At 45.8% G+C, this 57,671-nt stretch carries 58 protein-coding genes and 1 pseudogene (2 of these 59 cut by a window edge); 8 read left to right on the top strand and 51 right to left on the bottom strand.

What is annotated here, in order from left to right; translation table 11 throughout:
• From IGK14_RS00810 to IGK14_RS00800, 3 genes are all read left to right on the top strand, one after another.
• A protein-coding gene (locus IGK14_RS00810; RefSeq protein WP_010748569.1) for a PTS sugar transporter subunit IIC crosses the window boundary here: on the top strand, positions 1 to 1,014 show its 3' portion. The gene continues 297 nt to the left of window position 1, outside the view; the window shows 1,014 of its 1,311 coding nt (coding positions 298-1,311); the start codon falls outside the window, past its left edge; it ends in the stop codon at positions 1,012 to 1,014.
• A 32-nt stretch (positions 1,015 to 1,046) separates the two neighbouring features.
• On the top strand, positions 1,047 to 2,486 hold the full coding sequence (locus IGK14_RS00805; RefSeq protein ID WP_010748568.1) for a 6-phospho-beta-glucosidase: 1,440 nt from the start codon (positions 1,047 to 1,049) through the stop codon (positions 2,484 to 2,486).
• 205 nt (positions 2,487 to 2,691) lie between these two features.
• Positions 2,692 to 3,195, top strand: a complete 504-nt coding sequence (locus IGK14_RS00800) for a GNAT family N-acetyltransferase (RefSeq protein WP_010748567.1) — start codon at positions 2,692 to 2,694, stop codon at positions 3,193 to 3,195.
• Positions 3,196 to 3,238: 43 nt separating this feature from the next.
• Here the strand turns inward: IGK14_RS00800 and araD are convergent, their stop codons facing one another.
• The 7 genes and pseudogenes from araD to ulaG all read right to left on the bottom strand — a co-directional run bounded on the left by araD (position 3,239) and on the right by ulaG (position 8,867).
• Positions 3,239 to 3,925: an L-ribulose-5-phosphate 4-epimerase AraD gene (gene araD, locus IGK14_RS00795; RefSeq protein WP_016609058.1), complete on the bottom strand. Its 687-nt coding sequence runs from the start codon at positions 3,923 to 3,925 to the stop codon at positions 3,239 to 3,241.
• A complete protein-coding gene (locus tag IGK14_RS00790) occupies positions 3,897 to 4,796 on the bottom strand; it encodes an L-ribulose-5-phosphate 3-epimerase (RefSeq protein WP_010748565.1) in 900 nt (299 codons plus the stop codon). Before IGK14_RS00790 ends, araD begins: the two co-directional genes overlap by 29 nt.
• 6 nt (positions 4,797 to 4,802) lie before the next feature.
• Positions 4,803 to 5,441: pseudogene (locus IGK14_RS00785) on the bottom strand (3-keto-L-gulonate-6-phosphate decarboxylase UlaD).
• A gap of 56 nt (positions 5,442 to 5,497) precedes the next feature.
• Positions 5,498 to 5,791: a PTS sugar transporter subunit IIB gene (locus tag IGK14_RS00780; protein WP_008376531.1), complete on the bottom strand. Its 294-nt coding sequence runs from the start codon at positions 5,789 to 5,791 to the stop codon at positions 5,498 to 5,500.
• A 23-nt stretch (positions 5,792 to 5,814) separates the two neighbouring features.
• Positions 5,815 to 7,281, bottom strand: a complete 1,467-nt coding sequence (locus tag IGK14_RS00775; RefSeq protein WP_010748563.1) for a PTS ascorbate transporter subunit IIC — start codon at positions 7,279 to 7,281, stop codon at positions 5,815 to 5,817.
• Complete coding sequence (locus IGK14_RS00770) at positions 7,282 to 7,755, bottom strand: PTS sugar transporter subunit IIA (protein ID WP_010748562.1); 474 nt, start codon at positions 7,753 to 7,755, stop codon at positions 7,282 to 7,284.
• Positions 7,756 to 7,802: 47 nt separating this feature from the next.
• The gene (gene ulaG, locus IGK14_RS00765) at positions 7,803 to 8,867 is read right to left on the bottom strand and encodes an L-ascorbate 6-phosphate lactonase (RefSeq protein ID WP_010748561.1); all 1,065 of its coding nucleotides are present in this window, start codon (positions 8,865 to 8,867) and stop codon (positions 7,803 to 7,805) included.
• A 329-nt stretch (positions 8,868 to 9,196) separates the two neighbouring features.
• On the opposite strand from ulaG, the gene IGK14_RS00760 reads away from it, so the two are divergent.
• Positions 9,197 to 9,964, top strand: a complete 768-nt coding sequence (locus IGK14_RS00760) for a DeoR/GlpR family DNA-binding transcription regulator (protein WP_010748560.1) — start codon at positions 9,197 to 9,199, stop codon at positions 9,962 to 9,964.
• Positions 9,965 to 10,129: 165 nt separating this feature from the next.
• On the opposite strand, the gene IGK14_RS00755 is transcribed toward IGK14_RS00760, so the two are convergent.
• Positions 10,130 to 11,152, bottom strand: a complete 1,023-nt coding sequence (locus IGK14_RS00755; RefSeq protein WP_034695264.1) for a YeiH family protein — start codon at positions 11,150 to 11,152, stop codon at positions 10,130 to 10,132.
• 65 nt (positions 11,153 to 11,217) lie between these two features.
• Between IGK14_RS00755 and IGK14_RS00750 the strand changes: the two genes are divergently transcribed.
• Both IGK14_RS00750 and uvrC read left to right on the top strand, forming a co-directional pair.
• Positions 11,218 to 12,069: a LysR family transcriptional regulator gene (locus tag IGK14_RS00750; RefSeq protein WP_081116142.1), complete on the top strand. Its 852-nt coding sequence runs from the start codon at positions 11,218 to 11,220 to the stop codon at positions 12,067 to 12,069.
• Positions 12,070 to 12,300: 231 nt separating this feature from the next.
• Positions 12,301 to 14,091 carry an excinuclease ABC subunit UvrC gene (uvrC, locus tag IGK14_RS00745; RefSeq protein WP_010748557.1) on the top strand — a complete coding sequence of 597 codons (1,791 nt, stop codon included), beginning with the start codon at positions 12,301 to 12,303 and terminating at the stop codon, positions 14,089 to 14,091.
• A gap of 74 nt (positions 14,092 to 14,165) precedes the next feature.
• Here the strand turns inward: uvrC and IGK14_RS00740 are convergent, their stop codons facing one another.
• From IGK14_RS00740 to IGK14_RS00730, 3 genes are all read right to left on the bottom strand, one after another.
• Positions 14,166 to 14,906, bottom strand: a complete 741-nt coding sequence (locus IGK14_RS00740) for a GntR family transcriptional regulator (RefSeq protein ID WP_008376546.1) — start codon at positions 14,904 to 14,906, stop codon at positions 14,166 to 14,168.
• Between the two features lie 191 nt (positions 14,907 to 15,097).
• Complete coding sequence (locus IGK14_RS00735; protein ID WP_005232725.1) at positions 15,098 to 16,378, bottom strand: PTS sugar transporter subunit IIC; 1,281 nt, start codon at positions 16,376 to 16,378, stop codon at positions 15,098 to 15,100.
• A 247-nt stretch (positions 16,379 to 16,625) separates the two neighbouring features.
• Positions 16,626 to 18,014, bottom strand: a complete 1,389-nt coding sequence (locus IGK14_RS00730) for a glycoside hydrolase family 1 protein (RefSeq protein ID WP_010748556.1) — start codon at positions 18,012 to 18,014, stop codon at positions 16,626 to 16,628.
• A gap of 159 nt (positions 18,015 to 18,173) precedes the next feature.
• Between IGK14_RS00730 and celB the strand changes: the two genes are divergently transcribed.
• Positions 18,174 to 19,445, top strand: coding sequence for a PTS cellobiose transporter subunit IIC (gene celB, locus IGK14_RS00725; protein ID WP_005226670.1), 1,272 nt, complete (start codon positions 18,174 to 18,176; stop codon positions 19,443 to 19,445).
• Between the two features lie 108 nt (positions 19,446 to 19,553).
• Positions 19,554 to 20,270 (top strand): GntR family transcriptional regulator, encoded by a 717-nt coding sequence (locus IGK14_RS00720; RefSeq protein WP_005226669.1) that lies wholly within the window; start codon positions 19,554 to 19,556, stop codon positions 20,268 to 20,270.
• Positions 20,271 to 20,343: 73 nt separating this feature from the next.
• On the opposite strand, the gene IGK14_RS00715 is transcribed toward IGK14_RS00720, so the two are convergent.
• The 40 genes from IGK14_RS00715 to IGK14_RS00520 form a co-directional block, all read right to left on the bottom strand.
• On the bottom strand, positions 20,344 to 22,806 hold the full coding sequence (locus tag IGK14_RS00715) for a heavy metal translocating P-type ATPase (RefSeq protein ID WP_010748555.1): 2,463 nt from the start codon (positions 22,804 to 22,806) through the stop codon (positions 20,344 to 20,346).
• Positions 22,807 to 23,046: 240 nt separating this feature from the next.
• Positions 23,047 to 24,504 carry a glycoside hydrolase family 1 protein gene (locus IGK14_RS00710; RefSeq protein ID WP_010748554.1) on the bottom strand — a complete coding sequence of 486 codons (1,458 nt, stop codon included), beginning with the start codon at positions 24,502 to 24,504 and terminating at the stop codon, positions 23,047 to 23,049.
• Positions 24,505 to 24,671: 167 nt separating this feature from the next.
• On the bottom strand, positions 24,672 to 26,438 hold the full coding sequence (locus tag IGK14_RS00705; RefSeq protein WP_010748553.1) for an ABC transporter ATP-binding protein: 1,767 nt from the start codon (positions 26,436 to 26,438) through the stop codon (positions 24,672 to 24,674).
• Complete coding sequence (locus IGK14_RS00700) at positions 26,404 to 28,146, bottom strand: ABC transporter ATP-binding protein (protein ID WP_005226665.1); 1,743 nt, start codon at positions 28,144 to 28,146, stop codon at positions 26,404 to 26,406. The genes IGK14_RS00705 and IGK14_RS00700 overlap by 35 nt, the downstream gene beginning before the upstream one ends.
• Entirely contained in the window at positions 28,143 to 28,583 is a 441-nt protein-coding gene (locus tag IGK14_RS00695) for a MarR family winged helix-turn-helix transcriptional regulator (protein WP_010748552.1), read from the bottom strand. The genes IGK14_RS00700 and IGK14_RS00695 overlap by 4 nt, the downstream gene beginning before the upstream one ends.
• A gap of 166 nt (positions 28,584 to 28,749) precedes the next feature.
• Positions 28,750 to 30,501 carry a hypothetical protein gene (locus IGK14_RS00690; protein ID WP_010748551.1) on the bottom strand — a complete coding sequence of 584 codons (1,752 nt, stop codon included), beginning with the start codon at positions 30,499 to 30,501 and terminating at the stop codon, positions 28,750 to 28,752.
• 165 nt (positions 30,502 to 30,666) lie between these two features.
• The gene (gene fliS, locus IGK14_RS00685; protein WP_010748550.1) at positions 30,667 to 31,035 is read right to left on the bottom strand and encodes a flagellar export chaperone FliS; all 369 of its coding nucleotides are present in this window, start codon (positions 31,033 to 31,035) and stop codon (positions 30,667 to 30,669) included.
• Positions 31,036 to 31,048: 13 nt separating this feature from the next.
• Complete coding sequence (locus tag IGK14_RS00680; RefSeq protein ID WP_005232745.1) at positions 31,049 to 31,378, bottom strand: hypothetical protein; 330 nt, start codon at positions 31,376 to 31,378, stop codon at positions 31,049 to 31,051.
• Between the two features lie 74 nt (positions 31,379 to 31,452).
• Positions 31,453 to 32,874: a flagellar filament capping protein FliD gene (gene fliD, locus IGK14_RS00675; protein ID WP_010748549.1), complete on the bottom strand. Its 1,422-nt coding sequence runs from the start codon at positions 32,872 to 32,874 to the stop codon at positions 31,453 to 31,455.
• 4 nt (positions 32,875 to 32,878) lie between these two features.
• Entirely contained in the window at positions 32,879 to 33,292 is a 414-nt protein-coding gene (locus tag IGK14_RS00670) for a flagellar protein FlaG (RefSeq protein ID WP_010748548.1), read from the bottom strand.
• A 102-nt stretch (positions 33,293 to 33,394) separates the two neighbouring features.
• Positions 33,395 to 34,477 (bottom strand): flagellin, encoded by a 1,083-nt coding sequence (locus tag IGK14_RS00665; RefSeq protein ID WP_005226642.1) that lies wholly within the window; start codon positions 34,475 to 34,477, stop codon positions 33,395 to 33,397.
• Positions 34,478 to 34,613: 136 nt separating this feature from the next.
• Entirely contained in the window at positions 34,614 to 35,534 is a 921-nt protein-coding gene (gene flgL, locus IGK14_RS00660) for a flagellar hook-associated protein FlgL (protein ID WP_010748547.1), read from the bottom strand.
• 3 nt (positions 35,535 to 35,537) lie between these two features.
• The gene (flgK, locus tag IGK14_RS00655; RefSeq protein ID WP_005232751.1) at positions 35,538 to 37,061 is read right to left on the bottom strand and encodes a flagellar hook-associated protein FlgK; all 1,524 of its coding nucleotides are present in this window, start codon (positions 37,059 to 37,061) and stop codon (positions 35,538 to 35,540) included.
• Positions 37,062 to 37,072: 11 nt separating this feature from the next.
• Positions 37,073 to 37,429, bottom strand: a complete 357-nt coding sequence (locus IGK14_RS00650) for a hypothetical protein (protein WP_005232752.1) — start codon at positions 37,427 to 37,429, stop codon at positions 37,073 to 37,075.
• Positions 37,430 to 37,705 (bottom strand): flagellar biosynthesis anti-sigma factor FlgM, encoded by a 276-nt coding sequence (flgM, locus tag IGK14_RS00645; protein WP_005232754.1) that lies wholly within the window; start codon positions 37,703 to 37,705, stop codon positions 37,430 to 37,432. It abuts the gene before it with no gap.
• Positions 37,706 to 37,800: 95 nt separating this feature from the next.
• Positions 37,801 to 38,859, bottom strand: coding sequence for a flagellar motor switch phosphatase FliY (gene fliY, locus IGK14_RS00640; protein WP_005226637.1), 1,059 nt, complete (start codon positions 38,857 to 38,859; stop codon positions 37,801 to 37,803).
• On the bottom strand, positions 38,856 to 39,866 hold the full coding sequence (fliM, locus tag IGK14_RS00635) for a flagellar motor switch protein FliM (protein WP_005232756.1): 1,011 nt from the start codon (positions 39,864 to 39,866) through the stop codon (positions 38,856 to 38,858). Before fliM ends, fliY begins: the two co-directional genes overlap by 4 nt.
• A 17-nt stretch (positions 39,867 to 39,883) precedes the next feature.
• Positions 39,884 to 40,273: a chemotaxis protein CheW gene (locus IGK14_RS00630; RefSeq protein WP_005232757.1), complete on the bottom strand. Its 390-nt coding sequence runs from the start codon at positions 40,271 to 40,273 to the stop codon at positions 39,884 to 39,886.
• 19 nt (positions 40,274 to 40,292) lie between these two features.
• Entirely contained in the window at positions 40,293 to 40,655 is a 363-nt protein-coding gene (locus tag IGK14_RS00625) for a response regulator (protein ID WP_003129084.1), read from the bottom strand.
• 14 nt (positions 40,656 to 40,669) lie between these two features.
• Positions 40,670 to 41,257, bottom strand: coding sequence for a chemotaxis protein CheC (locus tag IGK14_RS00620; protein ID WP_005226634.1), 588 nt, complete (start codon positions 41,255 to 41,257; stop codon positions 40,670 to 40,672).
• Entirely contained in the window at positions 41,254 to 43,305 is a 2,052-nt protein-coding gene (locus IGK14_RS00615) for a chemotaxis protein CheA (protein WP_010748546.1), read from the bottom strand. Before IGK14_RS00615 ends, IGK14_RS00620 begins: the two co-directional genes overlap by 4 nt.
• A gap of 21 nt (positions 43,306 to 43,326) precedes the next feature.
• The gene (locus IGK14_RS00610; RefSeq protein ID WP_438711440.1) at positions 43,327 to 44,100 is read right to left on the bottom strand and encodes a CheR family methyltransferase; all 774 of its coding nucleotides are present in this window, start codon (positions 44,098 to 44,100) and stop codon (positions 43,327 to 43,329) included.
• Positions 44,101 to 44,105: 5 nt separating this feature from the next.
• Positions 44,106 to 45,116, bottom strand: a complete 1,011-nt coding sequence (locus IGK14_RS00605) for a protein-glutamate methylesterase/protein-glutamine glutaminase (protein WP_010748544.1) — start codon at positions 45,114 to 45,116, stop codon at positions 44,106 to 44,108.
• A 15-nt stretch (positions 45,117 to 45,131) separates the two neighbouring features.
• Entirely contained in the window at positions 45,132 to 45,641 is a 510-nt protein-coding gene (locus IGK14_RS00600; protein WP_005226629.1) for a chemotaxis protein CheD, read from the bottom strand.
• Entirely contained in the window at positions 45,613 to 46,116 is a 504-nt protein-coding gene (locus IGK14_RS00595) for a chemotaxis protein CheW (protein WP_010748543.1), read from the bottom strand. Before IGK14_RS00595 ends, IGK14_RS00600 begins: the two co-directional genes overlap by 29 nt.
• An 18-nt stretch (positions 46,117 to 46,134) precedes the next feature.
• Positions 46,135 to 47,430, bottom strand: a complete 1,296-nt coding sequence (locus tag IGK14_RS00590) for a methyl-accepting chemotaxis protein (protein ID WP_005226627.1) — start codon at positions 47,428 to 47,430, stop codon at positions 46,135 to 46,137.
• A 154-nt stretch (positions 47,431 to 47,584) separates the two neighbouring features.
• A complete protein-coding gene (locus tag IGK14_RS00585; RefSeq protein ID WP_005226626.1) occupies positions 47,585 to 48,295 on the bottom strand; it encodes a cell division ATP-binding protein FtsE in 711 nt (236 codons plus the stop codon).
• 12 nt (positions 48,296 to 48,307) lie between these two features.
• Positions 48,308 to 49,090, bottom strand: a complete 783-nt coding sequence (locus tag IGK14_RS00580; RefSeq protein WP_010748542.1) for a flagellar hook-basal body protein — start codon at positions 49,088 to 49,090, stop codon at positions 48,308 to 48,310.
• 10 nt (positions 49,091 to 49,100) lie between these two features.
• A complete protein-coding gene (locus IGK14_RS00575) occupies positions 49,101 to 49,802 on the bottom strand; it encodes a flagellar hook-basal body protein (RefSeq protein ID WP_010748541.1) in 702 nt (233 codons plus the stop codon).
• A complete protein-coding gene (locus IGK14_RS00570) occupies positions 49,799 to 50,506 on the bottom strand; it encodes a sigma-70 family RNA polymerase sigma factor (protein WP_010748540.1) in 708 nt (235 codons plus the stop codon). The genes IGK14_RS00575 and IGK14_RS00570 overlap by 4 nt, the downstream gene beginning before the upstream one ends.
• A 30-nt stretch (positions 50,507 to 50,536) precedes the next feature.
• Positions 50,537 to 52,612 (bottom strand): flagellar biosynthesis protein FlhA, encoded by a 2,076-nt coding sequence (gene flhA, locus IGK14_RS00565; protein WP_005232779.1) that lies wholly within the window; start codon positions 52,610 to 52,612, stop codon positions 50,537 to 50,539.
• A gap of 19 nt (positions 52,613 to 52,631) precedes the next feature.
• A complete protein-coding gene (locus IGK14_RS00560; RefSeq protein WP_010748538.1) occupies positions 52,632 to 53,699 on the bottom strand; it encodes an EscU/YscU/HrcU family type III secretion system export apparatus switch protein in 1,068 nt (355 codons plus the stop codon).
• Between the two features lie 30 nt (positions 53,700 to 53,729).
• On the bottom strand, positions 53,730 to 54,479 hold the full coding sequence (gene fliR / locus IGK14_RS00555) for a flagellar biosynthetic protein FliR (RefSeq protein WP_005232781.1): 750 nt from the start codon (positions 54,477 to 54,479) through the stop codon (positions 53,730 to 53,732).
• Between the two features lie 12 nt (positions 54,480 to 54,491).
• Positions 54,492 to 54,755 carry a flagellar biosynthesis protein FliQ gene (fliQ, locus tag IGK14_RS00550; RefSeq protein WP_005226613.1) on the bottom strand — a complete coding sequence of 88 codons (264 nt, stop codon included), beginning with the start codon at positions 54,753 to 54,755 and terminating at the stop codon, positions 54,492 to 54,494.
• Positions 54,756 to 54,780: 25 nt separating this feature from the next.
• The gene (fliP, locus tag IGK14_RS00545; protein ID WP_005232783.1) at positions 54,781 to 55,545 is read right to left on the bottom strand and encodes a flagellar type III secretion system pore protein FliP; all 765 of its coding nucleotides are present in this window, start codon (positions 55,543 to 55,545) and stop codon (positions 54,781 to 54,783) included.
• A complete protein-coding gene (locus IGK14_RS00540) occupies positions 55,542 to 55,907 on the bottom strand; it encodes a flagellar biosynthetic protein FliO (protein WP_005231716.1) in 366 nt (121 codons plus the stop codon). Before IGK14_RS00540 ends, fliP begins: the two co-directional genes overlap by 4 nt.
• 14 nt (positions 55,908 to 55,921) lie before the next feature.
• Positions 55,922 to 56,425, bottom strand: a complete 504-nt coding sequence (locus tag IGK14_RS00535) for a flagellar basal body-associated FliL family protein (protein ID WP_005472968.1) — start codon at positions 56,423 to 56,425, stop codon at positions 55,922 to 55,924.
• Positions 56,426 to 56,436: 11 nt separating this feature from the next.
• Positions 56,437 to 56,634: a flagellar FlbD family protein gene (locus tag IGK14_RS00530; protein ID WP_005226609.1), complete on the bottom strand. Its 198-nt coding sequence runs from the start codon at positions 56,632 to 56,634 to the stop codon at positions 56,437 to 56,439.
• A gap of 35 nt (positions 56,635 to 56,669) precedes the next feature.
• Positions 56,670 to 57,566 carry a flagellar hook-basal body complex protein gene (locus IGK14_RS00525; protein ID WP_010748537.1) on the bottom strand — a complete coding sequence of 299 codons (897 nt, stop codon included), beginning with the start codon at positions 57,564 to 57,566 and terminating at the stop codon, positions 56,670 to 56,672.
• A gap of 78 nt (positions 57,567 to 57,644) precedes the next feature.
• Positions 57,645 to 57,671, bottom strand: the final stretch of a protein-coding gene (locus IGK14_RS00520) for a flagellar operon protein (RefSeq protein ID WP_010748536.1). 336 nt of this gene lie beyond the right edge of the window; the window shows 27 of its 363 coding nt (coding positions 337-363); its start codon lies off the right edge, out of view; its stop codon occupies positions 57,645 to 57,647.

Below are 57,671 nucleotides of genomic sequence, written 5' to 3'. Positions count from 1 at the left end.
CAACTTTTAGCCAAGCATTTCCAAGCAGATGCTACGCTAGTTGGTTTGACAAGTGTCGCTGCCTTTATGATCTTGTACCCGACCTCGTTTGCAGTAGATGATGTCAATGTGATCTCTACACAATATTTAGGCGCCCAAGGGTTGTTCGTAGCTATGATCGTGGCTTGTTTGGTCGGTGAATTCTTACCGAAGCTTTTCAAGGTCAAACGATTGCAGATCAAAATGCCTGAAATGGTACCACCAGCTGTTTCCCGTTCCTTTTCTGGCATGATTCCGATCGTGATCATCGTGGCAGTCACTGCTTTGATCAATTTCTTAGTTTTGATGATCGCACCAGAAGGCATCAATGAACTGATTTACAACGGGATCCAAAGTCCATTGCGGGATCTGGGGGGCAATGTCGTCGGTGTCTTGATCTTGGCGTTCTTGCAAACTACGTTGTTTGCGATCGGGATCCATGGACCAAATACTTTGAATGCGGTTCGTTCAGCGATTTTTACCGAACAGGACCTAGCTAACCTAGACTTTATCAACCAAGGCGGCTCCTTGTGGGACGTTCCTTACAAAGAAACTTGGGGCGTTTTAAATGATATGTTCGCAAATATGGGCGGTACTGGTATGACATTGGGCTTGATCATTGCGATCTTCATCGCTTCAAAACGTCCAGAACAACGTGAGATTGCTAAGATGTCCTTAGTTCCAGGAATTTTCCAAATCAATGAGCCGATGATCTTCGGTCTACCGATCGTCTTGAATCCAATCTTGATCATTCCGTTTATTTTGACGCCAATGGTCAATATTTTAGTGGGTTATTTTGTCACTGTTGTCTGGCCGATCATGCCGACCCCAGCGATTGGGGTACCATGGACGACCCCCGGAATCATTAATCTCTTTTTAGGAACTGGAGGAAATGCGATCGCTGCGGTTGTCGGTGTCGTTTGTCTTGCGATTTCGGTCTTGATCTATTTGCCATTCGTGATCGCCTCTAACCGTTCCCAAAAAGTAGAATTATAAGCAAACGAATGAGTCGAGGAGGAATGAAATTTATGTCCGCAAAAATGCCAAAAGATTTTTTATGGGGCGGCGCGATCGCTGCCCATCAAGCAGAAGGCGCTTGGAATGTTGCTGGCCGTGGAATGAGTACCGCTGATGTTATGACGGCCGGCGGCAACGGTATTCCCCGTAAAATCACCAAAGGCGTCATTGAAGGAGAGTATTACCCGAACCATGAAGCCATTGACTTTTATCACCGTTACAAAGAAGATATCCAGTTATTCAAAGAGCTGGGCTTGAAATGTCTACGGACATCGATTTCTTGGAGTCGGATCTATCCAACTGGAACAGAAGAAGAACCAAATGAAGCCGGTCTCCAATACTACGATGATCTTTTCGACGAATTGCAGGCAAACGGCATCGAACCCGTGATCACTTTGTCCCACTTTGAAATGCCTTATGCCCTCTATGAAGAATTTGGTGGGTTTGCTAACAAAGAAGTGATTCCCCTCTTTGTCAAATTCGCCAAGACTGTTTTTCAACGGTATCGTGACAAAGTAACGTATTGGATGACCTTCAATGAGATCAATAATCAAGCAGATGGGCAAGAGCCGCTGCACGTTTGGACCAATTCTGCCATGATCATCGAGGATGACAGTCAAAAAGAAGCACTCGTCTTTCAAGCGGGCGTCAATGAGTTGATTGCCAGTGCGGCAGCGGTGATCGAAGGCAAAAAAATCAATCCAGATTTTCAAATTGGCTGTATGATGGCCTATGTCCCAGTCTACCCCTACTCTTGCGCACCCGCTGATTTGATGGCATCCGTCAAAGCCAATGAACGGCGCTATTTTTACAGCGACGTCCACGTACGAGGCAAGATCCCAACCTATGTGCAAAAATATTGGGCGAAAAAAGGCATCACGATTGAGATCACGCCCGAGGAACAAGCGCTATTAAAAGCGGGAACCGTTGATTATATTGGGTTCAGCTATTACATGTCAGGAACGATCTCAACCCTTAATGAAGTGGCTGGCACACCAACTGAGGATATCCCAGGAGCAAAAATCGTGAGTAATCCTTATATCAGTGCTTCTGATTGGGGCTGGCCTATCGATCCAGTCGGGTTGCGCTATGTGTTAAATACGATCTATCAACGCTATGACTTGCCGCTATTTATCGTAGAAAATGGCTTTGGTGCTTATGATCAATTAACCGATGAGCAGCAAGTCCATGATGACTACCGCATCACTTACCTGAAAGAGCATATCGAACAGATGGAAAAAGCGGTGGTTGAAGATGGTGTACCGCTATTAGGTTATACGCCTTGGGGGATCATTGATATCGTCAGCTTCGGCAGCGGCGAAATGGAGAAACGCTATGGCATGATCTATGTCGACAAAGACAATACTGGCAAAGGAACCTTGAATCGTTTGAAAAAAGATTCCTTTGCGTGGTACCAGCAAGTGATCGCCTCTAATGGTGAAACGCTCTAATTACTGCTTCCATAACTAACGTACAAAAACCGCCCCTCGTTGCGCCATACTCCTTTTCACATTAGGAGCCCGGCAACGAGGGGCGGTTTTTTTATTAAAGAGGGGCGCCATTGCGAGGATGGCTTTTCTTATCATCACTAAACACTACCTCAATGCTGTGGTACACTATAGCTATTCATTTACTTTCACTTTAAGGAGGAGCTGCATGAAGCCGATATTTCGTTCGATCCAATCTCAAGATGATGCGCCCTTAGCCGCTATCATTCGCAAAAGCTTGACCGACCACCAGTTGGCGGTTCCAGGGACTGCCTATTTTGATCCCGAGTTAGACCACTTAAGTGAATTTTATGCAGCAGATCCTGCTAGCCGCCATTATTTTGTCGTCACTAATGAATCGGGTACCCTTTTAGGCGGCGGTGGTCTTGCCGCTTATGATTCAGAAGGGAAAATCGCCGAGCTGCAAAAATTTTATCTCAGTGATGCTGCCAAAGGGCAGCGCCTCAGCTATCCCTTGCTGGCGAAGATCGAGGCCAAAGCTGTTGAACTAGGTTATCGGCAACTCTATTTAGAATCCCATCATTCTCTAGAAGCAGCCTTGCATGTCTATCAAAAAGCCGGCTATCGCGCATTGTGTCAGCCACTATTGGCAGCACAGCATACCACGATGGATCGCTTTTATGTGAAAACACTCGCTGAAGAAAACGAATAGAAAAGCAGCCGTTCCTTGATCGCTAGGAATGGCTGCTTTTCCGTTATCCTTGTCCATAATAAGCATGTTCGCCATGCTTGCGGAAATAATGTTTATCCAGCAAATAATCAGCGATCGGTGTTCGATCCAAGGTCAAAGCTTCGGTACCTAATGCCATTTCTGCGACCTCTTCTAAAACAATACTATTGCTGACCGCTTGTTCCGCAGATTGCCCCCAAGTAAAGGGACCGTGTCCCGCTGTGAGGACAGCTGGGCATGCAAGTGGATCTAATCCCCGCTTTTCAAACGTCTCGACAATGACTTTGCCAGTTTCTTTTTCATAGTCTGCCGTTACCTCAGAGGCCCGTAAAGGTCGTGTGCAAGGGACACTACCATAAAAAGTATCCGCATGCGTCGTTCCATATGCAGGAATGTCTCGCTGTGCTTGCGCCCATTTTACCGCATTTGTCGAATGCGTATGGACGATCGCCTTGACGCCTTCGAAGTGCTTATACAATAGCGCATGGGTTTTGATATCCGAGGAAGGCTTCAACGCCTTCGCCTCTTTCGGCGTTCCCGCTAAGTCGCAAACTACCATTGAATCAACCGTCATCGTCTGATAATCAACACCGCTGGGTTTAATGACGATGATCCCTAAATCTCGATCGATCTCACTGACATTTCCCCAAGTTAGCTTTACTAGTCCTTCCTCAGGCAGTCTCTTATTGGCTTGATAGACTCGCTCTTTCATCAATTGAAGCTGATTGATCAAGGTAACCGACCTCCTTTAGTTTTGGTAATAAAAATGCTTTGGCTTGTTCGATTTCCGCAATCGGGTCAGCGCTCGTCTCACTCCACATCTCGATGACAAAAGAACCGTTATAATTCAACCGCTTCAGCGTGCGTAAGCAGCCATCAAAATCAACACACCCAGTGCCAAACGGTACTTCTTTAAACTTTCCTCGAAACTTATCTGAAACCGCCAATGTATCTTTCAAATGAATCTGGGTTATCTCGCAAATGCCTTTTTCTAATTCATAACCGACATCATTTTCTGGCCAGGCCGATAGGTTCCCGACATCTGGATAGACTTGTAGATAGGGCGAAGGGATCTGCTCCTTGATCCGTAAATACTTTGAGATAGAATTTAGAAACGGATCATCCATGATCTCTAGTGACAAAACGACACCCTTTTCAGACGCCCTAGCGACCGCTTCTTTTAGATTGGCAATGAACCATTCTCGGCTACAAAGACTTTTTTCCTCATAGTACACATCGTATCCGGCTAATTGGATGCAGCGAATACCCAAATCTGAAGCCAGGTCAATGGCTTTTTCCATCAGATGCATCGCGTGCTTGCGCTTTTTTTCATCGATCGAACCAAAGGGAAACCGCCGATGTCCACTGAGACATAAAGACAAGATTTTGATCCCCGAGGCATAGATTGCCTCGACGATCTCTTTGCGTTGCTCTTGGTCCCACTCTAAGCGTGCCAAGCGTTCATCGGTTTCATCAATGGACATTTCAATGAAATCGAAGCCTCGGTCTTTGACAAACTGCAATCGTTCCGACCAAGAGAGGGTTTTGGGTGTTGCTTTTTCATATAGACCGATCAAACTCATGGAAAACTACCCCCAAATCCGTAAAATCTCTTGCTTGAAATCAACTGCTGCTTGTTGCGGATCGTCAGCTGCAGTGATGCCTCGTCCTGTGATAAAGGTATACACATCAATGCCAGCAAACAGAGCCAACGTCTCGACGCTCAATCCTCCCGTGACTGACACTCGAAACCCCATATCGATCAATTTACGGACTTTCGTTAAATCTTTTTCTCCCCATGTTTCACCAGCTAACAGTGCGTCACGACTTTGATGATAGATAGCTTGTGAGATGCCGGCATCTAGCCACTGCTATGCTTGCTGGTAGGTCCAGTCACCATATAATTCTACTTGGATCTCAGCAATTTCTTTTGCCGCTGCCTTCATTGTTGGGATCGTTGCTGCACAAATCACGGTCATATAATCCGCGCCAGCTTGCTGGCAGTTTTTGGCGACCGTCCCACCGGCATCGGCACATTTTGTGTCTGCTACGATCAACTTTTCCGGATACATCGCTCGGAAGCAGCGTAGGACCTGTGCTCCTTCTTGCAACAGTAAAATAGTTCCTGCTTCAATGATATCCACCACATCGCCAACTTTTTTGATATCAGCCAGTGCACCAGCTAAATCGGAGTGATCGCAAGCGATCTGCAGTTTTGGTATACTCATGAAATTCCCCTCTCTTTTGTTCGATCATCTTTTTGTTCTTGTCACGTCCTGATGCACTACTCCTTCGAAAGACCCGCTTCTCTGACCCGCTCAATAATTTCTTTAGGGGACATCACATTTCTTACCCCGATCACTGTTACGCCCTTTTCTTTGGCTTTATCGAACATATTGACAAAGTTCATTGGCGTAAAGACCACATCGTAATTCTTGGCGGTGCTTTTGCCTTCAGAAATCGCGCAATGATGAATAGAGGTGATCGTGATCCCTTCTGACTTCAAAGCTTTTTCGACACTCCGCATCATCATCAAACTTGTTCCTGATCCATTTGCACAAGATACCAATACTCTCATCTTCTTTTCCTCCTAAGAATTCATTATTTTTGTTTTTCTACATACGCATCATAATCATCTACGATCAAGAAATACCCTTCTGGATCTCTGCGGTACTGCAACTGTGGAATCACTAATAAGATCACCACTACAAGAACCACACCAATGATGCCTAAGAATTTCATCAATACTGTAAAGAATGGCCAGACGGTCGCCCAGTCGAACATTCCAATATAGCCGCCATATTGAGACAATCCTACCCAAGTAGCGATCAATGCCGAACCACCGATCTGAATAATGCCGGATAAGAATGGGAAGAGACAAGCCGCTTTGATGCCTCCGCGGTTGTTGGCAAAAACGGCGATCGCTGCGTTATCAAAGAACAGTGGGATAAACCCAGCAATGACGATCGTTGGTGAACGGAACAAAATCAGTAAAGCAATCATTAAGAATTGTCCTAATGCACCGAATAAAAAGCCCACCGTCACGGCATTTGGCGACCCAAAGGCAAAGGTTGCGGCGATATCGATCCCTGGAACAGCACCTGGTAAAATCGTATTCGAGATTCCTTGGAATGACTCGGTCAATTCAGAAACGAAGGTGCGGACACCTAATTGAAGAATTGCTAAATAGACGGCAAACATTAGTGATGTTTGTAAAATATAAAATAAGAAACTTTGTCCTTCTGCCATAAATCCTGCTGTTATTAAATAATCTTGTCCAAGCGTTACCAAAATGATACCGAAGAAAAAGAGCATCAAAATCGAAGTCGATACCATATTTTCATTGAAGACTGATAAAAAACCGGGTAGTTCGACATCTTCTAATTTGCGGTTGGATTTGTTCTTTTTGAAGCGTTCCGCAAGTCGTGCAAAGAAGTAAACACCAAACATCTGTTGATGGGCAATCGCAAAACCAGCACCTTCCGTCAAATCTTGACAGATGCCAACGGTCAAATTGGACCCCACCGCCCAATAGCAGCCTAAGATCAAGCCCATGACAAGTAAGACTTCGATTCGACCCAGGTCTGGGAAACAGAATAGCAGCAGCCAAAAGGCCGTTGCGGCTTGCTGTACTTGCACATTTCCAGTAGTGAAGACGGCCCGCAGCTTCGTATATTTTTTGAAGCGAACGAGTAAGATATTAAAAACAAAGGCAATCAATAATAAGAGCATCGTGTCACCAAAGGTGCGTCCAAATCGTTCTTCAATGCCGGCGGTGATCGCATTTTGACCAAAATACGGGTCAGTGACCATCGCATCTAATTCAAAACGCTCCTTAAGCCCCACCAGGATCGGACGGAAATTATTGACCAATCCACCAGAGCCAATCGTCAAAATCAAGTAACCAACGGTGGCCTTGAAGAAACCTGCAACACATTCAACAAACGGCCGTTTCAATAGTAAGTAACCAATCAGTACAATAAAACCGATCAAAAAAGCTGGCTGCATCAAAATATTCTGAGCAAAGTAATCCCAGCATCTCAATAAGAAATCTCCTACCATTTCCATCTAATCCCTGCTTTCTTTTTGGTCATATTTCTCCATCACCGCTTCAAAATCTGCCATTGTTTTTACACCTAGTAAATCTTCCACCAGCCCTTCTTCCATCAGCATTTCGGATAAACTAGCGATATTGTTCATATGTGCTTCAGCGTTTTTGGCAGCGAGCATAAAGAACAACTGCGCCTCTTTGTCGGGGTCATCATCTTGAAATGAAACGGGGGCTGGAAAAATCGTCAATCCGATCCCCGTTCCTAAGACACCTTTGCTTTCTGCTGAAGAATGGGGCATGGCTACTTTGGGAATGATCACAATATAAGGACCGTATTGATGAACATCCCGAATGACATCTTCAATATACTGATCCGTGATCAACGCCTTTTGCTTTAATCCTTCGCCACTCGCCCAGATAGCGGCTTCCCAATCTTCGGGCTGTTCATGATTGATCGCAACCAACTCATTTTCATAAAAATAACGCAGCATTACCTTTGCTCCTTTCAAATTTGGCTTTTGCAGCATCCCCCCTTCTTTTATAAAAAAGAAGGGAATGGCGTATCATTATCGACCGAAAACACATCTTTGAAGCCGCGATAGAAATTAAATTCAAGATCGTCTTTATTCGTTGGGTAGGTAAATTTGCCGCCAACTTGCCAAATATACGGTTTAAACTCATAGTGCAAACGATCTTTTTTAAACTTCCAAATCTCAGTGATCTCCTTTGGATCAGCCATAAAATTGGACCAGATATCATAGTGTACAGGTATCACTACTTTGGCATTGAGGGATTCTGCCATCCGCAACATATCGACTGAAGTAACCTTGTCGGTGATGCCCCGCGGGTTTTCGCCATATGCACCTAAGCAAACATCGATCTTGTACTGATTCCCATGTTTAGCAAATACATTCGAATAATGAGAATCTCCAGCGTGATAAATCGCCCCACCGGAAGTCTCAAACAAGTAATTGACTGCGATACGATCCATGTCCTGTGGCATTTTTCCTTTCAAGCTGGTATCCGGATCTTCACAAGTAATTAGAGCGGTTCGATCGAATGCTTCTAAAGCGACGATTTTCACCTGCCCAATGGTCACTTCATCCCCTGGTTTGACCACGATGGTTTTTTCTTCTGGTATTCCCCATTTCAACCAAGTTGCAACGACTTCATGGGGACCGACGAATTTTGCTTCTGGACAATTTTGATGGACTGCAGCTGCGGTATTGATGTCTAAATGATCGGAATGAATATGGGTCACCACTAACGCATCCACTCCTTTGATTTCAAATGGATCGATCACAAAGGGCTGCGTCCGTAAGTTAGGCTGCATTTCCTGTACACCACTCATCCGCATCATTTGATGGCCTTTTTTCATTTGCCCATTCCCATGACTGCGTTTGCCAGTGCCGCACCAAAGGTCGCATAAAATGTTGGTTCCTTCCGCACTCTTTAACCAAATACCCGTACAGCCTAGCCACCACATGGAAACTGTGCCTTCTTTCACAAGTTCACTTTCGATCTCCTCGTTTAAATAGGTTCCCCATTCTGGAAACGTATTTAACAGCCAACTCTCTTTCGAAACATCATTTACGTGTACCATCTTTGTTCCTCCCTTGCTTATTTACACCTTGATTCTAACATATAGAAAAACGCTTTCAATCAAATTTTATGTTAATTTATCTTATTTTATGTTAATTTACCGAGAAATAAATGTGATTATTTAATATATATGGTAATGTTTCTGTGATATGTTAAAATGAGTTCGAAAGAAGAAACGATAAAAAAATGGCAGTTTCTAAACGACGGCTGTGCGATTATCCCGCGAATTCGTGAGAAAGAGACACGTGATTTTGCTGCACAGGATAATTGCAAGCTGGACAAATGATAGAAGACAATAATAGAAAAAAGTGCATGTGAGGAGGAAGTATCGTGAAACGTTCCAATGAAGAAGTGAGGCAAAGAAGAAAACAATTGATCGATTTGATAAAAGCATCTGGTCTTTCTGATGTGAGGACCCTCAGTCATCAGTTGGGAGTATCAGAGATGACGATCCGCAGAGACTGTACTGTCCTCAGTGAGATGGGTCAGATCAAACAAACCCACGGAAAAATCGAATACTGTGAAGCTTATGAAGATGAAGCACATCCCACCGACTCGATCGAGTACATCAAAGATCGACTGGCCAAAGAAGCGGCTCGCCAAGTAAAAGATGGCGATACCCTTTTCGTCAATACGAGTACCAGTGCAGCTCAAACGTTGCGCCATCTCACAGACAAACGAATCAGTTTGCTGACGAACAACACGAGTGTGATCCAAATGGAACACCATCCAAAATCAACGATTGTTTTAAGTGGTGGCGAAATACGTTACCCTAAAGCGGCATTGTCAGGAGACATCGCCGTGGAGTCATTTTCTCACGTTCGTTCTGATGTTACGATCATTGGCTGTAGTGGGTTAGATTTACAGACCGGCATTTCCACTTCAGTAATCCACGAAGCCAAAGTCAATGCGAAAATCATCGAAAATTCTGGCAAGTTGATCGTTATCGCGGATTATCGCAAAATCGGTAAGCAATCCAATTTTACGATTGGCGCAATTGCGGATATCGATCTGCTGATCACCGATCATTACTCTGATCCCAAAGTCATCGATTTGATTGAGCAACAAGGTGTTCAAGTCATCCAAGTACCCGTCTAACCTTCTTTACCGCTAAAAAAAGCCCGACAGTTGATCTGAAAAGCCACGCCTTGCTGCCTCTTCCAACAGAAACAGCAAAGCGTGCCCTTCGATCAACCATCGTGGCTTTTTTCGTTAAACAATCGTGCGCTTCAAACGTGCTTTATGGGTCGTGCCTCTTGTGAATTAGAGCCGCAGCAACCAAATCAATGCAACAGCACCCACGGTTTGGACGGCGCCAACGGAAAGACCATAGAATAAAAAGCGCGGGCCTTCTTTTAAAAACTTGCGGAAATCCAAGCGCAAACCGATGGCTGCCAACGCCGTCGTTTCAAACCACGTACTGATAAAATGAGCGCCCTCATTCAACCAGCTAGGCAGCGGTAAGAAGCTGTTCAAGATACAGATGGTCAAGAAGCCCAACACATACCAAGGGATCGGCAGCCGCAGCTTGCCTTTGGCTTTGGTTTTGGTGGGGGTCTTTGTCGTCATTCGTTCAAAAACAATGACGACGACTGCCAACATGATGATGCGCGCGATTTTAAAGAGCATCGCGTATTTGACGGTGTCGGCATCAATCAAACTAGCCCCCGCCACGACTTGTCCGACGGATTGCAGCGTGCCACCAAGTAAGGCGCTTTTTTGCAACAGATCATCGCCGTATAAGCCCAATGCTAAAAACGGCAGCGTCAGCATCATCACTGTTCCTAAAAGATTGACCAAGGTGATGATCTGCCCTTTTTCTTCATCATCGGCATCAATGGCTGGTGCGATCGCCGCAATCGCAGAGGATCCGCAGACAGCATTGCCGCCTGCCATCATCAGGCTCATCTTTTGATTAAAGGCCATTTTTTTCCCTATCAAATAAGCAGCGGTAATGACCAAACTCATCATCAGCAATATAAAGAGAAAGCCCCGAAGGCCCATTTCACTGATGGTCTGGAAAGTGACGGTAAAGCCCAGCAAAACCACCGAATATTCCAAGAGCCGACTTTCCGCAACCTTCGTTCCGACTTGATAGCGTTCTTGCTTGAACAGTGTATTTCCTAAAATGATTCCTAATAAAATAGCAAGGGTTGCTCCCCCTAATTTTGGTACAGCCAAAGCCATGATTCGGGCGGTGACGGCTACCGAAAAGGATAGGAACAAACCGGGAAGTATCAAAGCTGTTTGTCGTTGCTTCATTGCTTTCATCCTTTCATATAACATCCATTATACACAGATTGACCGATCAGTAGGATTTATTGGTATAATAGTTATGATTGAATTTTCTAATGGAAGGGATTGCAATGTTAAAATTACTGGAGACCTTCAAGATGGTCTATGAAACGAAAAATTTTTCGAAAGCTGCCGAATTGCTGTTTATTTCGCAGCCCACGGTTTCTGCTCAGATCAAGCAGTTGGAACAAGACCTGGATACACCGCTTTTTTTACGCAATGGTCGCAAAAACGTGATCGCCACGCCCCAAGCAGAGTACCTTTACGAAAAGGCACTGAATTTATTGGATGAGTGGTCGACGATCACCAGCGAGATCCATACCAACACGCAGCATCAAAGCCACTGTGCCCTAGGCATCTCTCATACCTATGCGATGGCCTTGATGCCTGACTTGATGATTGCTTTATACAACGCCTTTCCCACGGTGCGTTTTCGGGTATCGATGATGAACTCCGCTGAAGTCTTAACAGCCCTTGAACAACATCAATTAGATTTAGGGATCATTGAAAAACCCTTATCTGCACCAAGTATTTTGCGTTTCCCGATTTTGAAAGATCAGCTCGTCTTAGCTGGTGATCCCCAAGTCGGTCCTTGGCTCGTTCGAGAAGCGAGTTCTGGTGTCTACTATTACACTAAGCGCTATCTAGAGGAACAAAATATTCAAGGACCGATCATTGAGATCGCCAGCAATGAATTGATCGTCGCTTTACTGAAACAAGGCTTCGGCTGTTCGATCCTTTCCAAGCGAGCCGCCTACGGCATTGGCTATCAACTGCTGGATAAAAATTTTGAGCGGCAATTTTACCTCATCCAGCGCAAAGCCGTCACAGAACCAGCCATCGAGGGTTTGCGGACCTTCATTCAGGAGTGGTCGCAAGAGGATTCCTTGCAAGCAGAAAGCAAATAAATTCACTTGTTTTTAAGGGAGGAAACCACCGCCTCGTGGGATTTCTTAACCTTTTCTTACGATTACGCTTCCTCGCTGCCGATCTGGCCCGTTTGATTGTTTCTTAAGAAATTTGTGCTAAAATGAAGAGTACTGGCTATGGGCTCTAATGTTCCCCTTTTCGGTGGATCTTAGACCGCCCTTTGACTACTTTTGCAGTTCGTGAGCAAACCAGTAAGAAAGGATCTTGAAATGAACGAACAAATCAAGAACAAATTAGCGCTGCTTCCTGACCAACCCGGTTGTTATTTAATGAAAGATAAAAATAACAAAATCATCTATGTTGGGAAAGCCAAAATTTTAAAAAATCGTGTCCGTTCGTACTTTACCGGCAGTCACGATACGAAAACCGAACGGCTCGTTCAAGAAATCAATGATTTTGAGTACGTCGTTACCGAATCAAATACGGAAGCCTTATTGCTGGAAATCAATTTGATTCAAAAAAACAAACCGAAATACAATATCATGCTAAAGGACGACAAGTCGTATCCTTTTATTAAAGTGACCAAAGAGCGCTATCCGCGTCTGATCATCACTCGTAAAGTTTTAAAAGACGGGGCTTTATATTTTGGCCCTTATCCTGATGCACGAGCAGCCAACGAAACCAAACGGGTGCTGGATCGCCTCTTTCCATTGCGAAAATGCGGTCCTTCTCAAAAGCGGCCTTGTCTTTATTATCATTTGGGTCAATGCGTCTGTCCTTATGTCAACAATGTAGATCCCAAGGATTATCAGAAGATCGTTGATCAAGTCAAACACTTTTTCCACGGCGGTCACGTCGATATTTTAAAAGACCTGAAAGAGAAGATGGGCGAAGCCATTGAAACGTTAGAGTTTGAACGAGCGGCTGAGCTGCGGGATCAGATCCAAGCAATCGATACCGTCATGACGCGACAAAAAATGACTCTGACAGATCTGATGGACCGTGATGTCTTTGGCTACAGTGTCGACAAAGGCTGGATGTGTGCCCAAGTCTTCTTTATCCGTCAAGGAAAGCTGATCGAACGAGAAGTCTCTTTGTTTCCTTTCTACAATGAAGCGGATGAGGATTTCTTGACCTTCGTCGGCCAGTTTTACCAAAAGAATGAGCACTTCATTCCCAAAGAAGTCTTTGTTCCGCAAAATGTCGATGCTGCCCCATTAGAAGCGCTGCTGGAAACCAAAGTCCTGCAGCCCCAACGAGGCGACAAAAAGAAATTGGTCGATTTGGCCAATAAAAATGCCCGCATTGCCTTGGCACAAAAATTTGCGTTGATCGAGCGTACTGAAGAACGGACGATCGGTGCAGTGGATCGTCTAGGCGAAGCCATGGGGATCGCAACACCTTATCGGATCGAAGCCTTCGATAACTCCCACATCATGGGGACCGACCCAGTGTCTGCAATGGTGGTTTTTGTCGACGGGAAGCCGTTTAAAGATGATTATCGGAAATATAAGATTCGTACCGCACAAGGCGGCGACGATTATGGCTCTATGCAAGAAGTCATCTACCGCCGATACTCTCGTGTCCTAAAAGAAAACCTGCCTTTTCCTGATCTGATCATCATCGATGGTGGGAAAGCCCAAGTCGGTGCCGCCCAAGAAGTGCTGTATAACCAGCTAGGTTTAGATATTCCCGTTGCGGGTTTAGTGAAGAACAACAAACACAAAACCAGCGAGTTGATTTTCGGGGAATTTTTAGATCCGATCCAGCTGGAACGCAATTCTGTGGAATTCTTTTTGCTGCAACGGATCCAAGATGAGGTCCATCGTTTTGCGATCACCTTCCATCGCCAACTGCGCAGTAAAAACAGCTTTTCTTCCAAACTGGATGAAATTCCTGGCTTAGGACCAAAACGCAAGCAACAGCTGATGAAAACCTTCAAGTCGTTAAAAAACATCCAAGCAGCTTCCGTGGAAGAGATCCAGCAAGCTGGCATCCCCAAAGCCGTTGCGGAAACTATCTTAGCCAAACTAGGTGATCAAAACCAACCCACTTCTTAAGTCAAAACAAAAACGCTCCATAGCCAACAGTAGCTATGAAGCGTTTTTTCGTTGAAGAAGCATTTTGTAAGCCGTTACTTTTTGCGGTGCTGTAACAGATCAGGCTTCATGTCTAACATGGAATATCCCCGAACATCATACCGATTGCGGCTGCAGGAATAGTCCACTGGACGTCCCGATTCTAAATAGATGATCTGTTCTAATTCCAATACTGGGTCATCTGCTTGGCACGCTAAATAGGTTTGATCGTATTCATCGCTTTTGGCAGCCTGAAAGGTCCGATAAGCGCCAGCAAATTTGTAGCCTAAATCTTGCAGTAGATAGTCATAGACGGATTCTTCCAAGATCTCTTTCGTCAAACCGCTGACCAGATCCAACGGCATATAGGAATGCTCGAGTATGTATGGATTGCCTTCTAAGATCCGCAAACGGATCACATGATAGATTGGTTGTTCGGCAGTGATCTGAAGCATCTCTTGAATTCTTGTTGTAGGAAAACAGACTTCAAAGGTGATGACTTGGCTAGTCAATGTCCGTTTTTCTTGTTTCATCTGATAGCTCAGGCCTTTGTATTCTGTCACCGATGAGGTATCTTTGCCCCAAAAGGAATGATTCAAAACTTTGGTCCCTAAGCCGCGCTTTGTCAGCAGCAAGCCTTCCATAATCAGGATATTCACCGCATTTTTAATCGTCATTCGGCTGACGCCAAACTCTTCCACTAACTCTGTTTGATAAGGTAAAAGACTGTCTTTCGGATAAGTTCCGTCCTTGATTCTTTTACGCAGAACATCTGCGATCTCCATATATTTGGGCATTTTGCCACCTCCAAAACGTGTGTTGTATTGTATTGATTGAAAAACGATAAAAGAACCGGCCAAACGAAAAGAGTGTCATCACACCACTGCACCTTCCAATGAAGCAGTGTGATAAGGGGTATTGCACTCTGATCGCGGCCGGATAAGGTCTATTACGTTTGGCGCTTGTTTCTAATCGACTCGATCAGACATTACGCATTTTTTAAACGGCGTGTTTCTTGAATTTGCGCCATTTTCACGAACGGCAAGTAGATAACGATTGACAAGATCAAGTTAACAGCTGCCAAGATTCCGCCAGCAATACTTTGTGTCGACAAAATACCGCCGATGATTGGTGGCGTCGTCCATGGTGCGATGACGGTACTTGCAGGAACTAAGCCAGTTGCGGTTGCAAAATAAGCAGTCGTTACTAAAACAAGTGGGGTCAACACATATGGGATGAACAAGATTGGGTTCAAGACAACTGGTAACCCAAACATCACTGGTTCATTGATCATAAACACACCTGGTGCAACAGATAGTTTTGCGACAGTCATATACGCTTTATGATGACGAGCAACTAAAAAGATCGCAATCAAAAGACCTAGTGTCGCACCTGTTCCGCCGATGTTCACGAAAGAATCAAAGAATGGTTTGTTCACGATATAAGGCAAATCTGTTCCTGCTTCTAATGCTCGTGCGTTTGCTTCGATCGCTGGCACATTGATCGTTTGCATGAACGGGTCGATGATGTTGGCACCATGTAAACCAAAGAACCATAAGAATGCAGAGATAAAACCTAATAGCAAAGCAGCTGGGTAAGAGTTTGCCAAGCCCATGAATGGTTGTTGCACCAATTCATAGAAGGACAATACGATACTTGTCACACCAAATGCTTGGAAAATTGCTGTAAACAAAGCAAAGATCGATACGGTGATCATTGCTGGGAATAATGCAGCAAATGAACGTGAAACTGCTGGTGGTACTCCATCAGGCATGTTGATGACTAAGCGTGGGTTGCCAGCTAGACGACGGAAGATCTCAGTAGAAATGATCGATACGATTAATGCTAAAAATAATCCTTGAGAACCAAGTCCGGCAGCTGTTAACAAACCATCTGGGCCTGTCGCCATTGCACCTAATGCGAAGAAACTTGCAACTGAGATCGCCCCAGCACCTAATGCGTCTTGATTGTAGCTTTTAGCTAAATTATACGCTACTGTGAAAGCGATTAACAGACCAAGTATTGAAAAAGTACCTGCTGACAAGTTGTTCCCAAAGGCTTGCCATGTGCCTTCACCAAAAATGCCATTCATAAAATCAATATAGGCAGGGATTGGTAAGTTGTTGATCAATACCCCAAAAGAGCCTAAGATCATCAACGGCATCGTTACGATAAATCCGTCACGAATGGCCACTAGATGTCTTTGAGAGCCTATTTTAGAAGCGATCGGAATAAAGTGCTTCTCCATAAATCCAATAAATTTATCCATTGTTTTTTCTCCTTTCAAACCCTAAACAAAATAATGAAACCGATTTCTACTAAAGAATACCACGAGAACGTTTCCATGTCTAGTCTTTTCTTTATCAGAACTGTGCTTTTATTTAACCCAGCTTATCATTTGCAAAAACAGGTGGTTTTTTAATAGAATCCCCCCTTTGAAATTAGCCAAAAAAAATCCGCGATTTTACACAAAAAAAGCAATGCTGATTCCTACAGCATTGCTTTTTTCATTGTTATTAAAAGCCGTTATTATCTGAAACTTCTTTAAACCAACGACCTGATTTTTTCACCGTTCGTTTAGCATCATTTGCTAAGTCAACGGAGATAAATCCGTAACGGTTCTTGTAAGCATTGGTCCATGACCAGTTGTCCATGCAAGTCCACATATGGTAGCCGACACAATTGGTTCCTTCTTGGATCGCTTGGTGGACGTACTTCAAGTGGTCAGAGACAAATTCGATGCGGTAATCATCTTCGATCACGCCATCAGCATTGACGAAACGTTCTTCTCCTTCGACACCCATGCCATTTTCAGAAATGTAGCACTTGATATTGCCATAATTTTCTCGCGTGTTCGTCAAAATATCATAGATCCCTTTTTCATAGATTTCCCATCCACGATACGGGTTCATTTTCTTGTTCGGCATATCATAGTTATCAAAGTAATCATCAGGCATTGGACTTTTCGCTTCATCGATTGGTGATTCTTTCTTCATGATACGACGAGGTTGGTAATAATTGATCCCCAACAAGTCGATCGTATTTTCGCGAATTGTTTGTAAATCATCAGCTTCCATCGCTGGTACCATATCCAATTCCTTGACGATGGTCACTAATTCTTCTGGGAACGTGCCTTTGACCGCAGGGTCTAAGAAAGAGCGATTAAAGAAGGCATCTGCGATTTGCGCTGCTTTGACATCCTCTGGATCGTTCTCATCTCTTGGATAGCTTGGCGTCAAGTTCAAGATGATGCCGATCTCCCCATCAAGGTTCATCTCATGATAGACTTTGATGGCTTTAGCACTCGCCAACGTTTCGTGGAACCCAACTTGGACTGCATGTTTCATGTTGATCTCATTCGGATAATGGAATTGGTAAAGATAGCCGCCTTCAACAGGGACGATCGGTTCATTATGAGTGAACCATTTCTTGACACGATCACCAAATAATGTAAAGCAGGTTTGCGCAAACGCGACATAGGCATCCACGGTCTCTCGGTTCAACCAGCCGCCTTTTTCTTGCAGCGCCATCGGCATATCGAAGTGGTATAAATTCATGAAAGGTTCGATCCCGTTGGCGATCAACTCATCAATGTAGGCATTGTAAAAATCAACGGCTTTTTGATTGACTTCTCCTTTGCCTTGCGGGAAGAGACGACTCCATTGGATCGACGTCCGAAACGTCGTATGGCCGGTTTCTTTCATTAGTTGAATATCTTCTTGATAGCGTGTATAGACTTGCGAGGTTTTTTCAGGACCTACCCCATTGAAAAATTTCTCTGGTTCTTGCTGATACCAGTAATCCCAGATGCTTGCCCCTTTGCCATCGCCTTCAAATACACCTTCTGTTTGTGGGCCACTAGCGGCTGACCCCCACCAAAAGCCTGCTGGAAATTGATAATCCATCTTCATTCACTCCTCATTTTTTCTTTGCTGCCCTAATCATAAAGGAAGCAGTTATAAAAATCAATCTTTTTTAAAATAAATGTATAGACATTTAAAATAAAACATGATACATTATCAATGTAATCGATTGCAAAAAGAAATTTAAGGAGTGAACTAATAATGAATGGTTTTATGGACAAGTTATCTGAAAAGATTTTGCCCTTGGCGAATGCCTTAGGACAAAATCGCTACCTGACCGTCTTGCGGGACGCGTTTATGCTTTCGTTCCCAATCACTATGTTTGGATCGATCGTGGTCGTTTTAAACAACCTGCCCTTCTTCAGTGATGCCACTAAAGGAACATTAGGAACACTGTTTGGCAATGGGCAAAATGCAACAATGAGTATCATGACTGTTTTCGTTACTTTCGGTATTGGCTATTATTTATCAAAATCATATGATGTGGAAGGGATTTTTGGTGGTGCCGTTTCGTTTGCCAGCTTTTTGATCTTGACTCCTTTCTTTATGACCACTGAATCTGGCGAAACGATCTCCGGTGTGCTGTCTCTTGATCGTCTTGGCGCAAAAGGGATGTTTATCGGGATGATCGCAGCATTTTTGGCAGCTGAAATCTATTGCCGCATCACAAAACGCGGCTGGCAGATCAAAATGCCTGATGGGGTACCACCAGCAGTTTCTAAATCTTTTGCCGCTTTGATTCCAGCAATTATCACCTTAACGGTATTCTTAGTGATCAATGCCATCATGACGGGTGTCTTCAATGCCAACTTGCATGACCTGGTTTATGAATTGATCCAAAAACCATTGACTGGACTAGGCAGCAGCTTGCCAGCAACTCTATTGGCTTTGTTCTTTGTTCAATTCCTTTGGTTCTTCGGTCTACATGGTCAAATCATCGTCAACTCTGTGATGGACCCGATTTGGAATACATTGATGTTAGACAACTTAGAAGCGTATCAAAATGGGGATGCACTGCCGCATATCGTCACAAAACCATTTATGGAAACCTTTACTGTTGGATTAGGCGGTTCTGGTATGACGTTAGCCGTTGTTATCTTGATGGCTTTCGTATTGAAGAAAAAACAATACCGCGATGTGGGTCGTTTGGCTTTAGCACCAGGGATCTTTAACGTTAACGAACCAGCCATCTTCGGTATGCCGATCGTCTTGAATGCGACGATCCTGATTCCTTGGGTCGTGGCACCTCTTGTGGTAACGACCTTCAACTACTTAGTGATGGCGGCTGGACTTGTTCCTGCACCAACTGGTGTTTCTGTTCCTTGGACCGTTCCAGTGGTCTTCAGTGGTGTCTTAGCAACCAACTCTTGGTTAGGTGGTTTGCTGCAAGTCATTGACGTGGTGATCGTCGGCTTGATCTGGTATCCATTCTTACGTGTTTTAGATCGTCAAGCAGAACCATCGATCGATTAAGCGCAACGGCTGGCTGAATTTTTTCAGTCAGCCGTTCTTTTTATAAAAAAACCAAGGTTTGATTGTCGAAACCGCTTTTTTCAGCTATACTTCTTGCGAGGTGATCAGATGCCAAAATACCAAGAAATTGCCAATATTTTACGCACACGTATCAAAAACAAAACGTATCCGCCTGACAGCTTACTGCCGAACCAAACTGATTTAGTCGAGGAATTCGGAGTCAGCCGGATGACCGTCAAAAAAGCCATCGGTATTTTAGCCATGGAAGGACTGGTTTATTCTCAGCGGGGCGCTGGAACAAAAATATTGAACCACCCATTCTTAAAAAAAGACACCACTGCTTTAACGGTCTATGAAGGCTTGTCAACGGAAATGGGCAAAGCTGGCCGCAAGCTAGTCAGTCAAGTCATCGATTTTCAAGTCGAATTTCCTGACCAAACGATCCAAGAAAAGTTGATGTTAACGGAAGAACAGCCGATCTATAGTATTGTCCGCTTGCGGATTCTTGAAGACCAGCCGTTTATTTTAGAATATACCTATATGCCCGTCCATTTGGTGCCCAATTTAACTCGTGGCCATTTAGAAAGTTCTATCTACCGTTATGTCAAAGAGGAACTAGGGGTCCAGTTTGCTGGCGCCTACCGCACCATCGCCGCTGATAAAAGTACCGCGTACGATCAACAGTATTTGGACTGTAAAGCCGATGATCCGGTCTTAGAGATCGAACAGATCGTCTATCAGAAAAATGGCTCACCCATCGAATTTTCCCGTAGTCGCAACCGTTATGACGTGCGGGCCTACTCTTATTTAGATGTCCAGCACTAAAAAGACCTACCCACGATTTTCTTCCATCAGAAACCGTGGGCAGGTCTTTTTGTTGGTGCATTCGTTGCTTCGTTTACTTTTTCGCTGAGGGTTGGAATCGTTTCAGCCGCAAGGCATTTAATAAAACGGATACCGAGCTGAAGCTCATAGCCGCCCCAGCGATCATTGGATTGAGCAAGGGACCACCGAAAAGATGCAGCACACCCATTGCGACAGGGATGCCTAAGACGTTATAAGCAAAGGCCCAGAAAAGATTTTCTTTGATGTTTTTGATGGTTGCCCGACTTAACTCGATCGCTGATGGGACGTCCATCAGATCGCTGCGCATCAGTACGATGTCTGCCGATTCGATGGCGACATCGGTACCGGAGCCGATCGCGATCCCTACATCGGCTTGGGCTAACGCGGGCGCATCATTGATCCCGTCACCTACCATCGCAACCTTTTGGCCTTTGGCTTGCAGGCCAGCTACTTTGGCGGCTTTATCTTCTGGCAAGACGTCACTGATCACTTCATCGATACCGACTTGTTTGGCGATGGCTTGGGCCGTTCGGGCATTGTCGCCCGTGATCATTGCTACGTACAAGCCCATTTGATGCAATCGGTCAATGGCTTTTCGACTGCTTTCTTTGATAGTATCTGCCACAGCGATGATCCCGATCGCTTCGCCGTCTTTGGCAACATACATCGGTGTTTTCCCTTCTTGAGCCAATTGTTGGGCTTGCTCGATCAGGCCATCGATGGCAACGTTTTGTTTTTCCAACCATTTCTGGTTGCCTAATAGGACTGGACTGCCAGCGATCATTCCTTGAATCCCATGCCCTGGGATCGCTTCAAACCCGTCAACTTCTTGTAGGGCGAGGGCTTGCGTGCGGGCTTCGATCACAATGGCTTCGCCTAATGGATGTTCTGAGCCTTTTTCAACAGAAGCCGCCAGCTGCAACAATTCCGTCGGCGTGTGATTGCCAGTAGGCAGGAGATCTGTTACGACTGGTTTGCCTTCTGTGATCGTGCCGGTTTTATCAAAGACGATCGTCGTCACGTTTCTAGCTGTTTCTAACGCATCGCCGCTTTTGATCAAGACGCCATTTTCTGCCCCTTTGCCCGCACCCACCATGATGGCGGTCGGTGTCGCTAATCCTAAAGCACACGGACAGGCAATCACTAATACAGAGATCGTAATGGTCAATGAGAAGATCCAGGTTTCTTGTCCTAAGAAAAACCAGGCAAGTCCTGCAAAAACCGCCAAGACCATGACGATCGGGACAAACACACCCGAAACTTTATCTGCCATGCGGGCAATCGGCGCTTTGGAGCCTTGGGCATTTTCTACTAACTGAATGATTTGCGCTAACGTTGAATCTTCTCCCACATTGGTGGCTTCGTATTGAAACGAGCCATTTTTGTTGATACTAGCGCCGATCACCCGATCACCGACTTGTTTTTCGATAGGTAAGCTTTCTCCGGTGATCATTGATTCATCGATGGCAGAGCGTCCTTGGGTAACGATCCCATCCACAGGAATCTTTTCACCAGGTCGTACGACTAAGATATCGCCGGCTGCGACTTCTTCAATACCCACTTCGACTTCTTCGGCTTGATGCCCGCTGCCGCGAAGCACGCGGGCTTTTTTCGGTGCGAGATCCAACAACTTCTTGATTGCTTCGGAGGTTTTGCCCTTCGAGACCGACTCAAGGTATTTTCCTAAGGTAACTAATGCCAAAATAACGGCGGCCGTTTCATAGTACAAGTGCATCGCATAGTGGGTCGTGCCCAGGTAGACCATCACGGTCCCATAAATACTATAAAAGAAGGCAGCACTGGTTCCCAATGCGACGAGGGAATCCATGTTGGGATGGCCTTTCCAAAGCGCTTTGAAACCAGCAATGTAAAAGGCGCGACCGAGGACCATCACCGGTAAGACCAAAAGCAATTGAGTGGTAACGAAATTGACTGGATAGGCCATCGGATCTAAAAAGCCAGGGATCGGCAAACCGATCATTTCCCCCATCGTCAAATAGAACAAGGGGATCGTAAAGAGCGCTGAAAGCCAAAACCGTTGCCATAAAGCACGAATCTCTGCCTGTTTTGAATCCGCCTTGTCGGCAGAAGCGGTCGGCAGCTGTGCATCATAGCCCGCCTCTTTCACGGCAGCTGCGATCTTCGCGGCGGTCACTTGATCTTGTTGATAGCTGACCGTCAGTTTTTCTGTTGCCAGATTGACGGAGGCTTGCTCCACACCCGCTAATTTTTGAACGGCTTTTTCTACTGTTTGGGCACAAGACGCACAGGTCATGCCCGAGATGGCAAAGGTCTCTTGTCTTTGGGAGCCTATCAGTTGATAGCCCGCTGCTTTGATGGCCGCAGCGAGTGTTTCTTCGGTGAGCTGCTGCTCATCATAACGAATATGTAATTTTTCAGAAGCCAAATTGACAGCTGCTTGGTCGACCCCCGTCAGCTTGCTGACTGTTTTTTCGACGGTCTGGGAACAAGACGCACAGGTCATCCCTTTTACCCCATAATTCTTTTCGATCATTGTTTCCTTCCTCCTTGCTTGCTATGCAAACCCATTAACCTTTTATATTTACAGTTGTAATCTTCTTCTACTTTACAATTATCGTTTACACTTGTCAACGATAATACTCAAAAAAAGGACGTTCTCCTTTGAAGCGGCCCAAAACGCGAGACTTTTGGTCTACCTTTGGGCAGTCGCTACAGGTGGAACGTACTTTTTCTAAGAAACGATTACTGCCGTTGCAGGGGTCGTTTCGCTTATTCAGGTATTGGTTTTAGGAGGCTGGCACTCTTGCCCGTTGGTTTTGATCAGCTCTTGGTACCAGTAGAAGCTGTCTTTCTTGTAGCGTGCCAAAGATCCTTCTTGCGTTTCATCTTGGTCAACATAGACAAAACCATAGCGTTTTTGGTAGCCGTTCAACCAGCTTAGCAAATCAGTGAAGGACCAGGTGCAATAGCCAAGAACTTCCGCGCCGTCGCTGATCGCTTCTTTGATGGCATGGACATGCCCTGCTAAATAATCGATGCGGTATTGGTCATGGATTTGATGATCGTCGGTTAGTTTGTCGTATTCACCAAGTCCGTTTTCGGTAATGATCACAGGCACCCGATAACGGCTAGTGATTCGTCGTAAAGCGATCCGCAGCCCTTGAGGATCGATCTCCCAATCCCAATTCGTCCGTTCCACAAATGGATTTTCGGCTTTTTTGAACATTCCTGGTGTCCCGGTTTCTTCGGAGCTGCCTTTTTTCCCAGTGGTGTTCATTTTCCCCGCTCCGACACCATCTAATGGATTGTAGGCATTTGTTGCTGTTTGGTAATAGTTGATCCCTAAGAAATCTGGTTTTGCTGAACGCAGCAAGTCCATATCTCCTGGTTCGATCGTTGGTGCGATCCCTTGCTCTTTCAAGTAATTCATTGCAGCAATCGGGTATTCGCCCCATAGATAGACGTCTAACCAATAATGCGCCATCAAGTCTTCCGCGTTTTCAGCTGCCAAAATATTTTTCGGGTCGCTGTTGATTGGGTAGTTTGGTGAGTAGGCGAAACTTGGTCCGATTTTCCCTGGGATTTTCATCTCATGGAACTTGTTGATCACCGAAGCATTCGCCAAGTTAGCGATATGATTGACTTCATACATCCGTTTAGGATCGGTCACTCCTGGTGGATGGGCAGCTAAAAGATAACCTAAAGAAGTAAAGATATTTTGTTCATTCAAGCTGACCCAATAGTGGACTTTGCCGCGAAAGGCTTCAAACAATACGGCCGCATAGTTGGTGAAATCTTCAATGATTTTGCGAGATTCCCAGCCACCGTATTCTTCTTGCAAGGCTCGTGGCAGATCCCAATGGTACAAGGTCACCATCGGTTCGATCCCTGCTTTTATCAGTTCATCGATCAATGCTAAATAAAAGTCTAACCCTGCTTGATTGACTTCTCCTCGTCCTTCTGGAAAAATCCGTGTCCAAGCAATGGAAAAACGGTAGGTTTTCAATCCTTGTTCTTTCATCAAGGCAACATCTTCTTTGAAGCGGTGGTAATGGTCGACTGCGACATCTCCGTTAGTTGCTTTAAAGGTTTTTCCTGGAATGCGGACAAAATCGTCCCAAACCGAAGCGCCTTTGCCGTCTTCTTGCCATGCGCCTTCTACTTGATAGGCTGCTGATGCTGAACCCCATAAGAAATCGTTGGGGAATTCTTTTAGTTGTTTATGATCCAATTGTTTCCCTTCTTTCTGTTTGATGATACCCCTTTCTTAAGTATACCGATAATTGCCTGATTTGTCATAAGAAGATTTTGTACCTATGCCAAGAAAGCCGATGGCACGCAAAAAATATCCTTGCAAGCAGTGGCGTTCTCCTTGCAAGGATGTGGACTAGCTATGGATCATGCATCAAATTGTGCCTGATAGAGTGCGGCGTAACGCCTCTCTTTGGCTAATAACTCTTCGTGGGTCCCTTGCTCTACGATATTCCCCTGTTCCACCACGAGGATCGTATCGGCATGTCGAATCGTGGACAAGCGATGAGCGATCACAAAGGAAGTTTTGCCTTTCATCAATTTGGTCATCGCTGCTTGGATCAGCAGCTCTGTTTGCGTGTCGACATTCGATGTGGCTTCATCAAGAATCAACAGATCGGCATCCAACAGCATTGCTCGTGCAATCGTCAACAGCTGTTTTTGCCCTTGTGAGATACCGGTTCCGTCTTCAGAGATCAAAGTATCATAGCCTTTTGGCAGGCTCATAATAAAGTCATGGATATGGGCGGCTTGTGCAGCAGCTTGGACTTCTGCCAACGTCGCATTCGCCTTGCCGTAGGCCAAATTGTCGAAAACCGTTCCCGTGAACAACCAGGTATCTTGCAGCACCATCGCATAGCTTTGCCGTAAGCTGCGGCGTGTCGCTTGGCGGATATTTTTACCGTCTAACCGAATCGCTCCTTGGTCAGGGTCATAAAACCGCATCAAGAGGTTCACGATGGTGGTTTTCCCCGCTCCGGTCGGTCCGACGATCGCGACCAAGCTGCCAGCTGGTACTTGTAGCGAAAGGTCTTTGATGATGGGCTGCTGTGCTTGATAGCCGAAGGTCACATGGTCAAAGGCGACATCACCAGACACCTCGTGGTATTCGTAGGCTCCAGGAACATCAGAAACTTCAGGTTCTTCATCCAGCAAACGGAAGATCCGTTCTGCCGCCGCCAATGCCGATTGCAAATCACTGAAGATGTTGGCTAACTCATTGATTGGTCCTGAAAATTTTCTGGAGTAAAGAACAAAGGAAGAAACATTCCCTAATGTCAGATGACCGAACAAAAACAGCAAGGCGCCAAACATACTGATCAAGGACAACGACAGATTGTTGATAAAGTTGATGGAAGGACCAGTCATACTGCCGTAGTACTCGGCATTGTAATAGGCATCCACCGCTTCTTGGTTTTTTTCGTCAAAACGGCTGATGATCGCTTCTTCTTGGTTATACAGCTTGATCGTTTGCTGACCAGAAATAATCTCTTCCACAAAGCCGTTCAATTCGCCTAATTTGCGGGAACGACGGCGAAACAATGGTTGAAATTTGCTCATCAAAAAGCGGGTCAAAAAGATCGAAGCGGGAACCGTTACGACAAAAATCAGCACCAGCAGCGGCGAAATCAAAACCATCATCACAAACGAACCAATGATCGTCACAAGACTGCTGAGGACTTGAATGGCATCGCTGGCCAATGACGTATTGATGGTATCGACATCATAACTGATGCGACTGATGATATCCCCAGTGGCGACTCGGTCAAAATACCCCACTGGCAGTTCGGTGATTTTATCAAAAATCGCCTTGCGCATCGCTGCTACCACCCGCTGACTCAAGCGGATCATCATGAGCGAAATCAGATAACTAAGAAGGGAAGACGCAAGATAAAACAGCAGCATCAGCCCACAATAAAAGAAGACTCGGTCAAAAATGACCTTGCCGGGACCCGGTTGAATGGCATCAATGGCGTATCCTGAAAGCAACGGGCCCACCAAGGCGAAGATGTTGCTGGCCATCATCAATACAGCGGCTGCCAGCAGGAGACCTTTGTACTCGTAGAGATAGCCCCACAAACGCCGTAGTGTTTTCTTACTATCCTGCGGTTTTTCCGTTTTTTTCTTCGGCATCGTCGGCACCTCCTGTCTGACCTTGATAAATGGCTTGGTAGATCGCATTTTCTGCTAGTAATTCTTGGTGACTGCCAAAGCCGTTCATTTGCCCGTTTTCCAGCACCAAAATTTTGTCGGCATGCTGGATCGAGCTGATCCGCTGCGCGATCAAGACCGTCGTCGTCTGTTGAAACTGCTGTCTCAGGACCTTGCGCAACTGAGCGTCGGTCCGATAATCCAGCGCACTGGCAGAATCATCCAAAATCAAAATCTCTGGATCCCCCGCCAAGGCCCGCGATAACAAGACCCGCTGCTTTTGACCCCCGCTTAAATTGCTGCCTTTGGCATGCAATGGATGAGCTAAGCGCTTGGGTAGTTGATTGATAAACTCCTTGGCTTGGGCGCGAGCCGCCGCTTCTTCGATCTGTTCTTTGGAAAACCGCCGACCAAAAGCGATATTTTCTTCGATCGTTTCCGCAAAAAGCACGTCTTTTTGTAAGACGACACCGAATAACTGATGCAGCTCCGTCGGATCGATGGAGCGAATGTCGCGACCAGCGATGCGAATCATGCCCTTCGTTGGGTCATAGAGACGCAGCAGTAGTTTGACGATCGTTGATTTTCCACTACCAGTCGCACCGATGATCCCTAAGGTTTCTCCCGGCTGCAAGGAAAAATCGATGTCTTTCAGCACCTGGGTACCGTTAGGATAGGTGAAGGAAACTTTTTCAAAAACGATATGCGCAGACTCTTCTTTGACAGGCGCCTCAATGACTTGCATATTTTGCGGCAGGCGCAAGACGGATTGGATTCGATCGGCAGAAGCCAGCCCCTTCGACACGATCACAAAGATGCGCGTGATACTGAGCATGGCATTCAAAATGATCGTAAAATAAGTCAAAAAGGCGATGATGACGCCTGGTTGGGTCAATCCTTGATTGACGCGAAAGGCACTGACGACGATCACTAGCGTCAGTCCGATATTCAAAAATAGGTCCATCAGGGGTGGTGTCGCAGCCATCGTTCGATTAGCGGTAGTTTCCGCAGCTACTACGTCTTGGTTGACGTGGTCAAAGCGCTTTTTCTCGTAATCTGCTTTGGACAAGGCCTTGATCACCCGAGCCCCAGTCACATTTTCACGGACAGTTCGCACCAACACATCCACTTGCTTTTGTAATGAAGCAAACAAGGGGATCCCCCGTTTCGAGATCGTGACTGCCGCCACTAAAGTGAAGGGCAAGACGCCTACTAAGACCAGCGTCAACACGGGATCTAATGTGGCAGTGATCATGATCCCCCCTAATAACAGAATCGGGGCACGAATCCCCATCCGTTGGATCATGCCTACCGTTTGATGGATGTTGTAAGTGTCTGTCGTCAAGCGAGACACCAAGGAAGGGATCCCGACTTCTTCGACTTGCGGAATCGACAGATAGGAAACTTTTTCAAATAAATCATGGCGTATACTGCCGGTGGTATCGCGAGCAACACTGGAGGCCATCCGATTGGCGATGATATTGGTGACGACTGCGATGATGGAGCAGACCACCATCGCCCCACCCCAAGCAAAAATCGCAGATACCTGCTTCGTGGGAATCACAGAATCGATGATATACGCCAAAATCCAAGGCAATAGCAAGTCCATCAGGGAGCCGAAGAATTTGATACTGACGCCAAGGGAGATGCGGCCGATATAGGGTTTTAAATATTGAGTCAAAAGATTCATTCCATCGCCTCATCTTTCGCTAAAAGCCGCTGGGAATTTTCTTTGACGATTTCCAGATCGGCGATCAACTGCTGCTGTTGGGCAGCAGAAAAACCTGCTACGACTTGTTCATTCCAGCTTTGAAGCAGCTGTTGGATTGCTGGTTGGACGGCGAGTGCTTTTTCGGTTGGATAAACCAGTAATTGTCGTTTGTCGGTGGGACTGCTGGTTCTAGTGACAAATCCTCGTTCTTCTAGGATTGCTAGTTGACGGGCAACATTGCTTTTATTCACAAAAATCTTCTTGGCTAAGGCTTCTTGACTGATCCCCGGTTGGCGGCAAATGTTTAAGATATAGGTATGATGCATCCCGCCTAAACCAAATTTTTTCAGTTCTTTTTCCCGATAAAGGGTGGCGAGACGGGCAATATGATTGATTGAGCGGATAATGGCTTCCATGAGCACTCCTGCCTTTCTTAGTTCTTCAAAGTGTCTAATCTATTATAAGGAATAATCGTTGCGTGCGCAACGATTATTGTTTCTGACGAAAAGCAACAGGTACACTGTTGTTGATCAGCAAAAAAAGAACTTCAGCCCTCTCGCTGAAGTTCTTTTCTGATTCATTTTATTCAGATTCTTTCAATAAAGCTTGTACGACCTTACGACGACGGTACAGCTGTCTGGTTTTCCAGCTGATAAAGCCGATGAGTAAAGCGAGCCAAGAAATGATCGTCAGCCATAAAGCTCCGTCGAAAAACCAAGGCGCGTCGTAATCAACGACTAAGACATTCTCCCCTGCTTGCTGTTGGACAGAAACGGCACCAATGGCACTCAAAGAGACATCTTTTTCAGTTAGCGGCTGCTGATTGAGGGTCAATTCAGTATATCGGTAATTGATGATCGGTAACGCCTTCCACGTCTCTTTATCACCTTGCCAACGTAAAGTAAGCTTCCCGTTTTCTACGGTTTTTGCCACGGTATCATTCTTTTCAATGATTTCTTCCCCGTACAAATTGTATTTGTTCTTCTTGGTCTCTTGATAGAGGGGCAGATAATCTGGCGTAGAACGTTGATACAGCGCTAAGGCTAAGGACTTGTCGTTACTAAAATAGGCTTCCTTCAATTGCGCTTCAGATTCCGCCGACAGATAGGTGTGGTTTCGCAGTGAAACCGCCGCTTCATCAGAGTGCCAATCCTGCATTTTGACCGTGTTTTGGATCAGGATTTGACCAACACTCAAGACTAAAACGAGGACGAACCAACGCGGATTTGCCAATGGCTTGCCCCGATAATAAGGAACTAGCAGGCACAAACCGACTAAGATCAAAATCGTGGCAGGAACAAAGAACCGAAAAGGAAATTGCAGTAAATTGATCACACCATTGTCCAGACTGCCTAGCCATTGCCAAGGAACAGCGTTCGATGATAAAACGAAAAAGACTGCTGCAGCTGCCGTCATTAATTTGAAGCCGCCAGATAGACGCGGCCATACACGGATCGCACCGCAAAAGAACAAAGCACATAAGATGGGCAGCAGGTACGGAGTCGTCCACCAATAGCTGCTGGTTCCAGTAATGGTATTGTTCTGCATGTTGCGATTCACAAAAGGCGCGATCAACGTGTTACTCGTATAGAGATCCAACATCCCTAACCAAATATTGGCGGTTAACAGTAAGAAGATCCCGATCGCTCCTGCTAAGCGCAGCACCAATTGTCGTTTTTCTTCGCCGGAAGTTCCAACAAAAAAGGCGCGTAAGAAAAAGGGCACATATAAGAGCACTAACAAGATGCTTGAAAACACATGGATTTGAAATAAGACCGCCACGGAAACCCCTACCGCAAAAGGCCGCAACCGTTTATGTTCCCCTAGTGCGATCAGTGGAATCAGACACAGCGGTAACACGGCCGCTCCCCAAGCAGAAAAGCCCTGCCGCTCAATCCAATACTGGACAGAATAGGTCGCCATAAACAGGATGCTCATCCCCACTGACAGCCAGCCATTGACTCGTAGTTTCTTTAATAAGCCAAACATCGAAAACCCTGCTAGCAGATAGAGCAGCCCATTGGCGAGCAGTTGGTAAGAAAACCACGAAGGACTCAGCAAGACCAGCAATCCTTGGAAATAGGCAAAAAAAGGCCCGTATAATGCATTGACGATACGAGCAGATTGCTGAAACCCGTAGATAGAAAGAAAATATTGAAAATTGCCCTCTTTGATCTGCTGGCTGGTCTCATAAAAACGATTGAAGTGAAAGACCACATCAGAGCCCAAAATCATGCCTTGGCCTAGGATCTGCGGTAATAAAAAAACACCACTCATTGCAATCAGAATCACCACTTGCCAGAAAAGCGGCTTTTGTACTATTTTTTGTTTCAAAAAAAAACCTCCTTGCACCTTTTCGGTACGCTCATAAAAAGAGTACCAGATAGGGACGAGGAGGGGTAAAAGAAAGCTTAGTGAAAAGGGATACATGGTAAAAATTTAACCAATTACTAAACTTTTCTAGGTTTTAGGTGGTCGTTTCTTTGCTTTTTCTCAAATTTATTGGGTGATCGTTTGCCAGCTTTCCAGTAGTTCGCTTAAAAGCGGGACGACCGTTTCTGCAGGGGCTGCCTCTTTTTGGACATTGGCACTGACTAGCTGATCGTACATATAGCCATACAGCTGATCGAGATCTTCAGCGATAGCGCCGCCTTGCTCACGGTCTAAAGAGACCCGTAATTCCAATAAAATATTCTGCGCCTTGACAAATTGCTGATGAGCTTGGCTCAAATCTTCTTTTTCCAATGCGATCACTGCTAATTTGATATTTTTGATCGCTGCTTGCAACAGCATTTCAATCAGTTTGTTGGGGGAGGCACTCATTACTTGGTTCTGCAAATAGTTGTTTTGCATTTTTTGATAATTCATCTTTTTTTCCTCACTATAAATCAAATTCGACGAAGGCGGCACTGTCTTCTTGCTGCAAATACGTTTTGACAAGATTGTTTTTGCGGTTCAAACGCCCCAATTCTTGTTTGATCTCTTGCTGCTGGGCTTTGACCTGGTCTAAGAACGCTTGATACGCTTGGATCACTTGTTGCGCCAATGCACTGGTTTGTGGACTATGGCTCTGTGCTTCTGCTTGCATGGCTGCTATGACCGCTGCATTGGCTGCCATCAAACGACTGGCTTCTTCGCTGTCGCCGCGCCATTGGGCAAAACCAGTTAAAATCTGATTCAAACGTTCATCTAATGATACGTGTGGCTCCATAGGTTGTTTCCTTTCATGTTGACGAGGGTTTCTTATGCGAATGAAAAAATGACTGCTTTAATCGGCTATCTAGCCTAGTTTGACGTATTGGCAAACTGATTGCTTAGGTAGCTCAGCTGATTTTCAGCCTCCATCATCACGGAGTCTAACTTGGTAAACATTGTGATGTAACGCTCTTTTTTCATTGCCAAAATATCATCAAACCGTGTGATCTGCTTGTTTAAATCCTTGATGGTACTGTCATAGGTCGCAGATTTGGTGGCAATGATCCCTTTATTGGCTGAAGTATTGACGACATAGCTGTTGGCTAATTCTTTTAGGGCTAGTGTATAGCCAGTCTCTTTCGTGCTCGCAGTGCCATCGGCTTCTTTGGTTTTCGTACTTGCATAAAAGAAAGACTTCACAGCAGCGGGATCTTCCGCTAAGGCTTCTTTTAACTTTGTCGTATCCAGTCCCAATGTACCATCATTATCAACGGTGGAGATGCCTAGCTTATTGGCGGTCAGCTTTGAGCCGCTGACGGCTGGAATGGTGATCAAATTTCGCAATTGGGTCTGTAGACGGGTCAACGCACTGTCTCCCACCAAGGTCCCCGTCTTGTTGTTTTCACTACTAGGATCTCCCACGGTCAAATTGTCGCCGATAAAACTCATCAAGCTATTGTATTGATCCACTAATCCTTGCACTGCATCAACGACTTTCGAGGTATCATTGGCTAAAGAAAGCGTCACATGCTCCTCGCTTTTTTTCGCTAACGTCAGCGTGACACCATCGATAACATCCGTCACACTGTTGCTGTCGCGAGTGATCTTCATGCCGTCTAGCTCAAAAATAGCCGGTTGGCCTTGCGTCGTTGTCGCAGTTGAACCAATCCCTAACCCTTCGGCAGCATTGCCGTCGATCAAGAAATTTTTGTCGCCCATTTTGGTGTTCGTTAAAATCAAACGGTTATCCACGATGCTCGCCGCGACGAAGGTCGTCTTGCTTTGGCTATTGATCTTGGCTGCCACATCTTTTAAGCTGTCTTCGGCCGTGATCTCGATCGAAGCGGTGATCGGTTTGCCATCTTCATCGACTTCCGAACTGGTCAATGACAGCTGACCACTGACATTTAGGGCCGCTTTGCTGCTTTGAGCTACTTGACTCCCGGTCACCTTCGTGGCTGTTGCTAGTTGGTTGACTTTTAGATCATAGGTGCCTTCTGGAGCTTCCGTTGTTCCTGCAATTGAAGCGATGCTGCTATTGGTGGTCGTCGCTTTTTTCGTTTGATAAGCATCATCTTTTTGTAATGCATCGACTTTTGACAAAAAGTTAGTCAAGCGAGTGCTGATATCACTCCACGCCGTTTTTTGTGCTTTTAGCGACGTGATTTTATTCTCAGCGCGGGTCTTGTTGATCGCATCTGCCGCCAATAATTTTTCAATATCCTCTGAAGTCACGCCAGAGTAACTCCCTAGCGTTGTACTGATTCCTGAACTGCTGGTTACACTTGCCATGTTTTCATCCCTTTCGATCGACCGCGATGCCCATGTCATCCCATATTTTCCCAATCACGTCTAGCATGTTGGCGGGCGGGATCTCTTTGATCACTTCGTTGGTCTGCATATCCACTAAACGCACCATGGTACGCCCTGTGCGCTCATGTACTTCATAAGCCAATTTCATATCTTTGCCAAGTAGTCGCTGATTCACTTCCTCCACGGAGGCTGCGATCTTGTGCTGATCGGCTACTGAAAAATAGTGGATCGGCGGTTCAGTTGCCGCTGTCTGTTCCTTTTTCTCCGCCAGTTTCCCCTCTTGGTGTTGCGGCTGAAGGTTGGCGGTCTCTTGATCTAGGGATTCGATCGGACGTGCTTTAGCGACCGACGCAACGGCTTCGATCGGGTGTATTCCTGACATTGGCTGAATATCCATCAGAGCTTCCTCATTTCTAAGCGTTTTTGTGCTGCTATGTAAAACACAAGAACTGCGCTTCCCCTAGGCAGTCCTTGTGTCAGTGGTTCACTTGATCAAAAATTATCCTTGTAACAAGCTCAATACGCTGTTAGGCATTGAGTTTGCTTGTGCCAACATTGAAGTTGCTGCTTGAGAAAGGATGTTGCTCTTCGTAAAGCTCATCATTTCTTGGGCCATATCAACGTCACGGATACGTGAGTTTGCTTCAGATAGGTTTTCTTGCGTTGTACCTAAGTTGTTGATTGTGTGTTCTAGACGGTTTTGCGCCGCACCAAGATCCGCACGTTGTGCAGAAACTGCTTTGATCGCTTCATCGATTTTCGTGATTGGGTTGTTTTCAACGCTGACAGTTGCCGCTGCTGCTTTGCCTTCATCAGAAGCGGTAAATGTTGCTAAAGCATCATCGTATGTTTTTTGAGCTGTTGCTTTTGCTGTATCATCCGCTGCTGTATCGATGGCTGTTTGTAATTCAGCAACTGTTTTACCAGCTGCCGCATCAACTGTGCCGTCCGCTGCATATTTTGTTGTAGCATCTGCTTTGAAGGCAGTCGCTACTGCTTTATCTTTTGCTGCAGCAACAGCTTTGGCATCGCTTGTATCAATGGCTTGTGTTAAATCTAAGCCTTTTACTTTCAATGCAGATGAGCTCATGTTGTTGATTGAAACGCTCATTGTTTGGTTTGCATTGGCACCGATTTGGAAAGTGAATGATTTCGCATCATCGCCTTCACCAGTTAACAAGCTTTTTGTATTGAATTCAGTGGTATTGCTGATACGGTCGATTTCATCAGACAATGCAGTGTATTCTTTGTTGATCGCACTGCGGTCGTCATCACTTAACGTACCATTTGAACTTTGTACCGCAAGATCACGCATACGGCCTAAGATGCTGTGGGTTTCATTTAATGCACCTTCTGCTGTTTGGATCAATGAAATACCATCTTGTGCGTTGCTTTTTGCTTGTGACAAACCGCCGATTTGGCCTTTCATTTTTTCAGAAATTGCTAAGCCAGCTGCGTCGTCCCCAGCTTTGTTGATGCGTAAGCCTGAAGATAATTTAGACAAAGAATTGCTTTTAGAAGCATTTGCTGCCGTTAGGCGTGAGTAAGTATTCAATGCTGAAACGTTTGTATTGATTCTCATGTGTAGTTCCTCCTAATTTTTATTCGCTAAGGTTTCCCTCTGCTACTATTTATCGGAAGAAACCGTTCAGGGTTAAGCCTTTTTTCTAAAAAAAATAAAAAACTTTTGCTCTCAGCAAAGAACAAAAGTTTTTGGGTTAATTTAAATAATCTAGAATGGACATCTGCATGATCTTTGTTCCCATCGCTAGTGTTGAACGGTAGGCAGTCATTTGATTTTGATATTCCATATACTTTTCCGCAATATCGACGTCTTGTTTGTTGGACAGTGTTTCGGTCAAGTTCAGCTTTTCCGTCTCATTTCGATCAGCTGCCGCTTCCAAGCGATTGTAGAGGGTGCCGATCTGCGCCCGTACATTCACCACATTAGTGGCATGCTGGTCATGAGCGGTTAAAAGCTCGCCCCCTAAAGCATCTTTATCATCACTGCGCAACGCAGACAACAAATCATTGAAATAGGTGCTTAAATTTTGGGGATCCTCAGCTGTGCCCGTCTCGTTCATCAGACGATCACCGCTGGCTAACAGATCCACCGAGACCCCATTTGCGATTTCTCGCGGCAAGTCTTCGCTGGTGCCATTGTATTTGATACCGACGATGGCGTCATTTTCTTTGACGATCTCAAAAGGCGCCGTCGTCGTATTCGTTCCGCTAAATAGATAGCGGCCATCAAAGTTGGTGTTTAATGATTCAACGATGCCTTCGATCTCTTGCTCGATCTCTGAACGATTTGCCCCTAATTCCTCACTGCCAGCTGTCGCATTGGCAGAAGATTGAACCAACGAGCGAATCCGCAGCATCGAAGTACTGACGCTTTCTAAAGCAGAATCTTGGGCTTTTGTCCAAGAAATACTGTCTTTGATCGTATTGTTGTAAGTTTTGTTTTGATTTAACGACACATTGAGATCCATGATTTTTGAAACCAGCAGCGGATTATCCGAGGACTTGCTGACTTCTTTTAAGCTCGATAGCTGATTCAACGTGGATTGGACTTTGGAGGCGTTGGTTCCTAGATTTCGTAAAAAATCATTGTAGGTGATTGAATTGGAAATACGCATGGTCTACACTCCTGTTCGATTGATCAATGTGTCTAACATTTCAGAAACGACCGATAATATGCGGGCATTGGCCTGAAATCCTTGTTGGAAACGAATCACATCTGACATTTCTTCATTTAATGAAACCCCAGACACCGATTGATTTTTGTATTCTAGTTGATTCAGCAGCGACAATTGGGCACTGACTGTATTGTCGGCTTGCTGTTTTGAGATCCCGTTTTTGGTGACGATGCTGTTAAAGTAGCTGCTGACACTCATGCCAGATGCTGCATTGGCAAACGTCAATGTCTCAGAATCAAAAGAAGCGATCGTCTTTTCTGACAACGGGAAGTCCAATTTGGCACTGCTGAGTTTCGCCATTGCAGCAGCTCTTGAACCATCTCCTGCTGCATTGCTCGTTCCGCCGGTCACCAGACTTGGGTTATCTAACAGTGCTTGGCTGACCCGAATCGTCGTCGCTGTACCAGTATCATCTTGGCCGATCTCAAATAGTCCGCTAGTAGGAGAAGCGCCGCCAGTAAAGACCATGTTCATGGCTTGCGCGATCGTCGACGTAAAGTTGTTCAATTCCGTCAAGCGGCTGCCGATCTCCCCAGATGATGCTTGCAGGCCACCGATCGCGCCTTCTTTGATTGGCAATTCTGTATAGGCGGTTTCGCCATTGTCGGTGGTTTTCGTCAACAAGACGGTTCCAGCTGGATAAGACCCTGTAATGGTTTCGGCAGGATTCAAGGCGTTGCCGTCTTTGGAAACCAAGGCGCCTGTGTCGCTTTGTCCCACCACCACACTAAGGGTATTGCGTTCCTCCGCACTTAAGATCGTCTGTCCGCTCATGGATACAAACCCACGGCCATACTGATCGGTCTTGGTTTCGATCCCTGCTAGACCCGAGAGATCTTTCAACAGACTGTCTCGACGATCCAAAAGATCATTCGGTGTCTCACCACTCGTCGTCAACCCATAGATCTGTTCATTCAAGGATTGCAGCTGTTTGACCTTCTCATTGAAGTCCAGCGCGGATTTTTCGATGGTATCCAGCGTGTCGCTTTGCAGCTGCGTCATTTGTTTGCCCATTTGGTTGATGGTATCGGCAAACGTACTGCTGTTTTCCAGCACAAGGGTCTTAGACGTATCCAGTTCAGGATTGTTGGCTAATGCGGTCCAAGAATCAAACATCGTTGCCAGCTGTTTGGACAGTCCATTGTCAGAAGGCTCATTCATTAAACTTTCCAGCTGTCCTAATATGTCTGCTTTTTGTTCATAATATGTATAGGTAGAATTGGCATTGCGTACTTGTCCAATGACAAAATCATCGACGATCCGTTCGACACTGCCGACTTTCACACCCATACCGATGCTGCCAACACCCGCTAGATGGTAAGACGCTTCGGCTTGCAAGTTGACTCGTTGTCTTGAGTAGCCATCTGTATTGGTATTTGCAATGTTGTGGCTGCTGGTTTGCAACGCTGCTTGATTGGCGGTCATGCCCCGGGTTGCGGTGCCTAATGAACCAAATAGTCCTGTCATAGAAGTACTCCTTACATTTTTTGATCGATGATCGCTGTTGAGACAGCTTGTTTTTCTTGGTATTTCGAATACGTATTTGCCGGTGTCTTGATATTTTCTTTGACTGCATCCATCAAAACAGTTTGGAAACTAATGGCTTGCTCCGTCAGCAGGAGATTTTCGGCTTGCTGCACTTGGATCTGGCGGATGAGTTCTTTGATCGTCACTGAAAGAGTTCCTTCATACGTGGAAAAAACGGGTACGAAGGCGGTTTTTTTCTCGACGAGTTCTGGTAATTTTTCTGCTTGATTTTTGATCAAGCAGGTCTTTTCTTTTTGCAGCAACCGCAAGAACTGCTGAAGCTGACGCTCAAATTCCCGTTCTGTCATCTAGTCGACCTGCTTTTCATCTTGTTGCAGCATTTTATCTGCGATCGTTTCGGCAGATACTTGGTAGGTGCCTTCTTTGATCGCTCGTTTCAATTCTGCCACTCGCTCACTACGACTGGCTGTTTGATTGGCACTCTTTTGAATGGCTTGAGCTGTTTCGGATAATTGAACATCGACGGTTTTTTCTGTCTGAGCAGCAGTTGGCTTTTCTTGTTTGACCGCTTCACGTTTGATGGCCTTGTCGCTGTATTCTGCGTAACCTCTTTCGATTTTCATAGGTTCTCCTCCGTTCTCATTCTTCTACCCTCTACTATCGGTCAAATCACAAAAAAGTTAAACCCATATGTTTAACTTTTTGCGATTTCTTCAAATTAATGCAAATTGTGGATGCGTTGTTTTTGCGAAAGAATGTTGGTGATCCGCACACCAAAGTTTTCATTGATGACCACGACTTCCCCAGTGGCGATCAGTTTGCCGTTCAACAAAATCTCTAGCGGTTCATCCGTCAGTTTTTCCAGCTCGATGACGGACCCCGTATTGAAAGATAAAATGTCTTTAATGGTTTTTTTGCTGCGGCCTAACACGACACTTAGATCCAATGGCACATCAAGAATCAAGTCCAAATTATCCCCATCGCTCACTCCGCTGGAGGCCAATGTTTGAAACGCAGGTTTGCTGACTTCCACGGGCTTTGATGCAGCCGCTGGTTCTGGCGTAGGTGCAGCAACGGGTGCCGTTGGCTGCGGTGTTGGTGTTTCCCGAGTAACGACAGTCGCTTCGTCTGAGAGCATCGCACTGGCGATATCGTTGACCACAGGATCCGTAAAGATTTGCATGATTTTGCTTTCGATCAGACCTTCGACGCGCAAAGAAAATGAGATACAGTAAATCTCTTCCTCTGCCTCGATCCCGCTATACTCAATGTTTTCTGGTGTCTCCCATAGTTTGACGATCGGCGGCAAGATATCCACTTTGCGGCTGATCATCGTCGCCATCGAAGTCGAGGCAGTCCCAATCATTTGGTTCATAGCTTCTGCCACAGCACTTAGCTCTAATTCCGTAAATTGAGTGTTGCTGGTTTCACCAGTTCCACCCATCATCAAATCGGCGATCACGATGGCATCTTTGACTTCTAATAGCATCAAATTACTGCCTAAAAGGCCTTCTTTAAATTCAACTGTCGTCGCTACTTTTGGTGCAACGAGGTCGTTTAAGATCTCACCAAATTTGATTTTAGACACCCGGGGAGTCGTGATGCTGACCCGACGATCAAGAATGGAAGACAACGTCGTCGCCGCTTGCGACATGGAGATATTGCCAACTTCGCCGATAATGTCGACTTTGACTTGCTCTTCTAATCCTTGCGGCTGGGCTGGGGCACTTTGATTCAACAATGCATCGATTTCTGCTTGGGATAAACGTTCACTCATAGTTCTTGCTCCTCTTCTAACTTGTCTAATAATTCAATGGCTAAACGGTCCTCTTGCTTCCCAGGTTTTGCTCGGAAGTAAGGTTTTCCATCGATGAAAGTCTCCAATGGTTCAGTAATTTTTTTGTCTAGTTTGATGACATCGCCTTCTTCTAAGTGGAGAAACTCAGAAAGACTCATTTGAGCATGGCCCAGCAGAACTTCTAAATTCAAACCGACGCCATTCAAACTTTTTTGCAACTCGCGGCTATCGTCTTGGTTGACTGGCTGATTGCTATCAAACCAATTGCGGAAACTTAATTTATCAATGATCCCTTCAAAGAAGACATAGGGGATACATAGATTGATAAAATGTTTCACTTCAAAAATTTTGATAGTAAAGGTCACTAACACGACGGGTTCGTTGGGCGACATGTTTTGCATCAATTGCGGATTCGTATCGATTCCATCCAAAACCGAATCCAAGGCAACGATGTCCTTCCAAACATTTTGGTAGACCCGGACAAATTGTGCCACCACTTCTTCCAAGATTGCTGTTTCAATATCAGTAAAACTTTTTTTCTCGCTAAAATCCATTTCGATCGGCTTGTTTTGATAGACATCCAAGCCGCCGCACAACAACTCCACCAACATCATACACAGTTGTGGGTTCATCTCGATCATTTGAATCCCGCTCAAAGGCTGCGAATGAAAGAGCCCCAACAAAGTAAATTTTGGTATCGAATGGATAAATTCGTCATAACTGACTTGTTCGATAGCTGCCAACTGCAAAGAAACATTGGTCCGCAGTTGGGTAGAAAGCATGCTACTGCTCATCTTCGAGAAATCCTCGAAGATCATGTGCAGGGTATTGACGTATTCTTTCGACAGCTTTGTTGGTCGGCGAAAATCGTAGGCTTTCACTTTGGCTTGTTTGTCTTCTATCTCAATAATTTCTTGATCGATCTCTCCGCTGCTCATCGCATTCAACAATAAATCAATCTCTTGCTGCGTCAATACCTGATCCACACTAATCCCCCATTTTTTTAAAAAATCATGTGATCGATTTGAATCACACTGGCTACTTTTTCACCGATCGTCACGACCCCAACGGCATGTTCTGTCTCTTGATTGCCCAGTTGGATATCGTCTTCGGTGATATCAAGAACTTCAATTACTTCTTCTACGAGGACCCCTTTAGTCTCCTCTTGCTTCTTCATGATCAATATGTTTTTTTCGTAGGCTGGTTCCATGATGGGAATCAATTTTGCCAAACGAATCACCGTTACGACAGACCCCCGCAGATTGATCAACCCTTCCACCCACTCTGGTGCTAAGGGCACCTTCGTAAAAGAAGGGGCATCAATGACCTCGTCCACCGAGTCCGCCGAGATCAAATAGTACTGCTGAGCCATTTTGAAAAGAATCATCTGCATGTCGCTATCCTCCTAGGCATTAGGCAAAGGCTTTGTCGATGGCAGTGATTACGCGGTCCGTGTCAAAGGGCTTCACGATAAAGTCCACCGCACCGGCGCGAATCGCATCCATCACCATTCCTTGTTGTCCCATGGCACTGCACATTACGACTTTGGCCTGCGCATCAAACGTGCGGATCATTTTTAATGCCTCTAAGCCATCCACTTCTGGCATCGTGATATCCATGGTCACTAAGTCTGGTGTCGTTGCTTGGTATTTTTCAAAAGCCTCTTGGCCATTTTGGGCTTCCCCCACGACTTCATAGCCGTTTTTTTCTAAAATATCCTTTAATTTCATGCGCATAAATACCGCATCATCCACGATCAATACTTTTTTTGACATTGTATTTGCCCCTTTCAAATTCCTAATGAATCAAATATGTTTTCTAGTACACCGATTTCTGGAATCAAAAATAACGATGCCTCTAATGTTTCTTTGGCGTAGACGAACTCATTACGGATCACCATCACCTGCTCATCATACTGGGCCATCGCCAAATAGATGGAGCTGATCGCTGCGCCAAAGAAATCATAGCTGGCGCTTGGTAAAGATGCACTCAGCTGGGTTTCCAACAGTTGCCCGATCGCGATCAAAAAAGAATTGGTAAGGATGTTGGTCAACTCGTTGATGACCGATTGCTTCAATTCTTCAGACGGATCGCTTTCTTGGATCATCAACTGACGCAATTTTGCGGCGGATTCATCCGTTAAGACAAACAAGAAGATCCCTCGAAATGCCCCTTCGATCTGGCTCATCACCACATGAACTTCTTTGTCTTCCGCCATGATCTGCTGATACAGGTCCTCATAAGCTAGAATCTCGACTTCCGGTACCCGCATATCGATCGGTTGTTGGACGAGCTTTGATAAACTAGTCGCAGCGTGACCACCGCCGATATTGATCAGTTCTTTTAGGCCATCGATCTGCAGCGCTGTATAGCTCATAAGCGGTCATCCTTTTTTTCCTGACAGATGGCATGAATGTCTAGGATCAGTGCGATCGAGCCGTTGCCCATAATCGTTGCTCCTTGATAGCGATTCAGCTTTTGCAGCAGCGGATCGATTTTCTTGATGACGATTTCTTGCTGGCCGATCAGCTCATCTGCCAAAATGCCGTGAAATTGCTGGTCATTGTTGACGATGATGGCGAATTTTTTCTCAGATGGATCGCCTTCGATCGCTAAGAGTTGATCGGTCCGAACCAAGGGAATCAACTCCTCTTGAAAACGATAGACCTCATCTGAGACCGTCTGGATGATCTCTTCTTCTTTGACCATCACCACGCGTTCGACGAGATTTAATGGGATCGCAAAGGTTTCTGCTCCGACGCGAACCATCAACGCTTGAATGATCGATAGAGTCAATGGCAATTTGATCACAAACTGCGTGCCTTTATTCGGCTGGCTCTTCATTTCGATCGTGCCCCCTAGTTGGGTGATCTTGGATTGCACGGCATCCATCCCGACACCGCGCCCAGAAATGTTAGTCACTTCTTGCGCCGTTGAAAAACCAGGATGGAAAATCAGCTGCTGCAACGCTTCATCGGAAAGACCTTCCGTTGCTAAGCCTTTCTTTTCAGCACTTGCTTTGATTACTTGCGGATCAAGGCCTTTGCCATCATCCTCTAAAGTAATGATCACGCGATTGCCTTCTTGATAGGCCGCCAAGCGAATCGTGCCCTTGCGCGGTTTGCCTAGTTTTTCCCGAACATCGGGTGCTTCGATGCCGTGATCGACAGAATTACGTAACAGATGGACCAGAGGTTCGCTCAACTCAGAAACCACTGTTTTATCCAATTCCGTTTCTTCCCCAAAAATGACAAGTTCCATTTCCTTTTGCAGTTCATTGGATAAGTCCCGAACCATTCGTGGAAAGCGACTAAAGACGACATTGACTTGCTGCATGCGGATCCGCAAGACCAAATCTTGCAGCTCAGAGGTCAATCGCGAAACTTGCTCTAAGGGGTCTTTGACTGCTTCGATGTTTTCCCGCTCACTGACATCTTCCAATTGATTGCGATAGACCACCAATTCGGACACGAGATCCAAGAATGAATCTAAGCGATTCAAGTCGACTCGGATCGATTGATTTTGGGCGGACGCATGATGCGCGGGCGCCGGCGATTTTTCTTTCGTTTCTGTTGTCGCTTGCTGAAGAGCAGAAGTCTCTGACTCTGGGGTCGGCACTGGTTGAAGCAGCTCTTCTGCCTCCTCCAACACAGCAGCTGAAGGATCAAACGGTGCCACCACGAAGGCTTCGATCTCACTATTGCTGGCGATGTTTTGCTCGACATCAGCCAGTGTTTGCTGCGTCAAATACAGCAGTGAAAAATCTGATTCAAAGGTGCCTTCTTCGAGTGTTTGGGCATCTGGTTCTGTATAAAGAACATCCCCTGCTTGGCCAAGCTTTTCCATGATCAAGAAGGCACGAGCACCTTTTAACATGGATTGGGCATCTAAGCGAACAGCAATTTGGACCGCTTGATAGCCATCTCCAGCCGCTTGCTCGATCACATACAGATCAGAAGGATCGATCTGTTGAAGCTGTGGGGTTAACGCGCCCACTGCGGTGGGGTTTTGGCTTGCTTCTGTCTCGGTTGATATACCGCCAGAATGTTCCGTTTGGTCAAGTTCGGCCAATAAATCGGCAATTTGAGCTGGCTGCAGGTCTCGTTCTTCCCGCAAGTCCTCCACAAGTTCTGACAGGCGATCCAGACATTTGAAAATCAATGAGATCGATTGCTGGGTCACTTGCAAGGTCCCAGTTTTAAATAACTCAAAAATATTTTCCATTTTATGGGTCAGCTGCGTCATGACGTCATAGCCCATCGTTGCCGCCATCCCTTTAAGGGTATGGGCAGAACGGAAAATATCATTCAGCAAGGCGCTATCTTTTGGATCATTTTCCAATTGCAAGACATGATCATTCAACTGTGCTAAATGATCGTCTGTTTCTTCAAAGAAAAGGGTACGATAGACACTATTGTCATCCAAATGGGTCCCTCCTTTACAAAATTATACTTTTTGATAGATAAACGAATCGATTTTCTTGAGGCCGAATTGTTCCGCAAAATTGATCGTTTCTGTCGCTCCCGTAAACAAAATGCCCCCTGGGACCAATGCATCGCTGAATTTTTGATAGACGGCATCCCGAGCATCACTTTTGAAATAAATCGTCACATTGCGGCAAACGATCACATCAAAAGGCCCATTGTACGGGTCTTTCAAAAGATCGTGTTGCTTAAAATGAACCCGCCGTTTGATTTCTGGTTTGATCTGAAACTGGTTCTTTTCTTTTGCATCAAAAAAACGGGTACGTTCTGCCGCTGAGACATTCCGCAATTCGTGGTCTCGATAGAGTCCTTGCTTGGCTTTTGCCAAAATTTGCGTATCGATATCGGTAGCCAAAACATTGGCTGTGGCAATTTGGTTTTTTTCTAGCAGCATCGCGATCGTATAGGGTTCTGCCCCAATCGAACATGCGGCACTCCAAATTTTGGGCAGCGTGGTTTTCGGGAGAACAATGGTTTTCAAGACTCGTTCAAAGGCGTCAAACAGTTCTTTGTTGCGATAAAATTCCGTTACGTTAATGGTGATATGGGCTAAAAAAGCCGCCCGCACCCCGTCATCGCCTTCGATCAATTGCTGGTATTCCCTCAACGTTTTTGCCCCGCTGTTTTCCATGATCGTAAGGATGCGGCGCTGCATTTGATCTTCTTTGTATGCGGCTAAGGGAATCCCTAATCGGCGATCCACCCACGCATTAAATAAGGCAAATTCTTCTTCCATCTTCTTCACCTGACCATCTGTGCAATTTTTGCTTCAATGCCCTGCAATGGCAGGACTTCATCCACGACTCCTTGTTCAATGGCATACCGCGGCATCCCAAAGACTGTACACGTTTCTTTGTCTTGAACGATCGTATAGCCCCCAGCCGCTTGGATCTGTCGTAAGCCAGCGGTGCCGTCTTTTCCCATCCCCGTCAAAACCACTGCCGCTAGTTGCGGGCCATAGTAGTCAGCTGCTGAGGAAAAAAGATAATCGACGGTTGGCCGCGTCCCATGCCGTTTTTCTCGCTGGTCCAGCTGCAGGTGCCCTTGTTGGACGGTCATGTGGTAATCCCCTGGACAAAGATACACTTGATTTTCGATCCGCATGCCGTCGACTGCTTCTTGTACTCGAACGGTTGTCTCTGTGTCTAAGCGTTTTGCAAAGGAAGCCGTGAAGCCCGCTGGCATATGCTGAACGATCAAAATCGGGCAACGCAAACGCGCAGGCAGACGGCGAATAATTCCCAGCAAAGCACGGGGGCCGCCTGTTGAAGCACCAATGACTAGCGCATCAAGTGATACCGGCAAGCTGTTTTGTGTCAGCTTAGTGGGCTTGGCAATCGTTGGTACTGGCGGGTGAACCGTACCGACTTCATGATCCATCGCCAAAATCTTTTGATGAAATTCAGCGATCCATTCTTTTTCGATCATCGATAGACTGACGGGTTTTTCCACAAAATCTCGGGCGCCAAGCGCCAAAGCCTCAATCGTGGTTTCTTGATTGGTTAATGAACTAAGCATGATGACGGGAATGGCTGATTGCTGTTTCATCCTCCGCAAGGTCTCTAATCCGTTCATCACTGGCATCTCCACATCCATTACTACCAAATCGATCGCTTCTTTGGTCAGATAGTCCAATGCTTGTTTGCCATTGCGGGCAGCGACGGTCACCTCGATATCAGGCAGCTGATTCAATAAATCTGTCACTACTTTCCGCATGAATGCCGAATCATCGACGATCATTACTTTTTTCATGTCCCTGTACTCCTTTTACAAATAAACGATTTCTTGTTTGACTTGCCGAACCATGGTCTTGAAATCCTGAAGATCTACGATCATCGTTCGACCAGCGCTGCCGCCAACATGTTTGGCTACGATCGGAATGTTTAGCCGAGCCAAGACTTCCTCGACGGCTTCAATATTGCGCTGGCCAATATTGCTGGCAGCGTTAAGCGTCTGGAACTGAAACATATTGGCGCCGCCAACGATTTTCGCTTGAAAGCGAGGCCGACGGATCTTTTGTTCCAGCTCAGCCACCATCGCTGGCAATGCCAAATCCGCAAACTTCTCGGGCTTGATTTCCCGCTTGTGCAAAAAAGGCTGACTATCTGGCAGCATAATATGACTCAAGCCGCCGATATGACTGGCTTCATCGTAAATGATCGTGCCGATGCAAGAACCTAAACCCACCGTGATCAAACGCGTCGGCGCTTGGGCGATCTTATACTCCGAGATCCCCACATGCAGTTCCTCATTCACGGTCATCATTGTCATGGTCATTGGCGGCTGCCAATTCCTCTGTCTGATAGGCGTCTAACTCCGCCGTCATCTCAGCGGCTTGTTCATAGCTGAAGAGAAACGGCAGCTCCAATGCCAGCACAAGTTCATCGTCTTTTTTCAGAAAGGCTTCGATATAGTTTTGCTTGAGTCCTGATGTATTTAGTTCCGCATTGCTAGGACTTTCAACTAGCGGTAAAATGCCGACGATCTCTTCCACGTATAGGCCGATCGCCTGCTCTTGCCAGTGACACAACAAGACCACATTTTGCCCAGTTTCCGGTGTAAATTCATCAAACAGCTTTTTGCGGATGTCAATGATCGGCACCATCGCCTCTTCAAAAGGCTGGATCCCCAGCACGAAATCTGCCACTTCTGGCAGCTGTGTAAAAGAAGCAGCCTCAATGACCCGTACCACATAGTCGATACGCAAGGCAAAGAGTTGTTGATGACTTTTAAATACAACGTATTGTTCCATTGGCGTCACTGCTCCTTTTTAGAATTTGAAACTATCCACTTGGAATTTAAGGATAGTGGCGATCGTTTCGATCTCTTGCACATTCCGTTCAAAGTCTTCGATGACTAAGTAGAAGTCTTCTAAGTTTGCCGTTACTTCTTGGGTGCCGGCGGATGTTTCCGAAACAGCAGCCGAAATGTTGCTGACGGAAACTTGAACCATGTCTTTTTTCTCAACGATCCCGGTAATATGGGCTTCCACGGCTTGAATACTTGAAACCAATTTTTCGACAATATCAGAGATCTCATTGGCTGATTCGATCGCTTTGTTGATATTGTTGGTTTGTTTTTCGCCGCTTTCAAAGGAATCCGTCACTGCAGAGACCACTTTTTCCGATTTTTTGCGGATCGTTTCAATGATCGAACGAATGCTTTTCGTTGATTGACTGCTTTGTTCCGCCAAGCTGCGGACTTCTTCCGCAACGATGGCAAACCCTCGGCCCGCTTCTCCAGCTCGAGCTGCTTCGATGGATGCATTCAATGCCAGTAAGTTGGTCTGATCAGAAATGTCATTGATCAGCTGAACGATCTTACCGATGCTTTGGACATCTTCGTTCATGTCGTTCATGCTTTCTACTAATTCTGCTTGGTTTTGCCGTTCGATCTCCCAGCTTTCAAATACATGGAACATCATTTCCGAATTGTGGACATTGCTGCTTTGGGATTGACCGACATAGCCGTTCATCAATTCGATCTCTTTGTGGATCTCTTCGATACTTAAGGCTAGCTCGTCCATATCAAAGGAGGTTTGTTCCGCTTCGGAGGCTTGTGAACTAGTGGCATCTGCGATGGCATTCATCGTCTGACGCACATTTTCAATTGAATTTTTGGCATTTTTTGAGGTTGTCGTTAGGCCGCCTACCATTTTTTCCATTCGGCTGCTTTCTTCGTGCATGCCAACGATCACCGCTTTGAAGGTGTTTAAAACCCCTTGAAAACGATTTTGAACTTGCCCAAAAAGAGAAGTCTGGTCGCTGCTGCCGATCTCATCGATATGCGACAGATCGCCAGAACCGACTGCTTCTAGTTCTGTCAATAACGTATCCATGCCCGAGTGGGTCTCTTTTTTTACCAAATAGGTCATTCCTACTAACACTGCGATTTCTAGCAGCAGTACGATTACTGAAAAAATAAAAAAACTTTTTGCTGCTTGTCCGTCTCCGTGGGTGCGGATCACGAAGAAATAGCATCCTAATAATACGATCAGGGTAAATCCTAGCGGAATCAACGCCGCCAAGCGGATTTTTTTGATGATAGCTTGTACCTTCTTCTTCATAACAGTATCCTTTCCTATGCAAAATGATCAGTCGTGCTGTTTATCAAGATTCGCTCTTCACTTGATAATCGTTGGGTCACTCCTTCTTTATCCGATTATGAAAACAATCTTCTAGTTCTTTAATCGGATCTTTTGCTAGAAAAGTTAAGCATCTTCACCAGACATATGTATCTTTTGGATCAGCAAAGCGCGTATAGCCGCCTTGATATTCATCACGAACCAAGCGACCGTTTTGCAGCTCGACCACCCGATTACGGACCGTATTGACCATCGTGCTGTCGTGAGTCGCCAAGAGGATCGTGGCACCGACTTGATTGATCCGCAAGAGCAGTTTCATGACTTCAACGGCTGATTTCGCATCCAGATTGGCGGTGGGCTCATCGGCGATCAAGACTGCTGGCTCTGTGACGATCGCCCGCGCAATCGCTACTTTTTTGCGCTGTCCCACGGAAAGCTCTTCAGGATAGTGATCCTTTTGAGGAAACATGCCCACCAGTTGCAGTGCTTTGGCGGTTTTTTCCTGACGCAGCTTGCGGGGAGTGCCTAGTACTTGCAGCGCATAATCGACGTTTTTGGCAACCGTCAGATAAGGAAGCAAAAGGTCTTCTTGTCCGACGATACCGACTTGTCGTCGAACCATATAGAGATGACGGTCTTTGAGTTGTTCCAACAAGACATTGCCGACTTGGATAGAACCAGCCGAAAGCTCTTCTTCTTTCAAGAGTAATTTGAATAAGGTCGATTTGCCCGCACCGCTGGGACCCACCACATAGATAAATTCTCCTTGAGGGATCGCAACAGAAATATCGGCCAATGCCAACGTGCCATTGCTGAATTTTTTACTGACCTTGGTTAAGCGAATCATGTTCTTTCTCCTCTAATCTGTAAAACGATTGATCACGGACCACATCTCATCGGCTGTCTGCATGGCTTTCGTATTCAATCCATACGCACGCTGGGTCGTTAACAAGTCTGTCATGGAAGTCGCTAGATCCACCGTCGACTGTTCTAACTGTCCTTGCAAGACGCTGCCAAAGGCTGCTGGATTGGTTTGCGAAGTAAGCAACGCTTGATCACCAGCACGGTACAGTTGGTTGCCCACTGGCGTGATGTTTTCTGTATTCGTCGGCTGATAAAGGGTCAGCTGCCCCAACACGCGAGTCTGACCATTTTCTTCCGTCGTCAGCTGACCGCTGGCATCTATTGCGATTTGCTGCGCATCTGGCCACTGAGGGGTCGGTACGTTTGTGGTCATTGCCACAGGGTACCCTTCACTATTGACTAATTGCTTGTTCTCACTTAAATGAAAATTGCCTGCTCGACTCAGCAGCAATTGACCAGTTTGGTCCCGGACCCCGAAAAAGCCGTTGCCTTGGATCGCGAGATCTAATGGCTGAGCGGTGCCCGCCAGATTGCCTTGGGCAAAACTGGTAGTCGTAGTCGCTTTTGCCCCCATTGACGCACCATATTGGGCGGCGTTGCCATTAAATAGCGTTTCTTCTGCACCGATGGCATTTTCCATCAATGATTGAAAGTGGGTCGTTTGTGCTTGGTAGCCATTGGTATTGACGTTGGCGATGTTGTTGGCTGTCGTGTCTAAGTTTGTCTGCAAATGATTCAACCCAGAACGGCTGATTCCTAATAATCCACTGATATTCATTGACTCATCCTCAAATCTTTCCTAATTCGTTGACCGCTTTTTGCAATGTCTGATTCGTTGAACTCAAGGCTTTCTGATTGGCTTCAAATTCGCGAGAAGTCTGGATCATCGCCACCATTTCATCGGCAACCGCTACATTGGCTTGTTCTAAGGCACCTTGCTGGATCACGGGTGCATTCACCGTGGTTCCTGCTGCGTTGCTAGTCACATAGTTTTGACCAGCTGTAGTCAATGCTTCTGGGGGGAATGTTTGGATCTGAAAGTTCGCTGGTCCCAAGGCGCTGACTGCTTGTCCATTGGCACCCAAGACAAGATAGCCTTCTTGTGTCACGTATTGATTCTGCTGATTGACGGTAAAGTCGCCATTTCTCGTATACAACCGCTGCCCCGCATTATTTTGAACGACAAAGTAGCCTTCGGAAAGCAGTGCAAAATCGCTGGCTTGTCCCGTCTGTTTGACGGCGCCTTGGTCTTGACTGATGGTACTGCCTGCCAATTGGGTCCCTAAAGACAATCCACCGATATCACGGCGGGTATCCGCATTGGGCCCGCTTTGGTAATTATGCAATGCGACTTCATCTAGCGCCGACTGGAACAAAGTTTTTGCTTGATACCCTGTTGTATTGGCATTGGCAATATTGCCGCTCGTCGTCTCTTGTCGCTTTTGTAATAATGAAATGTTCCGTGATAAGACATCCAATCCTCGAATCATGCCAGTTCCTCCTCAATCAATGTGCGCAATTTGGCAATCGTTTTGCCATGAATTTGTGAAACTCGCGGAATCGAGACTTCTAAGATTTCAGCGATTTCTTTTAACGTCAGTTCTTCGGTATAGTACAAACTTAAAATCAATTGTTCCCGTTCCCCTAATTTTTTGATGCACGCCACCAAGGCGGTGCGTTTTTCTTCAGCGACCAAGGTATCTTCGACATTTTCGGCTGGATCCCGAACCATATCTTTTAAGGTCATGCCTTCTTCTTGGTAAGCAAACAAGGTATCTTCCAAAGAGACGCTGGCTAAGTAGTGCAGACTCTCATAAATATCCGCTAGTTGACTTTGGTTGATTCCCAGCTGTTTGCAGATCTCGGTGTCGGTCGCTTCTCTTTTGAGGCTTTGCTCCAACTCTTGCCGTGCTTGATAAAACTGATTGACTGCCGCCATTTTGTATCGGGAGATTTTGGCGTGCTTGCGTACATCATCAATAATTGCCCCTTTGATGCGAATCGCTGCATAGCTTTCAAAAGGAACTTTTTTTGAGGGATCGAATTTCCGCAAGGCATCCATCAGCCCAATCACCCCAATATTATAGAGATCGCCTGATTCATAATCGGCGGTTTTGATAGACAGGCGCTGAACCACCCGTTCCACTAGCGGCAGATACTTGATGATCTCCGCTTCTCGATCGACTTCATACATCGGCGATGCCCCTTCCTAAGAAAATTCTGCTTAAATGTCAATACTGCCCACCGTTTCGATCGCAATTTCATTGGGAATCTCATTTAGAGAAAGAACGGCGATATCTGGAAAATTAAAAACGATCATTTTTTTGAATGCTAACCGGATCTTAGGCGATGCCAGAATCACGAAATTGATATTTTGAGCGATCGCCGCATGTTGGATCCCACTGATGGAATCCAACAGCTTGGTCACGGTATCTGGTTTTAAGACCGGGTACGAGCCAGTTGCGGTTTTTTGGATACTTTGAGCGATGATTTCTTCTAGTTTCGGCTGGATCACCGCCACTTGCAGCTCGTGGTTCTCATTGGCATACTTGGCAGCGATCGTCCGTTTCAATGCTTGGCGGACATATTCTGTCAAAACTTCTACGTCTTTCGTGACAACGCCGTAATCGGCTAAAGTTTCTAAGATCGTTGCTAAGTCATTGATGGGAATTTGCTCATCCAATAAATTTTGTAAAACTTTTTGGACCTCGCCGAGCCGTAAAATATCGGGGATCAATTCATCGATCACGACATTGTACTGCTCTTTGATGCCCTCCAATAATTTCTTGACTTCTTGGCGACCTAACAGCTCTGGTGCATGGGCATAGATGATTTCTTTTAAGTGTGTTGCGATCACGGTCAACGGCTCGATAATCGTAAACCCTTGCAGATCCGCCATCTCCTTATCGGATTCATCAATCCACATAGCATCCAGATGAAAGGCTGGTTCTTTTGTTGCGATTCCTTGAAAAGGAAACGGCTCTTCATTCGGACTGATCACCATGACTTTATTCGGGTAAATATCGCCGCGGCCGACTTCATTGCCGCGGATCTTGATCACGTAATCATTGGCATCCAAATAGAGATTGTCGCGAATACGAACGGGACTGACTAAGATCCCTAATTCTCTGGCACTCTGTTTACGGATCGCCACGATGCGGTTCATCAAGCTGTTGTCGATCGAACTATCCACGATAGGGATCAGACCATAACCGATTTCCACTGAGATTGGTTCCACTTGGAAGGAAGCCACGGAATCGTCTTCTTCCTGTGCTTCTTTTTTGCGTTCCAGTGCCAATTTTTGTTCCCATTGTTTTTGTTCCACTCGCTGCTTTTCTTCTTTTTGCGTCACCAGAAAGCTGGCTGCGAAAAGGCCTAAACCAATCAACACAAAAGGGACAAAAGGAAACCCAGGAACTAAGGCTAAGACGAAGAGAATCGCCCCCACGATCCGAAACAGTTGGGGATTACGCATCACATCTGCCGCAATATCCAAACCAAAGGAACTATCGTTATCGGAACGAGTCACGATCACCCCAGAAGCAATCGAAATCAATAAAGAGGGAATCGAGCTGACCAAGCCATCCCCGATCGCCAGTTTCCCGAATTGGGCGAAGGCTTCCATGACGGTCATTTGTCCCCCCATGGAGAAAATGATCGCCCCGCCGACTAAATTGATGACAGTGATCAAGATCCCTGCGATCGCATCCCCTTTGACAAACTTGCTGGCACCATCCATCGAACCAAAGAAATCAGCTTCTCGCTGCAGATCTTTTCGTCGTTTGCGGGCATCCGCTTCCGTGATCAAACCGGCATTTAGGTCGGAATCGATCGCCATTTGCTTGCCGGGCATCGCATCCAATGTGAAGCGAGCAGTCACTTCTGAGACACGCCCTGCACCATTGGTCACGACGACTAGCTGAACCACCATGATGATCACGAACAAAATGATCCCCACGATGTAATTGCTGCCGGCAACGACATTGGCGAAGGCATCGATCACGTGTCCGCCATTTCCTTGGGTCAAGATCAACCGCGTGGAAGATAGGTTCAAACCTAAACGAAACATCGTTGTGATCAGCAGCAAGGTTGGAAACGTAGTGAATTCCAACACTGATTTGGTAAACAGGGTGATCAGTAAAATGTTGATCGCGATCGTCAAATTGATAATGATCAGAATATCTAATAGTGCACTCGGTAATGGAATAATAATCAAACCAATAATAGCTAGGACGATCACCGAGATTAAGATATCCGCCAGACCAATGCCTTTTTTTGGTTTTGAGGCAGCCTCATTCATTTTTGTTCCTCCTGTTTCCTTAAATCTTGCCGCGTTGGCTTTCTTCTAACTGATAGACCAAAGCGATGATTTCGGCAATGGCTTCATACATCTCAACCGGGATCAGATCCCCGGGTTCTACTTGGCGATAAAGGGCTCGTGCCACTTCACGGTTTTCGATCTGTGGAATATTTTCTTTCAGTGCTTCTGCTTTCATCCGCTGCGCCAGCTGATCTGCCCCTTTGGCCAGGACCCGCGGCACCCCTTCACTACTGGCATCGTAACGAATCGCAATGGCGAAATGGGTCGGATTGGTGATCAACACCGTCGCTTCTTTGACGTTGGCGATGGCATTTTGGGTCATCGCACGGTACTTCGCTTTGCGCTGTGCTTTGACTTGCGGATCACCTTCCATTTGCTTGAACTCTTCTTTGACTTCCTGCTTGCTCATCATCAAGTTCTTACGATGGTTATAGCGTTGGTAGCCGTAGTCGACTACGGCCAAAATGATCAAGAAAATCGAGATCTGTAAAAACAATTCTTTGGCCCGCAGCAGCATGAACAGGATCGTTTTTTCCAACCCCACTTCACTCAAACCCAGTAAAACAGGGACGGCGGCTAAAAATTGTTGGTAGCACAAGTAGACGATCACGCCGAATTTCGCCAATGTTTTGCCTAAATTCATCAACGAGCGCAAACTGAATTGCTGCTTGATCCCGCTGATGGGGTTCAGCTTTTTAAAGTCTGGTTTGACGGCCTTGCCAGAAAACAACAGACCAACTTGGGCATAATTCGTGATAAGCCCGACTCCGAGCGCGACCAAAAAGACGGGCGCACACAACAAAAGCAGCAGCAAGATACTCTGCACCCCCAGTTTCGGCAGATCCGCCAAACTGGTTTGATAATCAGCCAGCTGCGCCAAACTTCGGGAAAAATAAGGCAAAAAAGAAGCTGCGAAAAACTGCCATAAAGACAGGATCAAAAACGAGAAGACCAATAGCGAAACAGCTGCTGCTAATTCCTGGGTCTTAGGGACCTCCCCGCGTTTGCGGGCATCCCGCAGCCGCTTGGCACTAGGTAGTTCGGTTTTGCCATCTTTTTCTGCCATCTTCTCACCTCCTGCTGGCTACCTGTTACTTTATTGAAAGGACTCGATAAACTCCTGCAAATAGCGGACCGTATCTGGCAAGTGTTTGCCTAAGTACGAAAGGACATTGGGTAGTAGCAAGAGAAACACCACAAAACTGATGGCGGTTTTCATCGAAAGACTCATCATCAAAATATTGATCTGGGGAATCGACCGAGAAATCACACCTAGCACCAGGTCCACCAACAGCAGCGCAATGATCATTGGTGCCGCAAGATTGACTGCCATCACCATCATTTGGCTGAAAAGTTTGACGATGCCTTCAACCGTCGTGCCTTGGATCACCACAGAGCCTAAGGGCACGATCCGAAAAGACAACAGCAGTGCTGTGATCAGTCGATGATGCAGATCAAGTCCAAAAAACACAGCGATCGTCAGCCAATAGTACGTTTTGCCATACTGGGAAGAGGCGATTTGCAACGTCGGATCATAGGCTTGCGCCATCGAAAAGCCTACTTGAAAGTCGATCAGTTGACCCGCAATTTCCACACCAGTAAAGACGAGCTGACTCAAATAGCCCATCGCCATCCCAAACAGTACTTCCTTGATGACGAAAACCGTCAGCATAAAGAGGGAAAGCTCGGGAATCGCAGGTGCCGTCGGCAGACATAGGACCGTCAACGCCATGCCGATCACGATTTTTGCCAGTGACGGAAAATTTTGCTGTGAGAAGATCGGACAAAGGACGACAAACGCCAATATTCGACAAAAAATCAACACCGTCGCTTGAATCGGCGCCATCAGGTTTCCTCCTTACATTGCCGCAATCATCTTGAAAATCATTTTGGTAAAATTCAACAAGAGATTCAGCATAAAATTCCCCGCCAAGATCAAGGTCAAAAAAATCGCTAATAGTTTCGGCACAAAGCTCAACGTTTGTTCTTGGATTTGGGTAGTGGCTTGAAAAATACTGATCACCAATCCAACGAGCATGCCAACCAATAAGGCAGGGCCAGATATCGCTAAAATTCGAAGAAAGGCTTCCCTTAGCACATCAAGTACCATTTCTACTGTCATTTCCTCTTGGCTCCTTTCTTAGCGGCTATTGAAAGCTCTTGATCAGCGACTCCACGATCAGATACCAGCCATCCACTAAAACAAATAGTAAGATCTTGAAGGGCAGTGAGATCATGATCGGCGACAGCATCATCATCCCCATCGACATCAAGATACTGGAGACGACCAGATCAATGATCAAAAAGGGGATAAAAATCAAAAAGCCGATACTGAAAGCCGTTCGTAACTCACTGATAATAAACGCCGGTACCATAACGGTCAGAGGAACATCGTCAGAAGAATGATACTTTTCGGTCTCCCCATCAGCTTCCGCAAACAAGGCAATGTCTTTTTCCCGTGTCTGTACCATCATAAAGGCCTTGATCCGTTTTTCTGAGCGGTCAAAGGCTTCGGCTTGGCTGATCTCTTGTCGATCAAACGGTTCGATCGCTTGCTGATAGACGTCGGTATACACAGGTTTCATAATAAAAAATGTCAAGAATAAGGCCAACCCGATCAACACTTGATTGGGCGGGTTTTGCTGTGTACCTAACGAACTGCGCACAAAGGACAAGACCATGATGATACGAGTAAAAGAAGTCATCATGATCAGCAAGACTGGTAAAAGGGAAAGCAGCGTCAGCAACAAGAAGGTATTGATCGTATCACTTGAGCCATTCCCATTCGACAATAAATTGTTGATGGTGGAACTGACGTCTTCCGTGTCTAGCGCAAATGCCGTCTGCGGAAGCATCAGACTGCTGAAAAGGACCGCAGCCATGATCTTGATATCTCTGCCTTTGATCTTCATTTTTGCTTGCCTCGTTTTCCAGCAATTTCCGCCTTGGCTTTGTTGAGCCATTCAGAAAAGTCTTTGCCAGCTTGCACTTGGGTGCTTTCTAGGCTTTGCTGTAAAAAAGCGGCCGTTTCTTCTGGCGTCAACTCTTTGATGATTTGGTTTTGCTGTTCAGAAAAGCTCATGACATAACATTTGTCCATGATTTGGACGATCCCGATCGAAGACGACTTGCTGACGGCGATTTTTTGCAAAATACGCAGCTGGTGATTGTGCTGGTTCGTGTAACGATTCAAGTATTTCAAACTGATGTTGATCAAATAAAGAATAAGCAGCAAAAACCCAATCATTTTGACCAGCGATAAAAATGTTTCCATCAACATGCCTCTTTCTATTGGATCACTAAATCCGTCACATAAACATCCTTGGCGATTTCTGATCCGTATTCCTGATTAATTGTTTCTTTCAATGCTTTTTTTAAATTCGGTACACTTTCGGCGGAGCTCAAAATACCGCTGGCCTTTTGTTGGCGCAATAAATTTACGACGCTGTCACGAATGACGGCCACATTTTTCGTGGCTTCCGCGCTTTTTTCCTCATCTGCCACTAAAATCGATAAATTGACCTTCATGTATTGCTGCTCTTGGTTGTCTTCTTTGGCCAAATTGACTAAAAATTCATCCAAAGCCACGATCGCTTCGTCTGAGGAGATTTTGCTGCTGTCTTTTGCTGTTTCAGCAGCTGCTGTTTTTTCCCCCGTCAAAAAGTGATTCGTCACTAAGGTCCCGCCGATACTGCCGCCGACTACCACGATCAAGAGGATCGGCAGTAAAACAACCATACTCAAGCCTTTTTTCTCTTTTTCTGCTTTTGGTGCTTTTTCTTCTTTTGCCATCTTTCCCACCCTTACGTTTTCACTTGGTTCGAATGGATCACCGTATGATACTCGATCACCCGCTGCGCAACTTCTTGCGCAGCTTCCGTCACCACTAATGTTTTGCCGTCTGTCAGTGTGATCAATGTATCCGGCATTTCTTCGATCCGATAAATCAATGTTGGATTTAAATAGAATGGCTTGCCATTCAATGCTGTCACTAGAATCATGGTCAAACTCCTCTCAATGATGAAGCGTCACGTTCTTAACGTTTTAGATTCAATAATTCTTGCAGCATTTCATCAGAAGTCGTAATACTTCTTGAATTTGCTTGATAGGCACGGCTCGCAATGATCATTTCGGTAAATTCTGTCGAAAGATCGACATTGGACATTTCCAAGGCACCTGCTTGCAGCGTTCCTGCGCCATTGTTGCCAGGTCCTGCAACGATCGGATTCCCTGAGTTGCTGGTTTGGATATAGTTGTTGCCGCCGACTTTTTCTAAGCCTTCTGGGTTATTGAAGGTTGCGACACCGACTTTTCCCATCACAAAGGTTTGATTGCCGTATTTTGCCAACACTAAGCCATTGGCATCGATCGCCATGGAGTTATAGGTCAAGGTTTCCCCATTGACGGTCAGTGTGCTTGGGATCGACAAGGGAGATACCGCATCTTGTCCGCTCAATGCCGTGTTTTCATCAAAGTTGTCATCATAGACAACTGGTTGACCGCCATTGACTGAACGACCTAGGACTTGCATCCCATCACTATTGGTCAAGGTTCCGTTGCTGTCGCGCACGAATGCGCCATCTCGTGTGTAATAGGTTTCGCCATTTGCTCCTGGTCCTTGTACCATAAAGTAGCCCTGTCCGCTGATATAAAAATCCATGCTGCGACCTGTCGATTGCGGGGCACCGACTGTATTGATAGTATCGATGGAGCCCGTCTGAACCCCTAAACCGATCTGCGTTGCGTTGATCCCGCCTAAGCCGTTGCCTGGCGCAGTTGCATTAGACATCGTTTGGCTCATCATGTCTTGGAAAAGTACTCGACTTGATTTGAATCCAACCGTATTGACGTTGGCGATATTATTGGAAACCACGTCCATTTTCGTTTGAAGATTTTTCATTCCACTGACACCTGAATATAATGATCGTAACATGCTTGTTTTCCTCCTTATGGTTGGCGTATTTTCCTCTGTCATTCAGAAAATACTTGCAGCCCCTTTTCAGTCCAGCTGCTATTTGATAAATGTGGCGCTGTCAAT

The sequence above is a fragment of the Enterococcus sp. DIV0970a genome (genome assembly GCF_051711265.1).
Classification (GTDB): Bacteria; Bacillota; Bacilli; order Lactobacillales; family Enterococcaceae; genus Enterococcus_D; species Enterococcus_D casseliflavus.
The sequence above is the reverse complement of the archived record's forward strand: the minus strand, read 5'-3'. Positions and strand labels throughout refer to the sequence as shown.

Coding starts and splice junctions, on each gene's coding strand:
- IGK14_RS00805 (WP_010748568.1), top strand. CDS start 1,047: ATGTCCGCAAAAATGCCAAAAGATTTTTTATGGGGCGGCGCGATCGCT.
- IGK14_RS00800 (WP_010748567.1), top strand. CDS start 2,692: ATGAAGCCGATATTTCGTTCGATCCAATCTCAAGATGATGCGCCCTTA.
- araD (WP_016609058.1), bottom strand. CDS start 3,925: ATGAAAGAGCGAGTCTATCAAGCCAATAAGAGACTGCCTGAGGAAGGA.
- IGK14_RS00790 (WP_010748565.1), bottom strand. CDS start 4,796: ATGAGTTTGATCGGTCTATATGAAAAAGCAACACCCAAAACCCTCTCT.
- IGK14_RS00780 (WP_008376531.1), bottom strand. CDS start 5,791: ATGAGAGTATTGGTATCTTGTGCAAATGGATCAGGAACAAGTTTGATG.
- IGK14_RS00775 (WP_010748563.1), bottom strand. CDS start 7,281: ATGGAAATGGTAGGAGATTTCTTATTGAGATGCTGGGATTACTTTGCT.
- IGK14_RS00770 (WP_010748562.1), bottom strand. CDS start 7,755: ATGCTGCGTTATTTTTATGAAAATGAGTTGGTTGCGATCAATCATGAA.
- ulaG (WP_010748561.1), bottom strand. CDS start 8,867: ATGGTACACGTAAATGATGTTTCGAAAGAGAGTTGGCTGTTAAATACG.
- IGK14_RS00755 (WP_034695264.1), bottom strand. CDS start 11,152: ATGTTATATGAAAGGATGAAAGCAATGAAGCAACGACAAACAGCTTTG.
- IGK14_RS00750 (WP_081116142.1), top strand. CDS start 11,218: ATGGAAGGGATTGCAATGTTAAAATTACTGGAGACCTTCAAGATGGTC.
- uvrC (WP_010748557.1), top strand. CDS start 12,301: ATGAACGAACAAATCAAGAACAAATTAGCGCTGCTTCCTGACCAACCC.
- IGK14_RS00740 (WP_008376546.1), bottom strand. CDS start 14,906: ATGCCCAAATATATGGAGATCGCAGATGTTCTGCGTAAAAGAATCAAG.
- IGK14_RS00735 (WP_005232725.1), bottom strand. CDS start 16,378: ATGGATAAATTTATTGGATTTATGGAGAAGCACTTTATTCCGATCGCT.
- IGK14_RS00730 (WP_010748556.1), bottom strand. CDS start 18,014: ATGGATTATCAATTTCCAGCAGGCTTTTGGTGGGGGTCAGCCGCTAGT.
- celB (WP_005226670.1), top strand. CDS start 18,174: ATGAATGGTTTTATGGACAAGTTATCTGAAAAGATTTTGCCCTTGGCG.
- IGK14_RS00720 (WP_005226669.1), top strand. CDS start 19,554: ATGCCAAAATACCAAGAAATTGCCAATATTTTACGCACACGTATCAAA.
- IGK14_RS00715 (WP_010748555.1), bottom strand. CDS start 22,806: ATGATCGAAAAGAATTATGGGGTAAAAGGGATGACCTGTGCGTCTTGT.
- IGK14_RS00705 (WP_010748553.1), bottom strand. CDS start 26,438: ATGCCGAAGAAAAAAACGGAAAAACCGCAGGATAGTAAGAAAACACTA.
- IGK14_RS00700 (WP_005226665.1), bottom strand. CDS start 28,146: ATGAATCTTTTGACTCAATATTTAAAACCCTATATCGGCCGCATCTCC.
- IGK14_RS00695 (WP_010748552.1), bottom strand. CDS start 28,583: ATGGAAGCCATTATCCGCTCAATCAATCATATTGCCCGTCTCGCCACC.
- fliS (WP_010748550.1), bottom strand. CDS start 31,035: ATGAATTATCAAAAAATGCAAAACAACTATTTGCAGAACCAAGTAATG.
- IGK14_RS00680 (WP_005232745.1), bottom strand. CDS start 31,378: ATGGAGCCACACGTATCATTAGATGAACGTTTGAATCAGATTTTAACT.
- fliD (WP_010748549.1), bottom strand. CDS start 32,874: ATGGCAAGTGTAACCAGCAGTTCAGGAATCAGTACAACGCTAGGGAGT.
- IGK14_RS00670 (WP_010748548.1), bottom strand. CDS start 33,292: ATGGATATTCAGCCAATGTCAGGAATACACCCGATCGAAGCCGTTGCG.
- IGK14_RS00665 (WP_005226642.1), bottom strand. CDS start 34,477: ATGAGAATCAATACAAACGTTTCAGCATTGAATACTTACTCACGCCTA.
- flgL (WP_010748547.1), bottom strand. CDS start 35,534: ATGCGTATTTCCAATTCAATCACCTACAATGATTTTTTACGAAATCTA.
- flgK (WP_005232751.1), bottom strand. CDS start 37,061: ATGACAGGACTATTTGGTTCATTAGGCACCGCAACCCGGGGCATGACC.
- IGK14_RS00650 (WP_005232752.1), bottom strand. CDS start 37,429: ATGACAGAACGGGAATTTGAGCGTCAGCTTCAGCAGTTCTTGCGGTTG.
- flgM (WP_005232754.1), bottom strand. CDS start 37,705: ATGAAAATCGAAAGAGGTTACGCAGAATACAGCGACAAGGCCATCAAA.
- fliY (WP_005226637.1), bottom strand. CDS start 38,859: ATGAGTGAACGTTTATCCCAAGCAGAAATCGATGCATTGTTGAATCAA.
- IGK14_RS00630 (WP_005232757.1), bottom strand. CDS start 40,273: ATGCAGATGATTCTTTTCAAAATGGCTCAGCAGTACTATTTGATCTCG.
- IGK14_RS00625 (WP_003129084.1), bottom strand. CDS start 40,655: ATGTCAAAAAAAGTATTGATCGTGGATGATGCGGTATTTATGCGCATG.
- IGK14_RS00620 (WP_005226634.1), bottom strand. CDS start 41,257: ATGAGCTATACAGCGCTGCAGATCGATGGCCTAAAAGAACTGATCAAT.
- IGK14_RS00610 (WP_438711440.1), bottom strand. CDS start 44,100: ATGGAAGAAGAATTTGCCTTATTTAATGCGTGGGTGGATCGCCGATTA.
- IGK14_RS00605 (WP_010748544.1), bottom strand. CDS start 45,116: ATGAAAAAAGTAATGATCGTCGATGATTCGGCATTCATGCGGAAAGTA.
- IGK14_RS00600 (WP_005226629.1), bottom strand. CDS start 45,641: ATGACCATGACAATGATGACCGTGAATGAGGAACTGCATGTGGGGATC.
- IGK14_RS00595 (WP_010748543.1), bottom strand. CDS start 46,116: ATGGAACAATACGTTGTATTTAAAAGTCATCAACAACTCTTTGCCTTG.
- IGK14_RS00590 (WP_005226627.1), bottom strand. CDS start 47,430: ATGAAGAAGAAGGTACAAGCTATCATCAAAAAAATCCGCTTGGCGGCG.
- IGK14_RS00585 (WP_005226626.1), bottom strand. CDS start 48,295: ATGATTCGCTTAACCAAGGTCAGTAAAAAATTCAGCAATGGCACGTTG.
- IGK14_RS00580 (WP_010748542.1), bottom strand. CDS start 49,090: ATGAATATCAGTGGATTATTAGGAATCAGCCGTTCTGGGTTGAATCAT.
- IGK14_RS00575 (WP_010748541.1), bottom strand. CDS start 49,802: ATGATTCGAGGATTGGATGTCTTATCACGGAACATTTCATTATTACAA.
- IGK14_RS00570 (WP_010748540.1), bottom strand. CDS start 50,506: ATGTATGAAGTCGATCGAGAAGCGGAGATCATCAAGTATCTGCCGCTA.
- flhA (WP_005232779.1), bottom strand. CDS start 52,612: ATGAATGAGGCTGCCTCAAAACCAAAAAAAGGCATTGGTCTGGCGGAT.
- IGK14_RS00560 (WP_010748538.1), bottom strand. CDS start 53,699: ATGGCAGAAAAAGATGGCAAAACCGAACTACCTAGTGCCAAGCGGCTG.
- fliR (WP_005232781.1), bottom strand. CDS start 54,479: ATGGCGCCGATTCAAGCGACGGTGTTGATTTTTTGTCGAATATTGGCG.
- fliQ (WP_005226613.1), bottom strand. CDS start 54,755: ATGACAGTAGAAATGGTACTTGATGTGCTAAGGGAAGCCTTTCTTCGA.
- fliP (WP_005232783.1), bottom strand. CDS start 55,545: ATGAAGATCAAAGGCAGAGATATCAAGATCATGGCTGCGGTCCTTTTC.
- IGK14_RS00540 (WP_005231716.1), bottom strand. CDS start 55,907: ATGGAAACATTTTTATCGCTGGTCAAAATGATTGGGTTTTTGCTGCTT.
- IGK14_RS00535 (WP_005472968.1), bottom strand. CDS start 56,425: ATGGCAAAAGAAGAAAAAGCACCAAAAGCAGAAAAAGAGAAAAAAGGC.
- IGK14_RS00530 (WP_005226609.1), bottom strand. CDS start 56,634: ATGATTCTAGTGACAGCATTGAATGGCAAGCCATTCTATTTAAATCCA.
- IGK14_RS00525 (WP_010748537.1), bottom strand. CDS start 57,566: ATGTTACGATCATTATATTCAGGTGTCAGTGGAATGAAAAATCTTCAA.